The organism is Rhizobium metallidurans (genome assembly GCF_014196505.1).
Classification (GTDB): Bacteria; Pseudomonadota; Alphaproteobacteria; order Rhizobiales; family Rhizobiaceae; genus Rhizobium; species Rhizobium metallidurans.
The window spans coordinates 1-53,134 of the sequence record NZ_JACIDW010000013.1; the positions used below are offsets into that span (position 1 = coordinate 1).

The 53,134-nt window shown below is 61.2% G+C and carries 66 protein-coding genes and 1 tRNA gene (1 of these 67 cut by a window edge); 42 read left to right on the forward strand and 25 right to left on the reverse strand.

The window, feature by feature from the left end; genetic code table 11:
- Positions 1–269: 269 nt before the first annotated feature.
- From dnaN to GGQ67_RS17665, 8 genes are all read right to left on the reverse strand, one after another.
- Positions 270–1,439 carry a DNA polymerase III subunit beta gene (gene dnaN / locus GGQ67_RS17630; RefSeq protein WP_183901442.1) on the reverse strand — a complete coding sequence of 390 codons (1,170 nt, stop codon included), beginning with the start codon at positions 1,437–1,439 and terminating at the stop codon, positions 270–272.
- Positions 1,432–1,995 carry a hypothetical protein gene (locus GGQ67_RS17635; RefSeq protein ID WP_183901443.1) on the reverse strand — a complete coding sequence of 188 codons (564 nt, stop codon included), beginning with the start codon at positions 1,993–1,995 and terminating at the stop codon, positions 1,432–1,434. The genes dnaN and GGQ67_RS17635 overlap by 8 nt, the downstream gene beginning before the upstream one ends.
- Positions 1,992–2,339: a helix-turn-helix domain-containing protein gene (locus GGQ67_RS17640; RefSeq protein WP_183901444.1), complete on the reverse strand. Its 348-nt coding sequence runs from the start codon at positions 2,337–2,339 to the stop codon at positions 1,992–1,994. Before GGQ67_RS17640 ends, GGQ67_RS17635 begins: the two co-directional genes overlap by 4 nt.
- Positions 2,339–2,644 carry a hypothetical protein gene (locus GGQ67_RS17645; RefSeq protein ID WP_210279694.1) on the reverse strand — a complete coding sequence of 102 codons (306 nt, stop codon included), beginning with the start codon at positions 2,642–2,644 and terminating at the stop codon, positions 2,339–2,341. Before GGQ67_RS17645 ends, GGQ67_RS17640 begins: the two co-directional genes overlap by 1 nt.
- Positions 2,644–2,823: a hypothetical protein gene (locus GGQ67_RS17650; RefSeq protein ID WP_183901446.1), complete on the reverse strand. Its 180-nt coding sequence runs from the start codon at positions 2,821–2,823 to the stop codon at positions 2,644–2,646. The genes GGQ67_RS17645 and GGQ67_RS17650 overlap by 1 nt, the downstream gene beginning before the upstream one ends.
- Entirely contained in the window at positions 2,823–3,002 is a 180-nt protein-coding gene (locus GGQ67_RS17655) for a hypothetical protein (protein ID WP_183901447.1), read from the reverse strand. The genes GGQ67_RS17650 and GGQ67_RS17655 overlap by 1 nt, the downstream gene beginning before the upstream one ends.
- 75 nt (positions 3,003–3,077) lie before the next feature.
- Entirely contained in the window at positions 3,078–3,269 is a 192-nt protein-coding gene (locus GGQ67_RS17660) for a hypothetical protein (RefSeq protein ID WP_183901448.1), read from the reverse strand.
- 271 nt (positions 3,270–3,540) lie between these two features.
- The gene (locus GGQ67_RS17665; protein ID WP_246400228.1) at positions 3,541–4,323 is read right to left on the reverse strand and encodes a S24 family peptidase; all 783 of its coding nucleotides are present in this window, start codon (positions 4,321–4,323) and stop codon (positions 3,541–3,543) included.
- Between GGQ67_RS17665 and GGQ67_RS17670 the strand changes: the two genes are divergently transcribed.
- From GGQ67_RS17670 to GGQ67_RS17825, 32 genes are all read left to right on the forward strand, one after another.
- Positions 4,322–4,567 carry a hypothetical protein gene (locus tag GGQ67_RS17670; RefSeq protein WP_183901449.1) on the forward strand — a complete coding sequence of 82 codons (246 nt, stop codon included), beginning with the start codon at positions 4,322–4,324 and terminating at the stop codon, positions 4,565–4,567. The two genes, GGQ67_RS17665 and GGQ67_RS17670, sit on opposite strands and share 2 nt — an antisense overlap.
- Positions 4,568–4,656: 89 nt before the next feature.
- Positions 4,657–4,735: transfer RNA gene (locus GGQ67_RS17675), tRNA-Met, on the forward strand.
- Between the two features lie 123 nt (positions 4,736–4,858).
- A complete protein-coding gene (locus GGQ67_RS17680) occupies positions 4,859–5,350 on the forward strand; it encodes a hypothetical protein (protein WP_183901450.1) in 492 nt (163 codons plus the stop codon).
- Complete coding sequence (locus GGQ67_RS17685) at positions 5,350–5,580, forward strand: hypothetical protein (RefSeq protein WP_183901572.1); 231 nt, start codon at positions 5,350–5,352, stop codon at positions 5,578–5,580. The genes GGQ67_RS17680 and GGQ67_RS17685 overlap by 1 nt, the downstream gene beginning before the upstream one ends.
- Positions 5,580–7,334, forward strand: coding sequence for a hypothetical protein (locus GGQ67_RS17690; RefSeq protein ID WP_183901451.1), 1,755 nt, complete (start codon positions 5,580–5,582; stop codon positions 7,332–7,334). Before GGQ67_RS17685 ends, GGQ67_RS17690 begins: the two co-directional genes overlap by 1 nt.
- Complete coding sequence (locus GGQ67_RS17695; protein WP_183901452.1) at positions 7,331–7,633, forward strand: hypothetical protein; 303 nt, start codon at positions 7,331–7,333, stop codon at positions 7,631–7,633. The genes GGQ67_RS17690 and GGQ67_RS17695 overlap by 4 nt, the downstream gene beginning before the upstream one ends.
- Positions 7,627–9,486 carry a DNA cytosine methyltransferase gene (locus tag GGQ67_RS17700; protein ID WP_425503797.1) on the forward strand — a complete coding sequence of 620 codons (1,860 nt, stop codon included), beginning with the start codon at positions 7,627–7,629 and terminating at the stop codon, positions 9,484–9,486. Before GGQ67_RS17695 ends, GGQ67_RS17700 begins: the two co-directional genes overlap by 7 nt.
- Complete coding sequence (locus tag GGQ67_RS17705; RefSeq protein ID WP_183901453.1) at positions 9,483–10,730, forward strand: helix-turn-helix domain-containing protein; 1,248 nt, start codon at positions 9,483–9,485, stop codon at positions 10,728–10,730. Before GGQ67_RS17700 ends, GGQ67_RS17705 begins: the two co-directional genes overlap by 4 nt.
- Entirely contained in the window at positions 10,714–11,406 is a 693-nt protein-coding gene (nusG, locus tag GGQ67_RS17710) for a transcription termination/antitermination protein NusG (protein ID WP_246400229.1), read from the forward strand. Before GGQ67_RS17705 ends, nusG begins: the two co-directional genes overlap by 17 nt.
- A 288-nt stretch (positions 11,407–11,694) precedes the next feature.
- Positions 11,695–12,228 carry a hypothetical protein gene (locus GGQ67_RS17715; protein ID WP_183901454.1) on the forward strand — a complete coding sequence of 178 codons (534 nt, stop codon included), beginning with the start codon at positions 11,695–11,697 and terminating at the stop codon, positions 12,226–12,228.
- A gap of 169 nt (positions 12,229–12,397) precedes the next feature.
- Positions 12,398–13,027, forward strand: coding sequence for a winged helix-turn-helix domain-containing protein (locus GGQ67_RS17720; RefSeq protein ID WP_183901455.1), 630 nt, complete (start codon positions 12,398–12,400; stop codon positions 13,025–13,027).
- The gene (locus tag GGQ67_RS17725; RefSeq protein ID WP_183901456.1) at positions 13,027–15,024 is read left to right on the forward strand and encodes a phage terminase large subunit family protein; all 1,998 of its coding nucleotides are present in this window, start codon (positions 13,027–13,029) and stop codon (positions 15,022–15,024) included. The genes GGQ67_RS17720 and GGQ67_RS17725 overlap by 1 nt, the downstream gene beginning before the upstream one ends.
- Entirely contained in the window at positions 15,024–15,233 is a 210-nt protein-coding gene (locus tag GGQ67_RS17730; RefSeq protein ID WP_183901457.1) for a phage head-tail joining protein, read from the forward strand. The genes GGQ67_RS17725 and GGQ67_RS17730 overlap by 1 nt, the downstream gene beginning before the upstream one ends.
- A 95-nt stretch (positions 15,234–15,328) precedes the next feature.
- Positions 15,329–16,717 carry a phage portal protein gene (locus tag GGQ67_RS17735; RefSeq protein ID WP_183901458.1) on the forward strand — a complete coding sequence of 463 codons (1,389 nt, stop codon included), beginning with the start codon at positions 15,329–15,331 and terminating at the stop codon, positions 16,715–16,717.
- Complete coding sequence (locus tag GGQ67_RS17740) at positions 16,680–18,707, forward strand: ClpP-like prohead protease/major capsid protein fusion protein (RefSeq protein ID WP_183901459.1); 2,028 nt, start codon at positions 16,680–16,682, stop codon at positions 18,705–18,707. Before GGQ67_RS17735 ends, GGQ67_RS17740 begins: the two co-directional genes overlap by 38 nt.
- A gap of 83 nt (positions 18,708–18,790) precedes the next feature.
- The gene (locus GGQ67_RS17745; RefSeq protein WP_183901460.1) at positions 18,791–19,123 is read left to right on the forward strand and encodes a DUF2190 family protein; all 333 of its coding nucleotides are present in this window, start codon (positions 18,791–18,793) and stop codon (positions 19,121–19,123) included.
- Positions 19,124–19,125: 2 nt separating this feature from the next.
- Positions 19,126–19,530 carry a hypothetical protein gene (locus tag GGQ67_RS17750; RefSeq protein ID WP_183901461.1) on the forward strand — a complete coding sequence of 135 codons (405 nt, stop codon included), beginning with the start codon at positions 19,126–19,128 and terminating at the stop codon, positions 19,528–19,530.
- Between the two features lie 6 nt (positions 19,531–19,536).
- Positions 19,537–20,262 carry a hypothetical protein gene (locus GGQ67_RS17755; RefSeq protein WP_183901462.1) on the forward strand — a complete coding sequence of 242 codons (726 nt, stop codon included), beginning with the start codon at positions 19,537–19,539 and terminating at the stop codon, positions 20,260–20,262.
- Between the two features lie 15 nt (positions 20,263–20,277).
- Positions 20,278–20,436, forward strand: a complete 159-nt coding sequence (locus tag GGQ67_RS17760; protein ID WP_183901463.1) for a hypothetical protein — start codon at positions 20,278–20,280, stop codon at positions 20,434–20,436.
- Positions 20,437–20,440: 4 nt separating this feature from the next.
- Complete coding sequence (locus GGQ67_RS17765; RefSeq protein ID WP_183901464.1) at positions 20,441–21,919, forward strand: hypothetical protein; 1,479 nt, start codon at positions 20,441–20,443, stop codon at positions 21,917–21,919.
- Positions 21,920–21,975: 56 nt separating this feature from the next.
- Positions 21,976–22,350, forward strand: coding sequence for a phage tail tube protein (locus GGQ67_RS17770; RefSeq protein WP_183901465.1), 375 nt, complete (start codon positions 21,976–21,978; stop codon positions 22,348–22,350).
- Positions 22,351–22,352: 2 nt separating this feature from the next.
- A complete protein-coding gene (locus GGQ67_RS17775; protein ID WP_183901466.1) occupies positions 22,353–22,727 on the forward strand; it encodes a hypothetical protein in 375 nt (124 codons plus the stop codon).
- 58 nt (positions 22,728–22,785) lie between these two features.
- Positions 22,786–24,678 carry a phage tail tape measure protein gene (locus GGQ67_RS17780; RefSeq protein WP_183901467.1) on the forward strand — a complete coding sequence of 631 codons (1,893 nt, stop codon included), beginning with the start codon at positions 22,786–22,788 and terminating at the stop codon, positions 24,676–24,678.
- A gap of 6 nt (positions 24,679–24,684) precedes the next feature.
- Complete coding sequence (locus GGQ67_RS17785) at positions 24,685–25,146, forward strand: DNA circularization N-terminal domain-containing protein (protein ID WP_183901468.1); 462 nt, start codon at positions 24,685–24,687, stop codon at positions 25,144–25,146.
- A complete protein-coding gene (locus GGQ67_RS17790; protein WP_183901469.1) occupies positions 25,143–25,766 on the forward strand; it encodes a hypothetical protein in 624 nt (207 codons plus the stop codon). Before GGQ67_RS17785 ends, GGQ67_RS17790 begins: the two co-directional genes overlap by 4 nt.
- A 1-nt stretch (position 25,767) precedes the next feature.
- On the forward strand, positions 25,768–26,811 hold the full coding sequence (locus GGQ67_RS17795) for a phage baseplate assembly protein (protein ID WP_183901470.1): 1,044 nt from the start codon (positions 25,768–25,770) through the stop codon (positions 26,809–26,811).
- Positions 26,808–27,251: a phage baseplate assembly protein domain-containing protein gene (locus GGQ67_RS17800; protein WP_183901471.1), complete on the forward strand. Its 444-nt coding sequence runs from the start codon at positions 26,808–26,810 to the stop codon at positions 27,249–27,251. The genes GGQ67_RS17795 and GGQ67_RS17800 overlap by 4 nt, the downstream gene beginning before the upstream one ends.
- A gap of 31 nt (positions 27,252–27,282) precedes the next feature.
- A complete protein-coding gene (locus GGQ67_RS17805) occupies positions 27,283–27,819 on the forward strand; it encodes a phage GP46 family protein (RefSeq protein WP_183901472.1) in 537 nt (178 codons plus the stop codon).
- Positions 27,791–28,870, forward strand: a complete 1,080-nt coding sequence (locus GGQ67_RS17810; RefSeq protein ID WP_183901473.1) for a baseplate J/gp47 family protein — start codon at positions 27,791–27,793, stop codon at positions 28,868–28,870. Before GGQ67_RS17805 ends, GGQ67_RS17810 begins: the two co-directional genes overlap by 29 nt.
- Positions 28,871–28,946: 76 nt before the next feature.
- Complete coding sequence (locus GGQ67_RS17815) at positions 28,947–29,567, forward strand: putative phage tail protein (RefSeq protein ID WP_183901474.1); 621 nt, start codon at positions 28,947–28,949, stop codon at positions 29,565–29,567.
- An 18-nt stretch (positions 29,568–29,585) separates the two neighbouring features.
- Entirely contained in the window at positions 29,586–30,647 is a 1,062-nt protein-coding gene (locus GGQ67_RS25380; RefSeq protein ID WP_183901475.1) for a glycine-rich domain-containing protein, read from the forward strand.
- A gap of 4 nt (positions 30,648–30,651) precedes the next feature.
- Complete coding sequence (locus GGQ67_RS17825; RefSeq protein ID WP_183901476.1) at positions 30,652–31,215, forward strand: DUF4376 domain-containing protein; 564 nt, start codon at positions 30,652–30,654, stop codon at positions 31,213–31,215.
- A gap of 15 nt (positions 31,216–31,230) precedes the next feature.
- Here the strand turns inward: GGQ67_RS17825 and GGQ67_RS17830 are convergent, their stop codons facing one another.
- Complete coding sequence (locus GGQ67_RS17830; protein WP_183901477.1) at positions 31,231–32,562, reverse strand: radical SAM/SPASM domain-containing protein; 1,332 nt, start codon at positions 32,560–32,562, stop codon at positions 31,231–31,233.
- A 167-nt stretch (positions 32,563–32,729) separates the two neighbouring features.
- Here GGQ67_RS17830 and GGQ67_RS17835 point away from each other — a divergent pair, with 167 nt between their 5' ends.
- The 4 genes from GGQ67_RS17835 to GGQ67_RS17850 all read left to right on the forward strand — a co-directional run bounded on the left by GGQ67_RS17835 (position 32,730) and on the right by GGQ67_RS17850 (position 34,923).
- Complete coding sequence (locus tag GGQ67_RS17835) at positions 32,730–33,347, forward strand: glycoside hydrolase family 19 protein (RefSeq protein ID WP_183901478.1); 618 nt, start codon at positions 32,730–32,732, stop codon at positions 33,345–33,347.
- On the forward strand, positions 33,344–33,634 hold the full coding sequence (locus tag GGQ67_RS17840) for a hypothetical protein (protein ID WP_183901479.1): 291 nt from the start codon (positions 33,344–33,346) through the stop codon (positions 33,632–33,634). The genes GGQ67_RS17835 and GGQ67_RS17840 overlap by 4 nt, the downstream gene beginning before the upstream one ends.
- Positions 33,631–34,008: a hypothetical protein gene (locus tag GGQ67_RS17845; RefSeq protein ID WP_183901480.1), complete on the forward strand. Its 378-nt coding sequence runs from the start codon at positions 33,631–33,633 to the stop codon at positions 34,006–34,008. The genes GGQ67_RS17840 and GGQ67_RS17845 overlap by 4 nt, the downstream gene beginning before the upstream one ends.
- A 297-nt stretch (positions 34,009–34,305) precedes the next feature.
- Positions 34,306–34,923 (forward strand): hypothetical protein, encoded by a 618-nt coding sequence (locus tag GGQ67_RS17850; protein WP_183901481.1) that lies wholly within the window; start codon positions 34,306–34,308, stop codon positions 34,921–34,923.
- A 27-nt stretch (positions 34,924–34,950) separates the two neighbouring features.
- On the opposite strand, the gene GGQ67_RS17855 is transcribed toward GGQ67_RS17850, so the two are convergent.
- The 5 genes from GGQ67_RS17855 to GGQ67_RS17875 form a co-directional block, all read right to left on the reverse strand.
- Complete coding sequence (locus tag GGQ67_RS17855; RefSeq protein ID WP_183901482.1) at positions 34,951–35,214, reverse strand: hypothetical protein; 264 nt, start codon at positions 35,212–35,214, stop codon at positions 34,951–34,953.
- A gap of 170 nt (positions 35,215–35,384) precedes the next feature.
- The gene (locus GGQ67_RS17860; RefSeq protein WP_183901483.1) at positions 35,385–36,002 is read right to left on the reverse strand and encodes a hypothetical protein; all 618 of its coding nucleotides are present in this window, start codon (positions 36,000–36,002) and stop codon (positions 35,385–35,387) included.
- Positions 36,003–36,041: 39 nt separating this feature from the next.
- A complete protein-coding gene (locus GGQ67_RS17865) occupies positions 36,042–36,350 on the reverse strand; it encodes a hypothetical protein (RefSeq protein ID WP_183901484.1) in 309 nt (102 codons plus the stop codon).
- A gap of 71 nt (positions 36,351–36,421) precedes the next feature.
- Positions 36,422–37,297, reverse strand: coding sequence for a tyrosine-type recombinase/integrase (locus tag GGQ67_RS17870; protein WP_183901485.1), 876 nt, complete (start codon positions 37,295–37,297; stop codon positions 36,422–36,424).
- A gap of 251 nt (positions 37,298–37,548) precedes the next feature.
- A complete protein-coding gene (locus tag GGQ67_RS17875; RefSeq protein WP_183901486.1) occupies positions 37,549–38,580 on the reverse strand; it encodes a trans-3-hydroxy-L-proline dehydratase in 1,032 nt (343 codons plus the stop codon).
- Between the two features lie 268 nt (positions 38,581–38,848).
- Between GGQ67_RS17875 and GGQ67_RS17880 the strand changes: the two genes are divergently transcribed.
- Positions 38,849–39,037 carry a hypothetical protein gene (locus GGQ67_RS17880; RefSeq protein ID WP_183901487.1) on the forward strand — a complete coding sequence of 63 codons (189 nt, stop codon included), beginning with the start codon at positions 38,849–38,851 and terminating at the stop codon, positions 39,035–39,037.
- 97 nt (positions 39,038–39,134) lie between these two features.
- Here the strand turns inward: GGQ67_RS17880 and GGQ67_RS17885 are convergent, their stop codons facing one another.
- On the reverse strand, positions 39,135–41,147 hold the full coding sequence (locus tag GGQ67_RS17885) for a methyl-accepting chemotaxis protein (protein ID WP_183901488.1): 2,013 nt from the start codon (positions 41,145–41,147) through the stop codon (positions 39,135–39,137).
- A gap of 233 nt (positions 41,148–41,380) precedes the next feature.
- Positions 41,381–43,321, reverse strand: coding sequence for a glycosyltransferase family 2 protein (locus tag GGQ67_RS17890; RefSeq protein WP_246400230.1), 1,941 nt, complete (start codon positions 43,319–43,321; stop codon positions 41,381–41,383).
- Positions 43,322–43,374: 53 nt separating this feature from the next.
- Here GGQ67_RS17890 and GGQ67_RS17895 point away from each other — a divergent pair, with 53 nt between their 5' ends.
- Positions 43,375–44,250 (forward strand): transporter substrate-binding domain-containing protein, encoded by an 876-nt coding sequence (locus GGQ67_RS17895; RefSeq protein WP_183901489.1) that lies wholly within the window; start codon positions 43,375–43,377, stop codon positions 44,248–44,250.
- 60 nt (positions 44,251–44,310) lie between these two features.
- Here GGQ67_RS17895 and GGQ67_RS17900 read toward each other — a convergent pair whose 3' ends face one another.
- From GGQ67_RS17900 to GGQ67_RS17920, 5 genes are all read right to left on the reverse strand, one after another.
- Entirely contained in the window at positions 44,311–44,724 is a 414-nt protein-coding gene (locus GGQ67_RS17900; RefSeq protein ID WP_183901490.1) for a tellurite resistance TerB family protein, read from the reverse strand.
- A gap of 53 nt (positions 44,725–44,777) precedes the next feature.
- Positions 44,778–45,518 (reverse strand): thermonuclease family protein, encoded by a 741-nt coding sequence (locus GGQ67_RS17905; protein ID WP_183901491.1) that lies wholly within the window; start codon positions 45,516–45,518, stop codon positions 44,778–44,780.
- Positions 45,519–45,529: 11 nt separating this feature from the next.
- On the reverse strand, positions 45,530–46,195 hold the full coding sequence (locus tag GGQ67_RS17910) for a S24 family peptidase (protein ID WP_183901492.1): 666 nt from the start codon (positions 46,193–46,195) through the stop codon (positions 45,530–45,532).
- 107 nt (positions 46,196–46,302) lie between these two features.
- Positions 46,303–46,950 (reverse strand): response regulator, encoded by a 648-nt coding sequence (locus GGQ67_RS17915; RefSeq protein ID WP_183901493.1) that lies wholly within the window; start codon positions 46,948–46,950, stop codon positions 46,303–46,305.
- Positions 46,951–47,040: 90 nt separating this feature from the next.
- Positions 47,041–47,439 (reverse strand): hypothetical protein, encoded by a 399-nt coding sequence (locus GGQ67_RS17920; protein ID WP_183901494.1) that lies wholly within the window; start codon positions 47,437–47,439, stop codon positions 47,041–47,043.
- A gap of 110 nt (positions 47,440–47,549) precedes the next feature.
- Between GGQ67_RS17920 and GGQ67_RS17925 the strand changes: the two genes are divergently transcribed.
- Both GGQ67_RS17925 and GGQ67_RS17930 read left to right on the forward strand, forming a co-directional pair.
- Positions 47,550–47,903: a DUF952 domain-containing protein gene (locus tag GGQ67_RS17925; protein ID WP_183901495.1), complete on the forward strand. Its 354-nt coding sequence runs from the start codon at positions 47,550–47,552 to the stop codon at positions 47,901–47,903.
- The gene (locus GGQ67_RS17930) at positions 47,900–48,988 is read left to right on the forward strand and encodes a quinone-dependent dihydroorotate dehydrogenase (protein ID WP_183901496.1); all 1,089 of its coding nucleotides are present in this window, start codon (positions 47,900–47,902) and stop codon (positions 48,986–48,988) included. Before GGQ67_RS17925 ends, GGQ67_RS17930 begins: the two co-directional genes overlap by 4 nt.
- On the opposite strand, the gene GGQ67_RS17935 is transcribed toward GGQ67_RS17930, so the two are convergent.
- The 3 genes from GGQ67_RS17935 to GGQ67_RS17945 form a co-directional block, all read right to left on the reverse strand.
- Positions 48,964–50,259, reverse strand: coding sequence for an MATE family efflux transporter (locus tag GGQ67_RS17935; protein WP_425503798.1), 1,296 nt, complete (start codon positions 50,257–50,259; stop codon positions 48,964–48,966). The genes GGQ67_RS17930 and GGQ67_RS17935 overlap by 25 nt on opposite strands.
- A 95-nt stretch (positions 50,260–50,354) precedes the next feature.
- A complete protein-coding gene (locus GGQ67_RS17940) occupies positions 50,355–50,852 on the reverse strand; it encodes a CAP domain-containing protein (RefSeq protein WP_183901497.1) in 498 nt (165 codons plus the stop codon).
- Position 50,853: 1 nt separating this feature from the next.
- Positions 50,854–51,120 (reverse strand): DUF6460 domain-containing protein, encoded by a 267-nt coding sequence (locus tag GGQ67_RS17945; protein ID WP_183901498.1) that lies wholly within the window; start codon positions 51,118–51,120, stop codon positions 50,854–50,856.
- Positions 51,121–51,264: 144 nt separating this feature from the next.
- Here GGQ67_RS17945 and GGQ67_RS17950 point away from each other — a divergent pair, with 144 nt between their 5' ends.
- Together GGQ67_RS17950 and GGQ67_RS17955 are read left to right on the forward strand one after the other, a co-directional pair.
- On the forward strand, positions 51,265–52,197 hold the full coding sequence (locus tag GGQ67_RS17950) for a class I SAM-dependent methyltransferase (RefSeq protein WP_183901499.1): 933 nt from the start codon (positions 51,265–51,267) through the stop codon (positions 52,195–52,197).
- Positions 52,198–52,392: 195 nt separating this feature from the next.
- On the forward strand, positions 52,393–53,028 hold the full coding sequence (locus GGQ67_RS17955) for a YitT family protein (RefSeq protein ID WP_183901500.1): 636 nt from the start codon (positions 52,393–52,395) through the stop codon (positions 53,026–53,028).
- On the opposite strand, the gene pdeM is transcribed toward GGQ67_RS17955, so the two are convergent.
- On the reverse strand, positions 53,025–53,134 hold the 3' portion of the coding sequence (gene pdeM, locus GGQ67_RS17960; protein ID WP_183901577.1) for a ligase-associated DNA damage response endonuclease PdeM. 616 nt of this gene lie beyond the right edge of the window; the window shows 110 of its 726 coding nt (coding positions 617–726); the start codon falls outside the window, past its right edge — the gene reads right to left on this strand; it ends in the stop codon at positions 53,025–53,027. The two genes, GGQ67_RS17955 and pdeM, sit on opposite strands and share 4 nt — an antisense overlap.

Sequence of the window (53,134 nt, forward strand, 5' to 3'; positions counted from 1 at the left end):
GGTCGACGGCATCCTGTCCGAACTGGAACTGACGCTTTCTTGCCTGAAGGCATCGGGCATCGCATCGCCCAAGGTCGCGGTCGCCGGCCTCAATCGATCAACGGGTGATGGGGGCTCGTCTTCGATGACGGCAACCTGGCCGGCGTAGAACGCGCGAAGCATCTGGCCGCGCGTCCATAGCGGTTCGCCGGATGCGCTTGTCGTATGTACCGGCTGTCGCGACAGGTAGCGCTCAGCGACTTCGATGGTCTTCTCTGAGTGGCTCATGTCTACACCCTCATCGGCATAACGACGCGGATCACATCCTTGTCTTCGTCTGTGAGCGTTATGGGGGCGCCCGCATCGGTCATGCCGATGCTGATCTCGCCGCCCTGGCAGCTCTTGAGCATGTCGGCCATGTACCGGCTGTTGAAGCCGATCTCTGACATCCCGTCCGGCCATGCCGCCGAGGTGACGACCTTGGCGCTGCCAGCGTCGGGGTTCTTGGTTTCAAGATGCAGGCGACCGTTGATGCCGTGCAGCCGGATCGCGGGGCCGCGCCAGTTGCCGATTGCAGTGGCCTGGCGGAGTGCGACAAGCATCTCCTCCCGGCGGATGTCGATCCGATGGTTTTGGTTGCTCGGAATGACGCGATCGAAATCCGGATAGGTGCCGTCGATCAGCTTTGTCCGGATCGTCACCGCTGGCGCGGTGATGTCCAGCATGGTTTCGACGATGGCATTACCCTTACCGATCGAAAAAATCTCAATGTCGGCGCCATCAAGAAACGTTGTGAGAACGCTCACGGTCTTTCGCGGGAGAATGTACGAGAAGGCCTCGCCTGTCTCGTTGCCATCGTACCTGCATGTCGCAAGACGATGTCCGTCCGTGGCGGTCAGGCGCTTACCCTGTGGCTTTGCGGACCAGTTGATGCCATTCAGGTAGTACCGGGTTTCCTTGGTCGAAATGCAATTCGATACCTTTTTGAGCATCGCCGGGAACTGGCCGTTCGTAAACCGCTCAATGCGCTGCATCCGGTCGCCGAGCAGTTCTGGAAAATCGGCTGCATCCACTGCGGGGATATCGTACGAGGCCTCGCCGACAGTGATTTCAACGGCCCTGTCCTGCCGCTGACGTCCCTTGCCATTGTCGCGCTCGACGCGTTTGGGAGCTATGCGCAGCGGCGTGGTCCCCGCTGCTGCGGCGACGTTAGCAAGATCGCGCGCCGCTATGCAGGTTGACCACTCGCCAGCGCCGTCGATCTCGTCCACCTCGATTGAGACCAAGATATCAAGGTCTGTCGCACCGATGACCAGGCCCTTTGGCCCAAAAGTAAGCTTCACCGTGTTCAATACCGGAATGGTGTTGCGGACCTCGACGATCGCATTGGCGAACTTCATCGCCTTCGCCAACACCTTGGCCTCAATGCTCACAAAGTCCGTAATGCTTGCTTCAGCCATTGTTGTGTCCTCTCCAGGCTTCGAATTCGGCGCGCAGATCAAGCCAGCGATTGCGGGCGCCTGCGTCGTGGTTGAGTTCACTGCGCTTGTCGACGCGCAGCAGCTGGCGCACGCTGACGGCAATGCGCTCGCCGTCCGTCACGTCCGCGACACCCTTCTTCTCGGTGAGGAAGCGGCGAAACAGTTGGTTGTTGCACTTCATGGCGCATTCAGCCGCGTGATCTTTCGGACGCGGCTCGCCTGTCCGCGCACGGCGCTCGGCCTGCTGCGGGTCTTCCGTCGGCTGCAGTCTGCGGATTTCGGCGAAGGATGCCTCGATGATCGCCACCATCGCGCGAAGTAGCACCGGCGCCTTGATCATCAGGCGACGGTCGTCAAAGCTGCAATCGCTCTTGATGATGGCGATCGGCAAGACCTCGCCGTTGATCCGGTCGTTGACGCAGATCTCGGCGCAGTGGTCGGTCATGTTGTAGGTTTCCGACCACTCCTCGCTGACCAGCCCGGCAAGTTCTCGGGCTTCGGGGAGGAGTTTGCGGGCGAGATCGAGCTGCATCATGCCGCGATCTCCGCCAGTCCACGGTCGCGCAGGTCGGCGACGTGCATCGAGATCTTCGGCAGCGACAGGCAACGGATCGTCGTGCCGCCGTTCTCGCCAGCCACCATCTCGCGGACGTAAACGATGCGATCCGATTTGATCGTGATGCTTTCCCTCACGGGGTGACGAGTTATGCGCTGCGCCGGGCTGCTGCGGCGGGGCGCGAGCTGCGCGATGCCATAACGGTGGAACGTGATGCGAACGGTATCCGGATGGACACCATAGCGATCGGCGATCTGGCCACGGGTCATGCCGGCGGCGACGTGCGCCTTCAGCACGCTTGCATCTGGAAGACGAACACCCATCAGCCTTGCTCCCGTTCGGCGCGGCGGGCGCGCAGGATCTGGCGCAGCTCCGTGTCGTCGCCGCCATGGGCGGTCAACGTCAGAAGATCCAGCAGTGCCTCCTCGATCGCCACCGATGCGAGATCGAAGTTCTGTTCGCGGTCACCATTGCAGAGCGCGGCGTCGAGCATGTGGCTGCTGGCGTCGGCGACATGGCCTATCGCGCTGCGCAGGCGACCTTCTGCGTGGGCAACTGTTGTCTGCGGCTCTGGCCGGGCAACCGGTGGCACGACTGTCAGACGGGGGGGTAGGTGGATGACGTTCATCACATGTGTCTCCAGGGTGAGTGCTCGCGCTCGTCGTCGACGGCAATCGGGCAAGACTTCGATTTGAGGCGCGCGACCAGCGATCCGGCCCGGCCAAGAAGGATTGCAGCCGCGACCAAGAGGCCGGCGGTAAAAGCCGCGGCGGCTGAGCCGAGAATAATGAGGAGGTCGTCCAGCATCACACGCGGCTCGCGATATCGGCGGCGTGCTGCATCTGGACCAAAACCGAGCAGGTGCCGACGAAGAGGCCGATGAAAAGAGCCGTCGCGAGAATTCCGAGATCGCGGACATTCCGACGGCGATTCTCTTCGGCCTGTTCCGCTGACTGCGTCATGATTTCAATGGTGATGTGCTGCATGGCGGGTGCTCCATCCGTTTCGGAGCCCGCTCGCCGCGAGGGGTGGCGCGACAAGCGGAAACCGAAGCGGATGCTTCAGGCGGCTTCGGCCATTTCGTGCAGGCGGATCATCTCGGCCACGGCGGCTGCATTGCGCCCCTGGCTTTCAACGCTGATGCCGGCGGCGACGAGTTCCTTGTCGGTCATGGCGCCGCGCTCTTGGTAGAGTCGGAACATGGTGTCGCGGTCTTCACGATCCGCGTCGGTGACGTTGTCGTTCGTGTTCATGGGGTTCTCCACTCTCCCGATGACGCCGCCGCCCTATGACGAGGAGAAGGGCGGCGGCGCTGCCATTGCGGCAATCCGGCTGAGGGAGGAAGTTGACCGGATGGGGAATGGATATGCGGAAACCAATCCGCAGTCAAGAGGATTGAGGAATGCATTCCGCACATTGTGAGTTGACCGTGAAGATGCCCTTCCTCAGAGCGCCCGTGATTCGCAACAAAAAACCCGGCGGAGCAGGCTGCTCGGCCGGGTTGGTTCGTTGGGTCTTGGCGACTTAGACGCCGTAAATTTCGTTGGGCGTCAGCACTTTGTGGATGTGGACCACGGTGGATCGAGCGATCTGAACCTCGGCTTTCGGATTGTGCTTCTGGATCACGATCCACTCTGCGGTTCGTTTCAGCAGGATGCCGAGCGTTGCTTCGAAATGGCCCTCGGCGCTCTGTTGCACCTGGATAACGACGGCGTCGCCGGTCCGTACAGGCTTATCGGGATTCACGAAGAGCAGGTCGGCCGGCCAGAATTGCGGCACCATTGATTCGCCCTCAACGTAAAGCGAGTAGATGTTCTTCGCATGCATCAAAGTAGGTGGACGCCTCACATAATCAACAGGATCGCCCATCTGAAGCTGAAACGCGCCTTTCAGATGAGAACCCGCAGCAGTTCCCATCACGGGCACGTCCTTGGGCATTTCGTAGGGCAGAGGCATTGTGACGCTTGCCGCCCGAATATCATTGGAGCGCGTGACAGGATTGGGTTGCGATCCGTCCTCAGATAACAACCATTGCTCGGTCGTTTCAAGCGCGATTGCAAGTTTGCGGATCGTTGGAAGCGTGGGCGTCAGGCCGGGATCTTCCAAAATCTTGCGCACGGTCGCCCGATCCAGTCCGCCTTTTATCGCGGTGCTGGAAGGGTTTAGGTTAAGGATCTTCATCCGCTCCTGAATGCGGTCTTGAATGGTTCTGGCCATGAGCGGAATTCTATCCGCGGCTTGTGGAAAAGTCATGCGGAACGAAATCGCTTGACTTTGCGGAATCTGATCCGCATTTTCTGTCGTCATGACACTTCGAGAACAACTCATAACGGTCTCCGATATCTTTGCGCAGGCTCGCGGCATTGGCCGGCAGCGCTTGTCGACGATTGTGCTGAACCGAGGGTCCACGTTGGATCGCATCGCTGATGGCGACAGCGATCTAACTACCGGGACCTTCGAGAAGGCGATGCTGTATTTCTCGGATAACTGGCCTGAAGGCGCTGACTGGCCCGCGAGCGTTCCTCGCCCGGTTGCCGAGGAGGCCGCATGAACATTCTCTCCCAGACGCGCGATCATGATGTTCGCGCCAACTCGCGCCGGACTGGCGGACCTTCACCGTCCGGCGCGCTTTCTCTTCCCGGCAGGGTGGGCAAGTCCGGTCTAAGCCGCGTGGCTCATAACCACGATATCGCAGGTTCGAATCCTGCCCCTGCAACCAGTTTTGTATTCGCTCAGGCATCCGGCCCTCCGTGATCGGTAACTGACTGGGTTTTCGCAACTTCGAGTGTTTCCCACCACGGGAAAAACCGCCCGGATTTCCCGGCGCGGGAAAGGATTTGTCATGTCTTCAGATGCATGGTTCCACCGGGTCAAGGCTGCGCAGCGCGACCTGATTAAGCTGGTCGGCGGTATCGCTCGGGCCGCTGAGATATCCTCGATCTCGGAAAGCCATATCGGGCGCATGAACAACGCGCGCGACACCGACCTGATGCCGCTTTCCGTCGTGTACGCCCTCGAAACCGACTGCGGCGTTCCAGTAGTCACGCAGGCCATGGCGGAGCTGAGCGGGCGGCGCCTCTCCGACCCTGACGCCGAGCATAAGGCCAACGTCAATGTCCTGACGTCTTACTCGGAGCTGATGCACAAGGCGGCAGCTCTGATGGCGACAGGGGCAACGGCAATGGCGGACGGCATCGTCACTCCAGCCGAAGCGCACTCAATGGACCGCGACGCGGCATCGTTTGAGCGCGGCATATCTCAGTTTCGCCAGGCGCTCGCCGTCATCAAGGCGACGGGAAGCGCTCGCGCTGGTCTGCAAGTGGTGGGGGAATGATGGTGACCGATCCCGGCCTCACTGGCTCCAGCCTGCGTCTTTTGTATCGCGTTCGGCTCCACGCCCGGCAAAACCGCCGGGCGTATCCGCTTTCGCTGCATGCCGATCGCCACGCGGTGGGAAGGGCAGTGGAGGGCGGCTATCTCGCGCGGCTCAATGACGATCCGCATTTCGTTACCGTGACCGAGAAGGGCGAAGCCTATCTCGACCGATTGATGAGGGCTGAGTGATGGAGCACCCGAAACTCGGCCCGACGCAGGCCTTGATCATGCATCGCGCGCTCGACGAGGCCGGCGGATTTTCGGTCGTTGTCGGTCCACCACGAGAGTGCAAGGCCGCTCGCCTCCTCAACAGCAAGGGCTTTCTCTCCCGAGACAAGGTTCGCGCCGATCTCTATTTCGCCACGGGCAAGGCAAAGGCCGCGTTTGCAGGCTGGGTTTATCAGCCGGACGTAGATAGCGGCGTGATTGTCGAGACGATCGCACCTGGCGAGACGGTGACGCAGTTACAGGTGGTCGGCGGTGCGTCCGACCTGGCGATCATAATTCGCCGTGCGCAAGGCCTCTTCGACGACGGCGACTACGATGCCGCGATGATGCTGGCCTCGGGCGCCTATGATCAGGCCAAGGCGGCGGCGGGATACGCTCGGCGCATGCAGGCGAGCGAGCAGCTTATATCGAAAGCGCTGCGGATGCAGGCGGACGCGCTGCTGATAGAAAGCCGCGCGAAGATGGCGCTCGCTGACGAATACGATCATGCGCAGGCGGCCGGGCTGGTGGCCGTACAGGGCAGGCCGAAAAAGGTTTCCGACGAAAACCTTTTCCGACTTGAGGATGTTGGCCTCTCGAAAGCCAAGGTCTTCGAAGCGCGCAAACTGCGAGACGCGGAAGTGCGCGAGCCGGGCTTTATCGAGCGCGTCGTCGAAACGCGCGTCGCCGAGGGGCTGGAGCCTAGCCGCGCCGTTCTCAAGAAAGAGGCCGGGCATGCGATCGGCACGAAGTCTGCCAGCAAGGATGAGCGCGGCGATCAGCTCTACGAGACGCCCGTCGAGGCAACCAGGACGCTTCTGGCGCTCGAAAGCTTCTCGGGGATCGTGAAAGAGCCGGCGGTCGGTCGCGGCGCGATCCTGCGTGTTCTCGAAGATGCCGGCTATGACGTTCTGATCTCGGATCTGCGCGATCGGGACGTTGTGACGCGCGATGGCGAGCTGCAGCAGGTGGGCGATTTCCTGCACTCGCAGCCCGGCGATACTGAAGGAACCGATATCGTCACCAACCCGCCTTACGGCGACGTGGCAAACGCTTTCCTCGCGCACGCGCTCAAGGTGCACAAGCCACGCAAGATGGCGGCGCTTCTGAACCTCAACTTCATGTGCGGTTTCGAAGATCCAGACCGCGTCTTCCTGATGCACGATAACCCGCCGAGTCGCGTCTATGTCTTTTCCCGTCGCTTGCCGATGATGCACCGGGACGGGTGGGATGGGCCGAAGGCAAGCAGCCAGATGAATACCGCCTGGTTCGTCTGGGAGCGGAACGACGAGGGCTTCTATGGCCTCGGCAATGGAACGTTCGAAACGATCCGCGTCGACTGGCAACGATATCAGTCGGCTCCGCTTCTGGCGCCTGGTGTAGGCGGCCATGCTGGCCCGATCGTCTTCGACTATCTCGACGACGAGGACTACACGCGCACCACGCCGCGCAAGTCGCTCGACGAGCGGATAGAGGAAGAGTTCATGCGCGCCATCCTATGGATGAAGCACCTGGAGCCCTTCGATATCGTCAAGTTTCGCCAAGGCGTCGGCCTGCGAACCAGTGTTGCCACGGCGTTGATCGACACCTTCGTGGCGGAAGGGCTCGTCGAGCCTGCCGGCGATGGCGCGTGGATGGCCTCCGGCAAGGGCATCAACATGATCGCGACCGTGGGCGCCGTCGAAGGCGTCAAGGCGCTGAGGGCCGGTAGGACGCTCGACGAGGCTTTCGCATGACGGGCATGCTGCCGATCGTCGAACTGCTGGCGGATGCCGGCACGCATCAGGAGCGAGCGGACTGGCTGTTCGCCTGCCCATACGCGGTGATGTACCGCGAACACATGACCATCCGGCGAATCCTGCAGGGCGCAGGGCTTCTCGCGGGCGTGGGCTATCTCGACGCCGTCGTGTCGCTGGCATCTGCCAAGCGGCTGGCTGATGGCGGACTTCCACAAACGATTGTCCTGCAGGTGCATATCGCCGCGCAGGACCTCAGGGCGGCGGCGCGTGCGGGTGCCGAGGGGGCAGAATGCTGAGGGAAACCTTGTTCGAAGGGATGTCCGTCGACGACATCTATGATTTCGCGGAAAAGAAGGGTTGGGGCAATCCGATCATCATCGACAGCTTCGCCGGCGGCGGCGGGGCTTCGACGGGTATCGAGCAGGCGCTTGGACGTTCGCCCGACTACGCGATCAACCACAACGCCGATGCGTTGGCGCTGCATGCTGTCAATCATCCCGAGACGATCCACCTGTCGGAGAACGTCTATCGTATCGATCCGCTCGACTACCTGCGTGGCAAGCACATCGGGCTCGCCTGGTTCTCGCCGGACTGCAAGCACTTCTCCAAGGCCAAAGGCGGCAAGCCTGTATCGCGCAACATCCGAGACCTCTGCTGGATCATTCCCGGCTGGATCGAGCGTATCCAGCAGAGCGGCGGCAAGGTCGACGTCGTGATCATGGAGAACGTCGAGGAGTTCAAAGACTATGGTCCTTTGATCCAGACCGCGAAAGGCGAGCGGCCCGATCCGGAGCGAAAGGGCGAAACATACCAGAAATGGTGCAAGAAGCTGCGGCAGCTCGGCGCGCGAATGGAGAGCCGCGAACTGCGCGGGCGTGACTATGGCGCTCCTACGATCCGTAAGCGGCTGTTCATCATCATGCGTTTCGATGGACAGAAGATCGTATGGCCAGAGCCGACGCACGGCTCGCCCGACGATCGTGACGTCGTCGCCGGTCGTAAGCTGCCGTGGCCGATTGTCGCCGACTGCATCGACTACAGCATTCCATGCCCATCGATCTTTGATACCGCCGACGAGATCTGGGACAAGCTTGGGCTGCGGGCAAAGCGTCCGATAGCTGCTGCGTCGCAAGCGCGTGTCGCGCGCGGATTCGATAGGTTCGTGCTGCGGGCGAAGCGGCCGTTCCTCGTCGCGATGAACGATAACCTGACGGTGCCGTCGATCCAGCGCTTCAACACCGGAGCGACGGGCGTTGCCATGGATGGGCAGTTCCCGACCGTCACCGCAAACAGCTACATCAAGCGTCCCGGCGGCGCGGCGCCGTTGGGCCTGCTCGCTCCCGTTTTGACCTATGCACAACAGGGCGGCGCTTGCCGGCCGATGGATGGCCAATCGCACACCATCACCGCCAGCAAGAAAGACCAGAACTCGGTGATGGTCGGATACATGGCCCAAGCGAACAACGACAGTCGACGGATCGGCGGCGTAAATCCCGGCCGCCCGCTGGACGAGGCGCTTTCGACCGTCACACAAACCGGAAGTCATCAGCAGCTCGTCTCCGCGTACATAGCTCGCGACTTTGGGACTTCGACGGGGCATAGCGTGCTGGAACCTTCCGGCACGATTATGCCAGAGGGCCAAGGCAAAAGCCGCCTCATCATGCCGTATCTTTCATCGTATTATGCGACGGGAGAAGGATCGCGAGCCGACGAAGCGATGCGTGTCGCTACCGTGAAGCCCCGTCACGCACATGTTGAGGCGATTGTTTCCGTTCCGCCATTCACCGAGGCGCAGGCCCCGCGGGCGCGGCAGGTTGCCGACTTCCTGCGCGAGCACGGCGTCTGGGATGACAGCGAGTTCGTCACAATCGAGGTTGATGGCGTCACCTTCGTGGTCGTCGACATAGGCATGCGAATGCTGACCCCGCGCGAGCTGTACAACGCGCAGGGCTTCCCGAACGGCTACCGCATCGACGGATACTTCGATCAGGAGCGGATAGGCCATAACGGCGGCCCGCTCTGGGTGCCATTCTCCAAGGAGGTGCAGGTTTCCTGCGTCGGCAACAGCGTCTGCCCGCCGGTAGCTCGGGCGCTTGTCGCGGCCAACTGCAACCACCTCGCGGTGCAGGATGAAAGGATCGCGGCATGACCGGGCCTCGCCTTTCCATCATCCCCGGCTGGATCATCACCGACCCTCGTCTGAAGGGCAAGGATCTGCAGGTGCTGTGCATGCTCGGCCGCAATGCCAACACGCGGCACGGCTGGTGCCGGCGCAGCCAGGTGCAGCTTGCAAAGGCGCTCGATTGCTCGCGCTCTACGGTGCAGGCGGCGATAAACCGCCTCGTCGAGATCGGCGCTGTCGAGCGCCGTGAGGTCGTCGAGAAAAGCGGTCGTGATAGCGCGCATTGGTATCGCGTCATCTATGATTCCAGCGTCGATAGCTCTGCGTTTGACGCATGGGACGAGCAAGACGAAAAGGAATTTGATCCTAATTCAGAAGCGTCTGGCGACACCCCCCCTGCCGGTATATCGGCAGGGCCTGCCGACTCTGGACAGGCAGGGCCTGCCGACTCTGGACCGGCACCTATTAACGCCTCTACCTTAACGCCTCCTGATAAACGAGAAGAGAGAGAGCGCGAGCGATCTGCAAATCAGGAAGATGATCCTGCTGCTGTGGAGAAGGCGTTCAAGCGATTTTTCATCGGTTGGAAGACGGCGATTAGCGATAGCGAGCCTGATGCACGCCGCGTATGGGCGTCACTTTCCGCCGAGCAGCGGAAAACGGCTGAGGCCAGATCAGCGGATTACCAGGCGGCAGCACTATCGAGTGGACGAAAGCACCTTTGCTCGGCTGCAACATACCTCCGGGAAGAGCGTTGGGAAAAGCTGCAGGATGTCGCCGTGCAGGCGCAAGCGACCGCGCCGGAGCTTTACACAGCCTATTCGAGGGCTGGTCGTGGACTGTTGCTCGCTGAGCTGCTGCGGCCGATCCGATATCTGCAGCTCGACGCGCTGGAGGAAATGATCGTTCGCCAGAAGCCAGAGAAGGAGGATCTGATCTGGCGGGACAAGAGGGAAAAGAAGGGCTGGCCTGAGGCCGTCAAGCTCATCGAGACCACAGTAGAGCGGCGCAAGTTTCCAGTTCCGCAGCGCATTGTCGCGCTGTCTCAGGACTTCGACAAGGTGATGGTCGGCGGGCCGGAATGGCAGGCATGGCAGCGGCTCCACCAAGCCAGATGCTGGCCGTGGCTACCTGCGCCGGAAAAGTTGGACTGGATGCAGTTCCCGCGCTTGTCGCCAGATATCGATGATCTCGACGAGGCGTGCGAGCGGGCAGTGAAAGACTTCGAGAATGCACTGGGCATGGAGCGGGACAATGACGATGCAAGGTAAAATGACGGGGAAGAAGATCCGCTACCGACCTATGACGGAGGCCGAGTTGTCGGCGGAAGAGCGTGAGCGCATCCACTGGCGCTGCACGCGGACTGACCGAATCGCGCGAATCGCAGCGGAAAAGCTGCGGGCAGCATCCAAGGAAAAGATCAAAAAGGAGCCGAAAATGGCTAAGTGGTACTGCTTGCGTGTCGAAAGCGGTCGGGAATTCGCTGTGGAAAAGTCCTTGGCTGATGCAAATGTCGAAGTCTTCATGCCGACCGAGAAGATGGTTTTCGTGCGCAAGGGGCGGCGTCTGGAGACCGTGAAGCCGTTTCTGCGGTGCTATATTCTGGTGCGTTGCGTCGGTACGGCTGAAGCTTTCCATGCTCTTTCGAGCGTCAAAGACGTGCTCGATATTGTTGGTGGAGCGTCTGGGTATCACGTGGTAGCCGACGCGGATGTTGAACGTTTCAAGGCGCTTACGACCAAGAGTGAAATCCCTTACGTTAAGACCGACAAGTCGATGAAGGATGGTGATACCGCCGAGATCACTGATGGCCCATTCGCCGGATTCAGCTGCCTCGTGGTAGCGGTGAAATGGTGCCGACAGGCAAAGGCAAAGGTGGTGATCGACGTCGCGGGCAAGGCCTTCGAGATCGAGAGCATGCCTCTTGCTTTCCTGAAAAAGTCGTGACAGCTATTGTCGCACTGGACGAGCCGGACAAGCAAACCCTCTGATCTCATCGCTGGACGATGTGGAGAGCAGGCCAAAAGCCGCAGGGAACATTGCAGCCGACCCCAGCCTTGACCGCCTCCTCTTCGAGGCACCGATTCAAGGCCGGTGCTACTGCTATGATCTTCTGATTGCCAAGGCGACCCAATGCGGTCGCCTTTTTCGTATCTGGAGTATAGGCATTGTTTCCGACCGATGGAGGCTACCATGATCGGGCGGCTGTAATGGTCGCAGGCTTGGGACTAAACGATGACGGAAGTTATCTTTGACGCATCCGAGATCGAGCAGCTCGGCCGAGCGATCGGAAAGCTGCCGGGGGAAATTAAGGCCAAGGCGATGGCAAGCGCCATGCGACGGATGACGCAAATGGCAAGGACGCAGGTCATCAAGCAGAGTGCCTTGCGCACCGACCTTCCGCCAAGTCGCGTTCGACGGATTACGACCGCTCATTTCAATGCTGGTGGCAACACGATTGAGGTTGTCGAAAAGTCTGGCTGGATACCGCTCTACGATCTCGGGCCGCGTCAAACGAAAACCGGAGTGACGACGCGCTATCGCGGATCATATGCCTCGGCCTTTATTGCTCGTATGGGCAACGGACATGCAGGTGTCATGAAGCGCGCCGGCAAGGCGCGCATCCCGATCCGCGAACTGTTCGGTCCTAACCCGGCACACGACGTTACGAACAACCCCGACGAGTTCATCAAGGTCTTGGCCTCGATCATCGAAGACCACCTTGCTCCTCGCGTCCTTCATGAGATCGGGCGACTGTTGCCGGGCTGACCCATCGGCCGGGTCGGCCGACCCAGACCCCCTCCCGGCACCCCCACCCCCCCTTCGGGTCCTCCCCAGACACCCGCCCCCTGCGGGCCGGGACGACCCCGAGATTTCGCTAGTGACGGCGGCCAAAAAGCTGACCTGACAACCCTGACAATGGGACTGACAACCTGACATGAGCGATCTCGTCTCGCAAATGGAAGCGATGCCGGACGGCCACTGGGTCAGTGTGTCGGACCTCGCCAAGATGAAGGGCATCAGCCGGCAGACTGCCAGCGAGAAGGTGGCCAAGCTGGAGAGCGAAGGCCGCCTGTCGACGCGGAAGAATGGCCGGCTCCGGATGGTTGAGCTTGCGACCTATGACCGTCTCGTCGGCCAGGTCGGAGACGCGGCCCGCGAGATCGGCGCCGCGACGAAGAAGGGCAGCGACGAAAACTCAGGCAGCGGCGGAGCGCTGCGCGACGCGCAGACGGAAAAGGCGAAATACGAGACACGCCTGAAGGCTCTCGATTTCGCCGAGCGAAGCGGCCAGGTCGTGCCGCTCAAGGGTGAGCACGGGATAGAGGGCGCGCTGATCAAGGTTTGCGATCATGTCGTTCGAGATCTCGGCATCCCCATGCAGTGGATCGACGAAATCATGGAGGCGGCCCGCAAGGGCGAACCGCAGCTCCGCCGACTGATGCGCAACAAGATTGCCGAACAGCGCAAGACCGTGGCCGAACATCTCCTGGCCGTTTCTGGCGAAGCCGCGAGAGCGGAAGCGCAGGGCATCGATATCAACATCCACTTCGACGGTGACGACTAATGCATATCGCGCTGAAGCGCTCTGCTGTTGCAGTGATTGCCGCAGCGCTCGCGGCTGCGATCATGCCCCCGGAAAAGCTCGATGCCGTCGAGTACGCGCGCTCCAACGTCGTCGTTCCAGACGGTCCCCGCAGTGGTGACACCTGGGACGACAGCCTGACGCCGCATATTCGCGAACCGCTGCTCATGACCATGGTCGAGAGCGGGCACAACGAGATCGCGGTGCGGAAGTCGGCTCAGACCGGTTTCACGACCCTGCTGCTTTGCGCGGCTGCATATACGATCGCGCAGGACCCCTGCCGCATGATGATCGTGCAGCCCACGACCAACGCGCTCGCGGAGTTTAACCGCGAGAAGCTGACCGTCATGCTGCAACAGTCGGCGGCGCTGAAGCGGCTTGTGCGCGATCAAACCAGCCGTTCCGGTGAAGGTTCGACCGCACTCGCCAAACGCTTTCCCGGCGGTTCGCTGAAGCTGGCAATTGCCAATTCAGCAGCCGACCTTCGATCTTCGACGATCAAGAAAGCCTATTGCGACGAGATCGACGAGTATCCCGACGATCTCGACGGACAGGGCGACCCGTTCGGCATGATCGAGGCCCGTCAGGAATCGTTCCTGGCATCGGGCGATTGGTTTCGTGCCTATGTATCCACGCCCACGGTCAAGGGCTCGTCGAAGATCGACGACAAGTTTATGGCCGGCGACCAGCGTTACTGGAAAATGCCGTGCCCTGGCTGCGGTGCTGATTTCAAGTTCGAGTTCGATCGTCGCTACTTCAAGTTCAACGACGAGTTCCCTCACGATCCGTATTACGCGACCCCTTGCTGCGGCACTATCGTCCAAGGCCATGAGAAGGTTTCGCTCTATCGAAAGGGAAAGTGGGTAGCGGAAGCGTCGCGTCCCGGCGCCTATCCTTCCTACCATTTCGACGCGCTGACCTCTCCCTTCGTGCCGTGGGAGAAGATCGCGGAACGCTTCATCGCCTGCAACGGCGATCCGCAAAGGCTGAAGACGTTCTTCAACCTCACGCTCGGTCTGCCCTTCGACATGAAGGGGGACGCTCCCGACCATGTCAGGCTGATGGAGCGCCGCGAGGTTGGTTTAAGGCGAGGTCACATTCCGGCGCAGGGCATCGTTTTTGTCGGCACCGCAGACGTCCAGATGAACGGCATCTGGTATCTCTTCAAGGCGTGGGGGCCCGATCGCCAAAGCTGGCGCGTCGATGCGGGATATATCGAAGGCGCGACCGACGATCCGCATGGCGGTGCGTTCGTCAAGCTTGAGGAGCTGCGCAGCAAGGAGTGGCCAGATGCCTTCGGTCGCACCCGCAAGGTAGATGCCTTCGGGGTTGATACGGGTTATCGCAGCCACGTCGTCTACACCTGGTGCCGAGGTAAGGCAGGCGTATTTGCTCTCGACGGTCTCGACGGATGGTCCAGGCCTCCGATCGGCCAGCCGAAGCCGATGGACATCAATTTCAACGGCAAGCGCATTCGCAATGGCGTCATGCTGTGGGGTGTCGGCACCTGGTCAATCAAGGGTGCCTTCTACGCCAGCTTGCGCAAGGAAGGCCGCGCCGCCGGCAAGGATATCGATCCGCCTGGCTACTGCCATTTCGGCGACTGGATGGACGAGGTCTATTTCAAGCAGATCACGTCCGAATATCTCGGCGTCGAAAAGTTCAAGGGCCGGTCGCGACAGAAGTGGATACCGCGCGTCGGCTACGAAAACCACCTGCTCGATTGCGAGGTCTATGGCGAGGCGCTGGGAGATTACCTCGGTATCGCGCGCATGACGCCGGATGAGTGGCAGCGGCTGATCGCGATGCGCGGCGTACCGGAAGAGGCATTCAACGCCGATCTCTTCTCTCCTGTGCCGCTGATCGTGCAGACGCAGGCCGCGACAATGGCCAGCCAACCCACTGAGGGGGGCGCCGTAACAGCGGAAGAGCACAAGAAGACCAGCATGCGGAGCGGCTGGCTGCAAAGGAAACACTAATGGCTTGGTCTCAGACGGATCTCGATAGCATCGAGGCGGCAATCGCCACCGGCGCTAAGCGGGTTCGATATCAAACGCACGAGGTCGAGTATCAGGGCATCTCCGACATGCTCCGCGCTCGCGATGTCATCAAGGCGGCAATCGAGCCGGATTCCAATAGCGCGCGCACCACGGTGGCGCGATTTCATCGTGGGTTCCCATGCAGCTAAATCTCCTTGATCGCGCGATCATGGCTGTAGCGCCTCTTCGTGGACTGCAACGATTGCAGGCACGATTTCAGGCGCAGGCTCTTAATGATACTTTGATGAGCTATGATGCTGCGAGGGCCTCTCGGGCATCACAGGGCTGGCGGACGGTCGGCACAGACGCGAACGCCGAAATTCAGTTTTCGGCTTATCGGCTGCGCGAGATCTCCCGCGACATGGTTCGCAACAACCCGTTTGCTGCGCGTGGCGTGCAGGTCATCTCGGAAGGGATCGTCGGCGCCGGAATCATTCCAACGATCGAGACCAAGGTCGCCGGGATGAAGGCGCAGATGCAGGCGCTGGTCAATGAGCATTGCGATACCACCAAAATCGATGTTGATGGTCGCAACAACCTTTACGGCTTGCAAAGCCTCGCTGCTCGCAGCGTCGTCGAGGCCGGTCAGGTTTTGGTTCGGATGTTTCCGCGAAAGGCGGCGGATCGGCTTCCTCTTCCTTTCCAACTTCAGGTACTCGAAGCTGACTTTCTCGACACCAGCAAGGATGGCGCCCTCTCTGGTGGCGGCTTCATCCTGAATGGGATCGAGTTCACGGCGCAGGGGCGCAGGGTGGCTTACCACCTTTATCGCGAGCATCCCGGCAACATAGTCACGTTCCGTCTGCCTGAGAGCATTCGCGTCCCTGCCGAATATGTGGCTCACATATATCGGATGGACCGGCCGGGCCAAATGACCGGCGTCAGCTGGTTTGCACCTGTCATCCTGTCGATGCGCGATTTCGCCGACTACGAGGACGCGCAGCTCATTCGCCAGAAGATCGCCGCCTGTTTTACTGCCTTCATCACGAAGGCGGATGGCGGGATGAACTCGATGCTGGGCGCTACGAGCGGCAAGAGTGAAACAGATCTGCCCATAGAAGGCGTTGAGCCCGGTCTGATCATGCGCCTGGGTCAGGGGGAAGATGTTACGTTCGGTGTTCCGCCGCAGGTGGAGGGGTATCGGGATTTCTCCACGGTGACGCTTCATAAGATCGCGATTGGCCTTGGTGTCGACTACGCGAGCCTCACTGGCGATGCGAGCCAAGGGAACTTCTCTAGCGGCCGTATGGGTTTCCTACGTTTCAGCCGATCCATCGAGAATTGGCAGTGGAACATGATGGTCCCCTCGTTCTGCGATCCGGTCGGTGGTTGGCTTCTGGATGGGCTCGCCGTGCAGATGGGCCGGAGAATTCCGGCGAGAGTTACTCACACTCCGCCGCGTCGCGAGATGCTCGACCCAACGAAGGAGACGAAAGCGTCGATCGAGGCCATCCGAGGTGGATTGTCCTCGCGGTCCTCGGAGGTGCGCAAGCTCGGCTTCGATCCAATCGACCTCGACGCCGAAATCAAGGCGGACAACGACCGTGCGGATTCCCACGGTCTGACTTTAAGCAGCGACAGCCGGTATCCGGTGAGTGGTGTCGTCACACAGGAGATCAACAATGGGCAGTAAGCTTGTGAAGGATGGCGAACTCCATCTTTACGGCATGGTCGGTGGCGACTGGACTTGGGATGAAGACGGCATCCGAACAACCGGCTTCACCGACGAGCAGGTCATCGAGGCGCTGGGCGAATTGTCTGGCGACCTTGTTGTTCGCCTCAACACCGGCGGCGGCATCGCATTTCAGGGTATCGCCATCTACAACGCCATCAAGGCCTACGATGGCAAGGTTACGATCTACATCGACGCCTTGGCTGCTTCTGCCGGATCAGTGGTCGCCATGGCTGGCGATACGATCATCATGCGCCCTGGGTCCATGATCATGATCCATAATCCCGCCACCATCACTTGGGGAACCTCCGATGAACATCGGAAGGCTGCCGGTACGCTCGACGAGATCGCCGCTGCTGCCGCCGAGATCTATGCCGCACGTAGCGGGAAGCCAATCGCCGAGATCCTTTCCCTGATGGCGGAAGAAACATGGATGCGTGGGAATGTGGCCAGGTCTCTCGGATTCGCCGACGATGTCGAGGAGGCCGGGGAAACAATGTCGCTCCCCACCTTCAACTACAAGCTCTTCAAGCATGCTCCTCATGAGCTTGCTCTCAACCGCGCCGTGGCGGCTCCCGGCAATCCCGTAAAACCGGCACAAGCCGTCCAAACCATGGAGTTCGTTATGAATGCTCCCGCACCGGCCGCACCGGCCGCTGTCATCTCCGAAACGACGACCGCAAAGGATGTCACGCAGGACATCTTCGCGCGTTGCCGCTCGGCCAAGCTTTCGATGGAAGAAACCGACAAGGTGCTTGCCGAGGCGAAGGGCAACCCCGACACGGCGCGCGACCTGATCATCAACATGCTGGCCGATCGCGCTCCGCCTGAAACGATCAGCCACTCTCCGGCAACTGTGACCGCAGACGCCGGCGACAAGTTTGCGATCGGCGCCACCAAGGCATTGCTCCTCAAAGCTGGCGTTGCCGGTGGTGAGGCCAACGAGTTTTCGGGGATGACGATGCGTGAGATCGCGCGGCACTCCCTTGATCTTCGTGGCGAGAAGCCAACCTTCTCCGATCCGCTGATGATGGTCGGTCGCGCAATGCAGCCAGTTATGGCTGGCGGCATGCACACCACGTCTGACTTCGTGAAGATCCTGGCCAATGTCGCCAGCAAGTCCATGTTGCGCGGTTACGGCGAGGCCGAGGAAACCTACAGCGAATGGACGTCGAAGGGCGTTCTCACCGATTTCAAGCCGGGCAACCGCGTCGACACGGGACTGTTCCCGTCGCTGGCAAAGGTCGAGGAAGGCGCTGAATACAAGTACGCAACGATGAGCGATCGCGGCGAGACGATCCAGCTCGCTACCTACGGCAACATGTTCGCCATCAGCCGTCAGGCAATCATCAATGATGATGTCGGCGCCTTCTCTCGCATCCCGTTGAAGATGGGACGCGCGGCCAAGCGCACGATCGGCAACCTGGTCTATGCGGTTCTGACCAGCAACCCCGTCATGAGCGACGGCGTTCAGCTCTTCCATGCCACGCATAAGAACCTTTTGGCTGGCGCCGGCATCACTGCCGCGTCCATCAGTGCAGCCCGTGCGGCCATGGCTAAGCAGGCCGACGTCGATGGGATCGCTGCAGCCGGCCTGAACATTCGTCCGAAGTTCCTTCTTGTGCCGGTGGAGCTCGAAGACGATGCGGCGGTCTTGATGGCGTCGGAGTTCGACCCGTCGAAGACGCAGCGCGTACCGAACTCTGCGCGGAATGCAGCAACCGTAATCTCCGAGGCGCGTCTTTCCGCGAACTCGGCGGCGGCTTGGTACATGGCCGCTGATCCAAACTCCACGGATACGATCGAAGTCGCTTATCTGAACGGCGTCGAGACGCCGACGCTGGAGCAGAAGGAAGGCTGGGGCATTGATGGCGTCGAGTTCAAGGTACGCATCGATGCAGGCGTCAAGCAACTCGACTACCGTGGCCTGGTGAAGAACCCCGGTCAGTAAACGGCAGACCAGTAGCCGGCGGCATTTCAGCCGCCAGCATCGTTCACAGGCCGCCACGCGGCTAAATCCACGGGATTATCGCTATGAAAAACTATACGCAGAAGGGTGATGTGATCACCGTTGCGGCGCCCGCCGCAGTCACTTCCGGAAAGCTTGTCGTGATCGGCTCGTTGGTCGGCGTTGCACAGAAGGATGCGGCCAATGGTGCCGACGTTCCGATTGTCACCGAGGGGGTCATCCGGTACGCGAAGGTCTCGGCTCTCGCGATCGCTGTTGGCGACAAGGTCTACTATGACTCCACCAATGATCAGCTGAACAAGACGGCCTCTGGCAACACGCTCGTCGGCATTGCCGTCGTTCCGGCCGCAAATCCGTCGCCGACCGTGGAATTCAAACTCGGCGCGACCACGGTCTGATCATGGCGAACCTTTTCGAACGTCTGGCGGCCGTCAGTCGGCAGACGGCCGAGAGGGTGCACGGGAAGGCGGTTCGGATCTATCCGATCTCCGGAGACGATCCGAACGCCAGGCCGCGCCTGTCCGAAACCGAGATGCCTTACGACACATCGGCGCTGTTCTTCGAGAACACAATGATGGAGAGTGAGGCCCGCTCCCAGCCGCTGGCTGGCGGAAGTCGGCTTCTCGGTCGTTCTCTGCAGCGAACCGCCTCCATCCGCCTTGTCGACGGTATGCCGCTGCGAACCGGCTTCTTCGTGGAGCGGCTCGATGATGGTGAGTTCTTTACGATCGAGAGCTTCGATCCCGATGGCCTCGGTCACGTCATGGCGGTTGTTCCAAGCGCCAAGCGACCTTCTTCCCTGTGAGGTTTCATGCTCGCCCCTGACGCCTTGCGCCTCATCACCATCGAAACTCTTCGGCCAACGTCAGCAGTCCTCGCAAAGGGCGGGTTTCCGACTTTTGCCGGAAAGAACGTTCTCGACAGCCGCGCGGTGTCGACGCAGGACATCGACCACACGCAAGCCTACACGCCCGTTCTTTCGGTCCATACCGGCACCTCGACGAACACGTCGCGGGGAGCGCTGGCGGACCTGGAAGATTTCGAATGCGAATGCGTTCTCGATATCCGCGCCGAGTTGGCGATCGCAGCCGAAGAGGGCGGAACGGTCTATGCCGTACCGATGGCGGCGACGGATGCCGAGGGTGAACTTGTTCTGTCCGCCCTTTGCGCGCAGGTGCAATTCCTGCTGGAGAGGAGCGAGCGTGGCGTCGCCTGGCGTCGGATCGCGCCACGCGTGATCTCCCTCGAAGAAATGCCATTCGAGTTTCCCGACCTCGGATTGCGGTATCTGCGCAGGACAATGCGCTACCGCCTGCAGGTGCCGGGCGATCTGTTTCTCGCATCCGAAGGCGGCCTGCCTGAGCCGATGCGATCCATTTTCGAGGCCTTGCCGGAGCAGAGTTACGCCAAGGCAAAGCTTGCCGAGCTTGCCGGCTATTTTACTGCAGAGACAGCGCCGCCGCTGGAGCAGTTGGTGGGCGAAGTTCGGATCGGCGGCGAGCAACTTCAAATTGGCGTCGGCGAGACCGAGCCCTGACCTCAGGAGAAATCGATGACGAGGATTTATGTCGCGGCGGATGGCCGCGTGATCCCTGGCGGCTGGCCGGAAGACGGGCGGCCGATCAATGAACTTAGCCAGCTCGAACGCAACCTGGTGAGGGATGGCGACCTCGTCGAGGTGAAGCCCGCCAAGACCACCAAGAAGGATTAGACCTATGGTAGCCAACATCCCGAGCGATATCGTCGCTCCGCTTCTTGCCTTCGACGTGGAGTCGGCCGGGCAATTTACATCTGAAACGAAGATGATCCTTCTGGGTCACGGCCTTGCTGCCGGCTCCCTGGCAGAAGGCGGCATTTCGCTCTGCTCTAGTGTCAATGAAGCTCGCGCCCTTGCTGGCCGTGGTTCGATGCTCGAAAGCATGGCGATCCGGCTTTTCCAGAACGCGCCGAGCCAGGAGCTGTATCTTGGCCGCGTGGCCGATGCCGGAACGGCGGAGATCCGGACTGTCACCATCGGCGTCGTGCCGGCCAATGGTGGGCAGGGCGTCCTGCAGGTTGCCGGCGAGGATGTCTCGATCGAGATCGCCGCCGGCACATCCGCCAACGCCGTTGCCACGGCTCTGGCCGCTGCTGTCAACGCATACTTCAACGCCGCGACCAAGAAGAGCCTGCCATTCACGGCGACTGCCGCGACGAACGTTGTCACGCTGACGGCACGTCACAAGGGTGTCTATGCTTCGAAGCTCGACGCGTTCGTTCCGGTTATCGATGGCGGTAATGCGTTCAACGGCATCCTCACCTTCGCCACCACCACGCCCGGCGCCGGCGTGCCCGATGTCGCCACTATCCTCGCGGCGATGGGCGACGATCCCTTCGAAATCGTGGTCTCGGCGTTCGGTGACGACAGCAACCGCACGAAGCTCGACGACTTCCACAACAACACGGCGGGCCGCTGGTCTTACGCACAGCAGCTTTACGGCCATGCCTTCTATCCGAAGGCCGGCACGACGGCGGAACTGACGGCGTCGGCGCTGGCAAAGGATACCTGGCACCTGACGATGATCCCGATCCTGTCTAATTCGGGAATGGCAACGCCGGATTACGAATTTGTCGCAGCCGTGGTCGGGCGCATCGCAGCGTTGCTTGGCAGTGGCGCCGATGGCCGCGTATCGGTCAACCAGACCGGTCTCAAGGTCGAAGGCGTTCTGGCGCCGCGCGACCGCACATACTGGCCGGGTTACGCCACGCGGGACGCCTTCCTGAAGAATGGCGTTTCCGCCTGGAAGGTGAACACCAGCGGCGACGTCCTGATCGACAAGGTGATCACGCAGCAGCAGACGACGAACAACGTACCGGATACGGTGTTCCGCGACATCCAGGCGGTCTACCAGATCACCTATGCGCTGAAGTTCCACCGAACGGCACTCGCCAACGAGCATTCGAACAAGGCGATCGTCGATGACAATCCGGCCAACAATGCGAATCTTCGGACACCGAAGGACATCAAGGCCACGCTGGTGAATTCCACCGTGCAGCTGCAGATGCGCGGCGTCGTCGAGGCGTCTCAGGATCTGCTCGATCAGATCGCAGTGACGCGCGACAATGACAACCGCAATCGTGTCAACATCGTGCTGCCGATCGACCGGGCCAATCCGCTCGATATCTTCGCCGGCCTCGCCCGAGTCTACGCTTAACGGCAGGGCGGTTTCGCCCTCGCATCTCTCTTTTTCTTTTTTCAGGAGAAACTGCCATGGCTGGCAAGGATTTCGGCGGGCGCATGAGCGTCCGGCTTTCGAGCGGCAGCACGCTTGCGCTGCGCGGCACGTTCAACGTTTCCGGCGCGCGTGCGTCTTCGGAAGCGATTACCAACCAGGACGGGTCCATGGACCGCGCCTTCACGCCGCGTTCGCCGAGCGCGTCTATCAACTTCCGAGACGGCGATATCAGCGCCGACGATCTGATCGAGGCGCCGCGCCAGAACATCGTCATCAACGAGGAAAATACGGGCGTGACCCACCACTTCATCGACGCAGTGTTCACTGGCACCCCGGAAAGCAACCGGGTCAATGGTGAAGCGTCCGGCGTGACCATCGTAGGCGAGGCCTATCGCAAGACGGGCGGCTGACGATGGCACAGAAAACCATAAAGCTCTCTCAGCGCTACGAGCCACCCGGCGAAAAGCCGTTCGACAGCATCACGCTGCGGGAGCCGACCTATCAGGACATCATCATGTCCGGGCTAGGTTGGCCGCAGGAGTTGCAGCCGAACGGTCACGGCGGTTCGATGGTGGTGACGTACTTCTCCACCGTCGACGAATACGCGAAGCGGCTTGTCGTCTCGCCGGAATACAAAGATCTCGCCCATCTGTCCTTCCCAGATACCAACGATCTGCAGGACGCCATCTGCGGTTTTTTCCGCCTGGCGGTGCTGAAAGCTTCGTCAGCGCCGCAGACCAGTTCGTCTTCCGACTCCGATGGGACGCAGCAGCCGTCCAGCGGATGACGCTTCGCGAGTTGTCGTGGTGGGTGAGCCGCGCTATCGCATTCCGTAAGGGTTGATCATGACAACACGCGAAGTCGAAGCCCGGCTCAAGATATCGGCGGTCGATAAGACTGGCAGGACGTTCAAGAACGTGGCCGGGAAGATGACCGAGGTGAACAAGCAAGCGGCCGCCTTCAACAGGCAGCAGTCGATGCTCGGTAGATCGACCGCTGCCATGTATGCCGGTATCGCGCGGTTTGCTGCGCCGGCTGCACTTGCGTATGGCGCCAAGAAGGCATTGACGGATTTCGCAGCCGTCGAGCGTCAGATGAACCGGATCGGCATCACCGCCAACGCCAGCGCCGAAGAAACCAAGTCTGCCTTCACCGAGCTGAAGTCGACGACAAAGCAGCTTGCCCTGGGCGTCGAGGACGGCATCACCGCGCTCGACACGCTGGTTGCATCGGGTATGGACATGAAGGAAGCCATGGCCTTTCTTCCTTCCGTTCTAGCCACGGCGCAGGCATCCGGCGCAGCGACCGACGATATCGCCAATACCGCGATCAAGGCGGCCTCGGCTCTGAAGCTCGAAACCAGTCAGATGCAGCGGGCGTTTGACATCATGGTCGCCGGCGGCAAGGCGGGTCAGTTCGAGCTGAAGGACATGGCGACCTATATTCCCGACCTCGCAAACTCGTTTGCGTCGCTTGGGTATACTGGCGAAGATGGCCTCAAGAAGCTAGTGGCGATCCTCCAGACCATCCGTGAGGATACCGGCTCGGCGTCGTCAGCTGCGACCTATGCGGGGAATGTCTTCGGCAAGATCTATTCGGCCGACACCGCTAGCAAGTTCTCGAAGATGGGTATCGATCTCCGCAAGGAGATGGATGCTGCTCGGAAAAGCGGCGAGGATACCGTGGCCGCCTTCGTTCGCATCTCGAAGGAGGCGATCAAGGGCGATCTCAGCAAGCTGCCTCTGCTCTTCACCGACGAGCAGTTCCGTCTCGGCATGCAGTCTTTGATGACCTCAGCGGACAGCTACAAGAAGTTCATCGACACGGTGAATAGCTCGGAGGTCGATGGCACGGTCCTGCAGGATCTCAATCGCGTGACGGGTGACACGCAGGCCAGCATCGACAAGCTGTCGAGCAGCTGGGACAAGATGATGAACAGCCTCGGCAAGGGCGTTGCCCGACCGGCCGTGCCCGTGATGGATGCGATCTCGAAGGACGTCGATTACGGCAGCGCGGTGCGCGAAGCGCTCGGAAAGCAGGGCAAGGGCTATTGGGAAATCGAAACGTGGATGGCGATGAACCTGCCATTCGGCAGTTTTTCGCATAGCGCCGAAGCAGATCGCCTGGCGCTGACCGGCGGTTACCGCGATCCTGAATTTATTAAGCGGATGCGGCAAGGGCCGAACATGCCTCAAGGGCCGCAGCTTCCGGAATTTCCGGGTGGCGATCGTCATCTCGATCCGCGCAATCTTCCGAAAACGGGGGTGCCAGCACCTGGTTCTCGCCCATCCATGGCCACTGCGCCCAAGGTCAATCTGGCTGAAATCTACGGGCAGTATGCCGATAGCCGCAACTCGGCCGCTGGGTGGGAAAAGGCGAAGGCTGCGGGCATGCCCAGTGCGCCAAACCTGCAGTCCGATTTCTTCCGCATGCCATCAAAGGAAGAATTCAAGGATGCGCTGAAGATCGACCTCGGCGGTGACGAGGCCGGTCAAAAGGTCGCCGATGGCGGCAAGGAAGCCGGCAAGGCGATCGAGGACTCCGCCGCCTTCTTCAAGGTCGCGGGGTACGATGTCGGCGCTGCGATCTCCGCAGCTGCGGAAAAGCTCTCGGCGGCGGCGGGCCGTTTCAATTCGTTCGGTCCGGGAACCGCGAACGGGCCGCCCGGTGTCAATGCCAATACGGGCCGCTCGATGCCCACATCGGTCAACCGACCGATGAACGCAGGTATGGAGTAACGCTGCATGAGACATTGGCAGAGAGACCTTCGGCCCGCCAGCTTTCGCGGTATCCGCTTCTGGGTCGATCAGGACGCGCTGTCCGCAGGGAAGCGCATCGCGCGACATGAATATGCCGGTGGCCGGCGGACCGTTCTCGAAGAAGCTGGCCTGGCCACCAGCATCTATGACGTTACGGCCTATCTTCTCGGCGACGTGAGCGATCTACAGGTAGTGTCGTTGCAGACGGCGTGTCTCGCGGTTGGGCCGGGGAGGCTGGTGCTGCCGATCGATGGCGGCTTTATGGCCTATGTCGAAAACTTCAACCGATCGCGAGAGCGAGACCGGCAGGGCTATATAGCCTTCAGCTTTTCGGCCATTCCTCTCAGCAACGAGACCGGCATGACCCTCGGCTTGGCCGATGTCACCTTGGCTTACGTGACCGATATCGTTGACGCTGCCGCCGGATTGGAGAGGTTGTTTCGATGACTGTTGATCGAGATGCGCTGTGTTCCTGGCTGTCCGACCTTGCGGCCGTGATCGTCCAGGATGCTGATGACCTGTCGGATTTGGCGACGCGGATTGCCGCCGCGCCTAGCCTGTCGGCTGCGGCGTTTTCCACCGAGATCCTGTCTCTGATGCGGATCGTCGGCGAAAGCGTCACGTCGGTGGCAGGCTTCGATGGCCTGAAGGCTGGCAGTTTCGAGGAAGGCGACACCGAAGCGGCTGGCAAGATCCTGCTCGCTGTCGGTCTTTCGCTTGCTGGCGGGCGCGTGGAGTGGATCTCACGGCCGCAGGCAAGGGCAGGACGGGAGCGGATCTCGGCGGCCGGCGACGCCGCGCTTGCGGTTGTCTCGACGATCGGCGCCGATGCTGCGGATCTGTATGGCTGGCTTTCCCGCCTGGTGCAGATGTCAGTTCGGCTGGTGTCCGATCTTGCCGCCGATTTGGCGCCAGTTGGGCGCGTGGAAACGGGCATCTCAATGCCGTCCACGGTGCTCGCCTATAAACTCTATGGTGAGGCAGGTCGCGCCGCAGGCCTCGTCGACATCGCCGGATCATCGACACCGATGTTGATGCCGATCGGCTTCGATGCGCTGGAAAACTGACATGTTCGAAAAAGTGACGGTGGCGGGATTTCCGCCGATCAAGCAGATCACCATCAATGTATCTGCCGAGCAGGCGGCGCGCTCGGCTAATCTGGATCTCGTCATTAAAGGTCCTGGCATCCCGATCGTCATCGGGCAGGACGCCGTCATCAAGGCGACCGGCACGCTGATGCTGACCGGATACGTGCGCGACGTCGATACCGCCTACACTGAGGCGGAGCGCAGCCTCGGCTGCAGTCTGGTATCGCGGACGGTCGACTTCGTTGAGTGCTCGGCCGAGCATAAGACGGGGGAGATCTTCGACAAGGATATCGTCGCGATCGCCGAGGAACTCGATTCGCTTGGTATTGGCATTAAGTCGGATGGCACCCGATTTCCTAAGGAGCCCCGCCACAAGCTCAATCTCGGCGAAAGCCCTTTTAGCTCGATCGAACGTCGGGCGCGTGGACGCGGCGCCTTGATCCATGACACCGCCAAGGGCGAGATTATGATCGCCAGCAAGCCAGGCGGTACGCATGTTGGCACTCTGAGGCGAGGTCAAAACATCCTGCCTGGTGCGTCGGCGAGCTTCACAGAGTCCGGCCGCTACAGCGATATCAATGTGCGCGGGCAGACAACGGAGGGGACCGCAAAACAGCAACTCCGGCCGCAGACCTCCGTCCGCGACGGAGGCGTCAAGCGTCGGAGGCCGTTGATCTTGGTACATGAAGGTGAGACGACGCTCGACCGGATGAAGACACGTGCCGGATGGACGGGGCGTCGCGCCGCCGGCAATGGGGTCACGGCGAGCATTCCGGTCACCGGGTGGCGGGACGATGTGGGCATGATCTGGCAGCCGAACTGGCTGGTCGCCGTGGAAGACGACTGGCTCGGCATCGAGGGGCTGATGATTATCAAGGGCATCGTTTTCGAGCAGGGCGATATGACCAAGGCTACGCTGTCGCTTGCCGATCCGCGTGCGCTCGGCGGCGAAAACCCGCGCGGCAAGACCGCTAGCGGGTATGCGGCGCCCGCAGTCGTCGATGCGGAGTATATAGACGAATGATCCGCATCGATCTTGATGGGCGTGTTGTAGAGCAAGGTGGCCAACAGTTTGTTTCCGGTCGGGGTGCTTACAACGACGCCTGGACAAAGGTGTATCGACCGGAGCCGCATGGTTTCGCGTCGAGCCCCATAGCAGGCGGCATGGGTTTTGTGCTGCCGCAGCCCGGCAATCCGGACTTTGCCATGATGATCGGCGGCGAGCACCCGGACAAGCGTCCGGTGCTGCCCAAGGGCGGGGTCGCGATCTACGATGCATTCGGCAACATCCAGAAACTCATCGCAACTGGCATTGTTGTCGACGTCGGCGCGCGCACGATCACGACGACAGCCGGGGGCTGGGTTCTAAATGGTCCTGCAACGATCAACGGCAATCTGCAGGTCAACGGAAACATCACTGCCTCAGGCGTGATCACCGACAGCGACGGCAACAACGGCGCTTAAGCGCGCATTCTCTACATAAGCGAGGATTTCAGTGGTTCGCATCATTCCCAAGGGTGATAGCGCCGAGCCTTACCGCGCGCCGGATCTCGGCTGGAACGGGTTTGTCGGCGATCTCCTCATCAACGCATCAGACCACCCGTCCGCACCTGGCGACTTTCGCGCGGAGCAAGGGCTTGCGACACAGGTCCTCATTCACCTCATGACCGATCGGCGCGTCGAGGAGAGCGAGCTGCGCGAAGGCGAGGAAAATAGGGGTTGGTTCGGCGATAGCTTCGATCAGATGGATGGCGAGGGGCCAATCGGCTCGCGCTGGTGGCTGCTGCGCCGGCAGTCGCTTTACGACGGCATCGAGATCGACGCGCAGGATTATGCGATCGAGGCTCTGCAGCCATTGATCGATCAGGGTGTGGTGTCCCGCGTTGAAGCGGTCGCGACCGCTGATCGGCCCGCGAACCGGCTCGACTGTGAAGTTTCGCTCTACGGTCGTGACGGCGCCCGCATCTATCAACGAAAATTTGAAAGCTTATGGAGGCAGATCGATGGCGTGGCCTATCCGCTCGCTGGATGAACTATCGTCGCGTGCGCGCGGGTACTTTCGGCAGTATCTGCCGGGCACAGACACCAGCCTGAAAAACAACTTCGTCACCATCGTCGTGAAGGTGCTGGCCGGCCTCGGCCATGAGCTTGAGCTGCGCGCCGGATGGCTCGCGAGGCAGATCTTTCTTTACAGTGCGGCCGAGCAGTTTGTTATCCAGCATTGTGCGGATGTCGGGATCTATCGCAAGCAACCGACACCAGCGGTTGGCTCGATCACTGGCACTGGCACACCGGCCGCTGTGTATCCTGCGGGAGTTAGGTTTGTCTCCGCCTCTGTAATATACATCTCAACTTCCAACGCGACAGCAGCCAACGACGGATCAATATCCTTCGCGGTCTCGGCGGAAACCAAAGGTGCGAATGGAAACAGGGATGCGGGCGGTGCGGTCAGTTTGGCTGACCCTGGACTATACCCGGATCTCTCTGCGCAGTTCACGGTTTCGTCTGCAGGTCTGGGGGGTGGTGCCGATCTCGAAAGCATCGAAGATTTGCGCCAACGTGGCCTGCAGCGAAAGCGAAACCCGCCAGGTGCGGGATCTCTGACGGATTATGAGCGCTATGCCCGCGAGGTCTCTGGCGTAGTTGCTGCCTGGGCATTCAGGGCGGCGTCACCTGGCACTGTCTGGGTCTATTTTCTGTTCGCCAACCGGGTAAACTTGATCCCGGAGCCGTCCGATGTAGCCGTTGTGCAGACCTACATCGATACCAAGCGCCTCATCCGGGTCGACAATACCGTCGCACTTGCGCCTGTTGCCAACCCGATCGATGTCACGATCAACGGATTGTCGAGTGATACCACGGAGATCCGAGCGAGCATTTCAGCTGCGATCACGGCGATGTTTCTCGCTAAGTGCAGGCCGGGTATTCCTGGAGACACTTTCACCGTCTCCAAATCGTGGATTGGAGAAGCCATCTCTGGCGTGACGGGTGAAGATCGTCACGTTCTTGCTCTGCCGGTCGGTGACGTCACGTTAACCGATGGCCGGTTCCCAACGCTTGGGGTTGTCACATATGGCTCGTGATCCTGCTCTTGTAACGATAACGTCGACCGGGGCAGGTCCATCGAGTAGCAGCCGGCCTCCTCTTGTGGATGATGTGTTGTCCAATCCGAGCGCTGAAGATCTGCTCGGTGCAGCCTTGGCGATGTGGCCCACGGGACCCGCGTTCGGCTCTCCAGATGGAGAGGCCGTCAGCCTTGACAGTCGCCTGGCAGCATTCACGCGGGTGCTGGTATCTCCTTTCGCCCTCGTTTACGCCCGCCTCTGGGCGCTAGCGCGAGAGGCGACCCTATCCGGTATCGATGACCTCCTCCCGGAGTGGGAGGTCGAATATGGTCTTCCTGACAATTGCGTGACCGGAGAAACATCTGCGGCAGAACGGCTTCGAGCCTTGGAGGCCAAGGTCAATAGCCAGCAGGTGAGTACGCCGCAGGATTTCATCACTTTGGCTGCGCGTTACGGGTTCACGATAACCATCGAAGAGCCTGCGATTTTTGAATGCGGCTTCTCCGTCTGCGGTGGAGAGCACGTGGTCGGCGATCCTCGACAAGAGACGTATTGGATCGTCCGTGTGAGCGACCTCGCCATTGATTTCTTCACCGCTGGATTTTCTCAGTGCGGCCTCGACCCGCTTTTCGATATCGGCGACGCCGATCGCCTTATGTGCGTCTTGCGGCGCGTCGCTCCAGCCTGGACCACGCCAATCCTCATTGCCGATTGATACCCGAAAGGTTTCGCCATGAAATATCAGAAACCATACGGATCTCTGGATCCGGATGCTCCTTACGTCGACTACAGCGCTGGCGTGAATAGCGGCTCGAAAATTCCTGCTGGCTTTCCGAACTGGACCCAGCGCGAGATTGTCGACGTCATCGCAAAATCAGGCTTTACACCCGACGATGTGCTTCAGCTCGCCTCGGCCATTCAGTCGCAAAAGATGAATTTTGCGGTAGCCGGTGGCGCCGCGAATGCCCTGACTGCTGTCCTGTCACCGACGCCGACGCTTTTCACGGGACTGGCAATCCGGCTGATGTTGACCAATACAAACACCGCAGCCGCGACTCTCAACCTCAATGGCTTGGGGAATAAGCCCATCGTCAAGTTCGATGGCGGTGCGCTCGCCCGAGGCGAGCTCATCGCAGGCACGATAGCCGAGTTTGCTTTCGACGCGACCGGAGACCGATGGATAATCGTATCGGCAATCCGTTACGGCTTCGGCGCCGGTCAGCAGTATTTCAACACTGCGGGAGCAATGTCGTTTACCGTTCCGGTCGGTGTGACAATCATTGAAGTCGAATGCTGGGGCGGCGGCGCTGGCGGTGGCGGCATTGGTGCCGGGGGCAATGGCTCCGCAGGCGGCGGCGGTGGTGGTGGATATGCGCGGAAAAGGATCAACGTAACACCCGGTCAGGTTCTCACGGGGACGGTCGGTGCAAATGGTGCTGGTGGTGGCGCCGGCGGGTCTGGATCTGCTGGCGGCACGACTTCCTTTGGCGGCGTGGTCACCTGCAATGGTGGCACTGGCGGTGGCCCCAATCCTACTGGCAACGGCGGTGGAGGTGGTGCTGCGACTGGCGGCGACATCAACGCGACAGGCGGTGCGGGCACAGCCGGCGCGGCGGGCGCGAGTGTCAGCGGCGGCCCAGGCGGCACGTCGTCATTCGGCGGGGCAGGCGGTGGCGGCGGGTTCGGCATTGCTGGCCCCGGAGCTTCTCCTGGGGGTGGCGGTGGTGGATCTGGCAGTGCCGGCGCCAACTCGGGTGGAAGTGGTGCAGTCGGCGCAATCTTCATTAAGTGGTGAGAACATGATTTACGCACGTGTGGTTGATGGATTGGTTGTTGAGGTCGTCGATCTTTCCGAGGAGTTCAAAATCCAAGAGATTTATGTGCCGGAAGTGGCTGAAGAGTTCTTTCCTGCGCCGGCAGAGGTTGAAATCGGATGGGCATTCGTTGATCGAGCTTTCGTTCCTCCCCCGGCGCCGGATCTTGATGATGTGAGAGCGTTTCGTATAGCCGCCCTCACATCAGTCTGTGCTCTTGCAATCGTTGGTGGCTATTCCTCTGACGCGCTCGGTGTCGCGCACAGATATCCAAGTGGCGTCATTGATCAGATCAATATGATGGGCAGTGTGACCGCGAGCTTACTGCCTGATCTGCCTTTGGATTGGGCAACGCCTTTCTGGTGTGAGGATGAGGGGGGCGAGTGGGCATACCGTCCTCATGCGGCTGCACAAATCCAGCAGGCTGGATCGGACGGAAAGGCCCATGTGGTGTCATGTCAGACACGGCTGGCGCAGCTTTCCGCAACTGTCATGTCGGCCTCAACCGCCGATGCGATCAACGCAGTAGACTGGACGTCGGATATTTGAGTGGGATCTGGGGCTCTACGCAGCCTCAGTCCCCATGCTTTTTGCCTGCTCGATCCCCGCTTCAATCTCGCGTAGTTGCGCGGCAGTCCATTGGTAGCTGTCGGCATACTGACAGCCTTTGCAGGCATCTCTAGAGATTGATCCATCCAATAGACCCTGCCGGATGTCCCAGTATCGTTGGCTGTTGTATAGTTCACCAACTGGCATGTCAGCGAATTCTTCTCTGAAGCCGCCGATGCCGATTTTGTTGCCAGGCATATGGCAGCAGGCCCTGGTTGGCGTAAGCTTGTCGCCAGTGTGATTCATTCTTGGTGCTATGGTCCAAGGGACGTGACACATCTTCACGCCCTGCAGCCAGGCTTTGCGCGCCTCAATTGGATCTCTCTTTTCCACGGTAGATATTGGGGAGGTGTTTGCCTTGTCTCTCACGCCAGGCGTGGGGCTGAACATGATGCCCAAACGATCCGCCTCAAGTTGAGCTTCCACCAAGTATTTCTTAAGCAACTCTGCGGGGGCGTCGAAAGCCATACTGTCGCCTTCCCTGAGGAAGGGAGAAGATCCTTGTTCAACCCCTTGAATGATGAGTTGCTTCGCTCCGATCTCAGAACAGAGCCTGACCATCGCGGCCATCTCGGCGATGTTCTGATCCATGGCAACAAAGATCACCTGAACGTTCCCATCCTTGAGCGCACAGATGTCCTTCGCATTCCGGATCACGTTCTCGAACCGGGAACCACGTCTGATCCTTTCGTAGGATTCCTTTGTGGCACCATCGATAGAAATCGCTACAGCAGTTGCATGTTCGAAGATCTCGGTCACCCGACCACGTAAGGGAAGCGTGGCATTAGTGATGACGGAGATAGTTGCCTCGGGAAAACGCTCCCTGAAGCTCTTAAATACCCTGTGGAGATCTCGATTGAGAGTGGCTTCGCCTGCGGTAACATCCAGGTAGACGGGTTTCCCGAAACTGGCACGATTTGAGTTGAGCGATGCGAAAATTCCTTCTGCTTGCTCAAATGTAAGTGCTGGCCCTTTCATGCCGGTGTGACCAGGGCACATGATGCATGCAAGGTTGCAGTTATCTGTCGCTGAAACAGGAAAAACGCTCGGAACGATGGTGAAATTTCCATCCCGACCGAGGGATATAGCTTCCGCTAAGATCGCCTCAGCCCGCGACATAATTTCGGCGTCATCCGCCGCCGCTGCAGCCTCCGCTGTCTGGGCGTGCTTCGTAGCAACTCTTCTGTCCCGACCGCTCTTGCTCAAGTATCCGGTAATCTTGGCCAATGTCTGAATAGACCCGGGGAAAACTCGTTCGATCTGTCGTCCTATTCCGATGTTGAGCATGTTTCGTCCAGAGCGTGCGTTTTTGGAGAAGCGCAGCTTTGAATTAATTGCTCGCCAAAGTCTAGGCCGACTTAGATCGAGTTGTGTTTCCAAGGCCAGAAATGTCGACGCGCTATGCTTGTTGCAGCGCCGAACTGATCCACTGATACCACACATCGGAGACTATCATGAACCGATCGAGATTCTTCGCGAGCGTTCGAACCTCGTTGTTCGGCGGCTCGCTCACTGCGTCTCAAGTACAGGGGATGGAGGCCATCCTCGACGAGGCAGCGAAGGCTGTCATCGATTCGCGCTGGCTGGCCTACATGCTGGCGACGGGCTTCCACGAGACGGCTCGAACCATGCAGCCAGTCATCGAGACCCGCCAGCCGGACGAGGCCACCAACCCGACGGTCGACAAGGCCATTGCCCGCCTGGAAAGCTCGTGGGCAAAGGGTCGGATGCCTTGGGTTAAGTCGGCCTACTGGCGCAAGGATGCGCAGGGCAAGTCGTGGCTGGGCCGTGGGCTCGTGCAGCTCACCCACAAGGCCAACTACGAGCGGATGGGGCCGCTCGTCGGCGCCGACCTAGTTGGCAACCCGGATCTCGCAATGCGCGATGACGTCGCCGTCAAGATCATGTTCGAGGGCATGGCGCGAGGTCTGTTCACCACCAAGAAGCTGGGCGACTACTTCACCGTGAAAGGTGAGGACTGGGCAGGCGCTCGCAAGATCATCAACGGCACTGACCAGGCGGAGAAGATCGCCGGCTACGGCCGCCTGTTCCTGAAGGCGCTGCAGGCATGAAGCTCTTCATGGATCACATAGCATCACCCGACTGGGCAGTCCGCCGCCGCATCATCATCCTGGTGCTGCTCTGGTGCGCGGGTATCATCACCTATCTCGCTGTCTGGGGGCGCCCGATCGCCCTTAGCGACACCATCGCCATGAACCTGATCTTGCTCATGGGCGCGATCATCGGTTCCTATGTCTTCGGCGCTGTCTGGGAGCGGAACGTGGAGCGCAAGACGGACCTCGCGCAACAGGCCGTCGATCAGGGCGCTGTCGATACCAGCGTGAAGGTGGAGCCGTGATTGCCTTACTCGCTACTCCTCTGGGCAGATGGGCCGGCTCGATCATCGGCGGGCTTCTGCTGATCGGCGCTGCCGTGGGCGTCTTCCGCTGGTGGCTCCACGAGCACGATCAGAAGCTTCTCTCCGGATACGTCCTGCTTTCCGAGAAGACCGCAGCAGAAACCGAGCGCGACGAGTTCAAGCGCCAGGCCGAGAGCTACAAGACGGTCATGGACGCTTACCAGGTCCAGTACCGAAATCAGCTTCAAAAAGATCAACAGGACGATGCTCAAGCTGAGCAGGAGAGGAAGGACCATGCCGCCAAGAACCGCGCCGAAGGTCGTGATGACGGTCTTACTGACGATGACATTAAGTTCCTGCGGCGCCGACCTTGACCGCATAAAGGATGCCGGCAGGCGACAGGGCGTCGTCAACGCCGGCATCAATATAGGACCGCAGCCGGCGGAATGCGGAGCCGACACGCCACACGCGCCGCTAATCCCCGGCGAAAGCAAACTGAACACTCTCGATCGAGAGCGGGGGCAAGTGGACAAGGCAAACGCCAGCAAGCGGCGTTGCTTCGACTTCAATAATAATCAGGCGGCCGGCCTTAAGAGCAATTCAGCCGCCAGATAACATCGCATCGCATCGCAAGGGCAGGGGTAGCGCATTTAATGGCAGGGAATAACGATATGCCTAGCAACGGCCACTTCGATCCAGAAACCAAATACGTCCAGCTCGGCGAGCGGGTCGAGAACCAGGCGACAAGAATCGCCGACCTCGATATGCGGATGCGGCAAAGCTTTACTGATATCGCATCACAGATCCGAGGATTGTCGGATGACGTCCGAGGTGGGGCAAAGACACAGTGGCCGATTATCATCGGGTTCTGCACTGTCTCGATCACGATCCTCGGCGGCCTCGGCTATCTCGCCCTGCAGCCGATCAAGGATAACATCGCCCAGATAAGGGACGACGCGAAGGTTCAAGGATCGAGCACGGCAACCGCCCTTGCTACCGTCGTCGACAAGATGGTGACGAACAAAGAGCTTGAATGGCGAACGGGGCGGTCAGCCGAGGACCGAGCTCGTACCGATGCCAACGTCAAAGAGCTTCGAGATGCCCAGGTGCCACGGGCAGAGCTGGACCGTGTATTCGCCGCCTATGATCAGCGCTTCCTCGACCAGCAGCGCCAGCTGACCGACATGAAGGAAGCGCAGGGCAACGTCTACGGCACACGTGACGTGATCCTCGACCTTCGCGAGCGGCTCGATCGAATGGAGAGGCAACGGACGGCACAAGGCGGGTAGCATCGCCGATCGATCTGAGCAATCCGGCTAGCGTCGTGGACCGTTTAAGCGGTCACTCTGAAGCTTTGTGCATGTGATCAACATCACCGCACCAAGCGCGTCGCTGAATTCTTGGGTGCCGGGTCCGCCCGCTGAAGTTCTCTTTATCAAGTCGCCGGTCACCGATCTCATCATGCCGCCGCCACTGGAGGTGCGGTAGGCTGCGATTTCCCATCCTTCGTCGGCATGAAGCCAGTGAACGACGGTGTGATTTATCAGATGGATTTCGTTGAATGAGGTCGGGTCGGTCATCGGCGGAATATCGTGCCTGAAGGCAGCCTGGTCAATGACCGGTATAAGCCGCGCCAGGCGTGAGGCATCGCCGCCAAGAAAGCTAACAATCCATTGGCAAGGCCATAGACCTCACAAGACGCTAAGGCTTTGCGCTGGTTACCTTGTTGCACTCCGGCATGGAGTGCCACCTAATCCAAGTAGGTATTCGCCGCGATAAGAGGCTCACGCTCAGTCGCGACATCGGCTTGGACTTCGTTGCGGAATTCTTCGATTTGCTGACGGAGACGACGTTTTTGCTTTTTCCGGCTTTGTTTTGGTAGGTTGGGGAAGATCGATTGATAGTCGGCCTGGAACTTTTCGTTTGCGAGTTTTTCAGGATACGCTGCGTAATACCAAGCAAGAAAAGCTTGTGCTTCAACCGGTAGTTTGCCGACGAGTGCGAGGTAGTCGGTCCACGCCAGGAACAGCACTGCGTCATTCATCGTGTCGTCAAATGTGCCAAGGATATGGAGGTCATCGCGCGCCTCGTCACCCCCTCGGCCCGAGTAATGCTTGAATGCGTTCCAGTTTTCATTGCGGATCGCTTTGATCTTCCCGATCTTAACGTCGGGGTAGGTTTTTTGAATATGCTCGGTGAGGGTGGGGAGTGAGTGAGCACGAGCTAATCCTTCGATAACTTCGCCGCCTCCGCACGCGAGCACCTGAACTGATATCGGGTCCATATCGTGAATGAATAGACTGAGGGCCGTGCCAAGTTGGGCGCGAGCCGCCTTCAGTTTAAGTGAATTCTGATCTTCTACGCTCACCAATTCCGCCCATTTGTCGAACGCGCCGCCCTGGTTGGCTTAGCCCGCAGATTTATAGCAAGCCAGCTGATACTCGTTGGAGAATTCCGCCACTGCTCTGGCTTGGTTGCTTTCCGTCGCGAAGCCGGGCTTGCTATAGGCCTCGATCACCATTTTCTTCACCATCGCTCTTGCTTCTGCATCGGGCTGCTTCTCTGCCATCGCGATCATTCCAGACATATCCGCGTTCTGTTGCCTGGATTGCATAATACTCCTGGCGGCCTCGCCTATGGTTTTGCAGCCGTCCTCGGCAAACGTCGGAGAGCTTCCTAACGCAAGAATTGCGAAGGCGAAAATTGCGGGCTTCATTCTTATCCCAACCAAAGTTAGTGTCTCACCACCTCCATTCCATAAACCTAGGAGAACTGCAACTGTGGGTACTAAACCACTGCGTCGAATTGTACGGCGTTGAAGCGATCGGCGACGATGCGCCCGGAGTTTTGCCGAGGGTGGACGTAGATTCCTAGAAAGATACTGGCGGTTTTCCAGTCGCCAGCCTCCATAGCCGTCCTTACATCCATCCCGAGGTCAATTGCGGTTGTTGCGAACGTGTGGCGTCCACATAGGTGCGAGGACTTATAGCTGATATCGGCTCGCCTGCAGACGGCCTTGATGCGCTCATTGACGGCGTGGCGGTTCCGGTAGCGAAACACCGGAGCATCGTCAGGCTCGCTGCCTCGCATAGCGCGCAGCCGCGAGACCTGCTCGTCGGTCAAATGCCGTATTGAGTTGGTGCCCGTCTTCGTCTTCAAGATCATCGCCCGCCGCGCAGGCAGGTCGACGTCCTTCCACCTCAAGTTCACCGCTTCGCTCACTCTGGCCGCAGTCTGCGCCATGAAGAGCACCAGCGCCGCCAGGTGCGGCAGTCCGTCTCGATCGCAGCGACGGATAAACGCATGCATCCAAATCGGCGATGCTGGCGTTTTCGGAAGCGGCTTCTCCTCCCTCAGTTTCTTGATCCGAATCAGGTTGCACCAGCCGCGCTCATATCCGTGGTTGATGACGGCTCGTGCCGGCGTGAGCGCCTGGCGGTTGCGGGTGGCGTTGCTCTGTGTCGGGTAGAGGTCGATCGCCATCTGCTTCACGTCGAACGGGAAGATGGTCGCTAGGTTTCGATCGCCGAAATGGTCGATGATGGGCTGAAGGTGCCGGTCGTCTCCGCCGTGCTCTAAGTAGCTGGCGGCAGTCTCCGCGAAGGATTTGGTGAACATGAAAGGATGTGAGGTCGGCGCAAATGAGTGTGCAAATTGCTGCATTCAATGTCTCCAACAAACACTTGAGTTCATTGCCGTTGGATCAGCAGGATGGTACCAAAACGCCACGCTTTAGCCGCGTCGAAGTTTTACACCACTACTGATATTATTCGACAATCTCTGACGGGAAATCCGTTGTTTTACATTCAAGCACATGAAAACAGGGGATTAAGTCGAGCTTCCCAAGCTGAATACGAGGGTTCGATTCCCTTCACCCGCTCCAGTTTTTCCAGCACTTATCGGCATCGTCGCCCCTACTTCAGCATCGGCCAGGTGTCGGAGAGCTTGTAGCCGCCGGGGAACGGGTCGGAGGGATCGAGCATCAGCTGGGCGGTGCCGCTGATCCAGGCGCTGCCTGTGATCGAGGGAACGATCGCTTTTTGGCCCGCGATCGTCGTCTCTTTGACGATCTTGCCGACGAATTTCGTGCCGATGATCGAAACGCCCGTCAGGCTCTCGCCTTCGTGCAACTGGCCGCGCGCGTTGAGCAGCGCCATGCGCGCCGATACGGCGGTTCCCGTCGGCGAGCGGTCGATCTTGCCGGGCTGAATGGCGACGACGGATTTCGCCAGTAGCTCTCCATTCTCGCGATAGGGTATTCCGGCAAAGAGGCAGAACGAGATGTGATTCCAGCCCGTGTCCTCGGGGTGCGAGAAGCCCAACTGCCGGTTTGCCGCGTTGGTGATCTTGATCCCTGTTTCGGCGATCAGCCGCGCATTTTCGGGGATAAGCTCGATACCGACCTGCTCGGCGTCGACGACCACGAAACTGTCGCCGCCATAGGCCGTGTCGACGGTCAGCGTTCCGATGCCGGGGACATCGAGCGCGACATCGAGCTTCTGCGCGAAGCTCTTCACGTTGGTCACGGTGATGCGTTCGGCCTTGCCGTTGCGGCAATGGGCCTCGACCTCGACGAGCCCGGCCGGCGCTTCGAGCACCATCCTCGTCACAGGTTCCGTCATCGGAATGATGCCGCTGTCCAGAAGGACGGTGGAAACGCAGATCGAGTTCGATCCCGACATCGGAGGGGTATCCTCCGGCTCCATGATGATCCAGCCCATCTGCGCCTTGGGGTTCTTCGGCGGCACCAGCAGGTTCACATGCCGGAAGACACCGCCCCGTGGCTCGTTCAGCACGAAATTGCGCAGTGTCTCGTCCTTGGCGATCCAGCGCGATTGCTCCCAGACGGTCTCGCCAGGCGGCGGCGCGACGCCACCGACGATCACGTCGCCGACTTCCCCTTCGGCATGGCAGCTGACGACGTGGACGATTTTGGTGGTACGCATCTTCTCGCTCTTTTCTCGGTGCTCGCCGTGAGACGCCACGGCGAAGCGGGTGACGAATCATATCATGCAGGCCCGTGCATCATTGATGAAGCGTTTTCCGCGCGTCTGGATAATCCAAATGGTCCATCCCAATACACGTTGAGCCCTAACGCTTTCCGCTTACTTGACGAATCCCTAATGAACGTGGTTAATTTTTAACTATTCTCCGGTACATGGAACTTGGACGGCGCTCTGGCCGTTACTGGCGCACACGAGGAGGAATAGCGAAATGCTTCTGAAGATTTTCACCGCAAAGCGCGATGTCGTCGATGCCGATGACACCGGGACCTACGCGGATGGCTACCATATGCCGGAACTCGACATTGCCGCCTACAAGCGCAGCGACCGCCGCTCCTCCTACGAGCGCGATTATGGCCGTGGCCGCAAGGCTGAAGAGGTTTCGCTCGGTCTCGTCTAGGCGATCGATCACAGCGTGAATGAAGTCGGCACCTGCCGATATGAAAATGGGCGGCCTCGAGCCGCCCATTTCGTTTCTGCGTGAGGCTTGTCGCGCCTCAGAATTCCGTCCAGTCTTCATCCTTCTTTTCCACGGAAGGCTTGCCGCCGAATGCGTTGGCGAGCTTCTGGCCGAGAGCGTGCGCCGGTGAAGAGGTCGGCCGTGTAACGCCGGAGGTGGCGATCCGCACCGGCGCCTTGCGGGTCAGCACGGGCTTGGCCGAACGCGGTGCCATGGGTTCGTTGGCATCCGGCACCACCCTTGGCGTAAAGGCCACGGTGCCGCCGCCGGTGCCGGTCAGCTTGAACTGGTCGAGCAAGGTGTTGAGCGCCGCAGCCTCGGTCGCCAGCTTGTGGCTGGCCGCGGTGCTTTCCTCCACCATCGCGGCGTTCTGCTGCGTTCCCTGGTCCATCGTGTTGACCGCGGTGTTGATCTCCTGCAGGCCGATCGATTGCTCGCGCGCCGCCTCGGCGATCGCGTTGACGTGCTGGTTGATCTCCTGCACCTCAAGAACGATCTCTTCCAGCGCCTTGCCGGTCTCGCCGACCAGCGAAACGCCCGACTTCACCTGGTTGCCCGATGTCAGGATGAGCGACTGGATTTCGCGTGCGGCATTGGCGGAGCGTTGCGCGAGTTCGCGAACTTCCTGGGCGACGACCGCGAAGCCCTTGCCGGCTTCGCCGGCGCGCGCTGCTTCCACGCCGGCATTGAGCGCCAAAAGGTTGGTCTGGAAGGCGATGTCGTCGATCACGCCGATGATGTTGCCGATCGATGCCGAGGACTGTTCGATCTGCTGCATCGCGTTGACCGCCTTGCGCACCACCTCGCCGGATCGCTCGGCGCTGTGGCGGGTTTTTGACACCAGCGTGCGCGCCTCTTCGGCCCGGCGCGCGGCATCCTTCACCGTCGTCGTGATCTCTTCGAGCGCGGCCGCCGTCTCCTCGACGGAGGCCGCCTGCTGCTCGGTGCGCCGCGAGAGCTGGTCGGCCGAGGAGCGGATCTCGCCGGCGCCCGCCGTAATCGCACGGGCATTTTCGCCCACGGTCTGCATGGTTTCGTTGAGCTTGAAGATCGAATTGTTGAAGTCCTGGCGCAGGCTGTCGAGGCTGCCTTCGAACGGGGTGTTGATCTGCGAGATCAGGTCACCGGTCGCAAGCTTGCGCAAGCCGTCGCCGAGCGCGCTCACCGTGCGCGAAAGATCGGCCGCCTCGGTGGCGCGCTGCGCTTCGATTTCGCGCCGTTCGCTGTCGGTGAGATTGCGGTTGCGCTCCGCCTCCTGCTCGAGGCGCAGGCGCTCGATGGCGTTGTCGCGGAAGATCGAGACGGCGGCCGCCATTTCGCCCACCTCGTCGCGCCTGTCCATGCCGTCGACGGCGCTCGACGTCTCGCCCTCGGCAAGCCGCGTCATGCGCTCGCGAAGCCGGGCCATCGGCGATGTGATGCCGGCCTGCGCGATCCAGATGCTGAGCCCGATCGCCGCCAACACGGCGAGCCCGACCACCACGAAACAGAGAAGGATGCGGCGATCGACCTTGGCGGAAAGCGCGTCGCCGCCGTCGTTGAGCTGGACCATCAGCGCGTCGTTGTTGGCGATCATCTTCGGCGTGACAAGCGAAAGCTTGGCGTTCAGCTCGACCGCCGTGGCCTGCGCACCGGTGCGGTCGCCGGCTTTGGCCTGCTCGCTCACCTTTTTCGAAAGGCTATCCATCTCGTCGATGCCGGCGATAATCTCGTCGATCACGGACTTGCGGTTCGGCACGAGCTCGGCTGCCTGCTGTAGCCGCTCGCGCGCCTGCTGCATCTTGCTCGGCGCCGCGATCGCCGCGTCGAAGTCGGGCGTGCCGGGGGTAAGGTCGGAGATGACGGTTGCCTGCAGCACGGCGGCGGTGGCGGACGCGCTGGCGCGCGAGGCCTGCATCGCCGCAAGCGCTTCATGGTCGATGAAAGCGCTGTAGGCGGCATCGGCGCCGCGGAATTCCTCGATGACGTAAACGAGACCGCCGATCGCGATGACGCCGAGAAGCGCAACGACCGAGATGATCTTGGTGCGGATTTTGTAGTTTTTCAGCATGAATGGGCCCATGGGCTGCGGCCAGGGGGTGGCCGGATACGATCGTTTTCAAAAGGCAGGCGGTTTCGAAGGCAGGATGACGCTTTCGATGCCGTGGGAAAGATGCCGGTGAGGCTCGACAGGCGCATCATGCATTCGGTCGGGGACCGGTGTCGTCGAACGCGACTAGAATCCATATTGCTTAAGGCGAACCTAACGCATCCGGATGTCCACGAAATTTAGTTCGTGGCCGATCACGGAGAGGATGCGGGGGCGGAGCGCATCGTTGGCGGCGAGGCCGTCGGCAGATGCGGGGTCTTGTCCCAGAAAAACGGCTTGAAATGCAATTGCCACACGGCGCGCCATGCGGCAGCCGATATCAGCATCCAGTAGAGGGGCAGGGCGACCCAGCGCCAGCCGACCTTTCGCTTCTCGTCGCGCAGCATGGCGCGCCGGCCAAGCACCAGCAGCACCACGTAGCTGCCCAGCATGTTGGAAACATCGATCAGGAACAGCAGCGCCTCGCCGGTGCCGGGCATGGGAAAGCCGAGCATCATGTAGCTCGCGGCGGTCAGGATCAGCATGATCATCCACGGATGCGTAAGCGAGGCGACGAGCATGCCGCCGATAAGCACCTGGAACACGACAAACGGCCAGACCCCCATCTCGCGCATGAGTTTGCCGGGTGCGCGCATCATCACCAGCCATGTCTGCAGCCAGCCCTTGAACCATCGTGTCCGCTGGTTGAGCCAGACGTCGCGCGTGGTCGGCGCATCCTCGTAGGTCGGGCAGTCGATCACGCCGCAGCGGTAGCCGAGCCTGTAGAGCCGCAGGCCGAGATCGGCGTCCTCGGTCACGTTATAAGGGTCCCACCCGCCGCACGCCTTGAGGTCGGCGACGCGCAGATGGTTTGACGTGCCGCCGAGCGGCATCGGCAGCCGGTGCTTCGCCAGCATCGGCAGCAACAGGCGAAACAGCGCCGCGTATTCCAGCGCGAAGGCGGCGCTGATCCACGAGCCGCCGACATTGGAGACGATCAGCGGCGCCTGCAGGCAGGCAATGTCGTTTCGGCTGGCGAGGAAAGTCGCGTAGGCCGCCCGCAACTGGTCGGGATGCGGCCTGTCCTCGGCGTCGTAGATGACGAGGAATTCTCCGCGCGCGGCGCCGAGCGCGTAGTTGAGCGCCTTCGGCTTCGTTCTCGGATGGGCGACGGGCACCGCGACGATTTCGAACTGCGGCCCGAGATCCTGTTTTTCGAGCGCCGCGATCGTCGCATGGTCGTCGGCCTCGCATATCAGCTTGATATCGAGCTTGGCGGTCGGCCAGTTGAGCTGCTTCAGCGCCGCGACGAGCTGGCCGGCGACCTCCGCCTCCTTGTAGAGCGCGACGAACACGGAATAGACGGGCAGCCGCTCGGTTGGCTGCGGCGCTGGCTGCGGACCGCGACGGTATCGCAACGCGCAGATTCTCAGCAGGATCGCCGCCATGTAGACGAGCGACAGCGCCAGATGAACGATAGCGATCAGCGGCAGATTGGAGAACGCCGCGAAACCGAACGCGCACAGAAGAGCGCCGGCGATGAACCCCTGCTTGCCCGAGAGCACGATGCGGGCGCTGAACCGCCCGCTGTCCTCGAACAGCGTCCCGATGCTCTGCTTCACCCGCCGCGTCGCACCGACGCGCCAGATGGCGTCGCGCATCGCCGTGGGGGTGGTGACGATGATCCGCTCCGCAAGCCCCGGCCGCGCCTCGATCGTCCGCGCCAGCGCCAGCAGCCGGCCGGCCTCGGGAACGATGGCGATCATCGCCTTGTCGGCATAGTCCAGCCGCACCGATCGCGTGTCGGAAAGCTGCGTGTCCAGTGTCTGGTCGTCATGGATCAGGGCCGGATCGAGCTGCGCCAGGAATGGCAGGCGAAGCGCGCGGGCGAGGGCGGCATAATAGCTCTCCGCATCCACCCATCGGTTGGCCAGGAGCTCGCGCTCGATCGACGTGCCGTTGTGGCGGGCCGCGGCCGCCGCGCGCGCGATCGTCGGCTTTCCGATGCCGAGCCGAAGCAGCGCCTCGATCTCGATCTGCCTGATATCGTCGACCACACCCGCCGGCACGGCCGGCGAGATCGGAGTTTTCGGCCGCTGCTGAAGCGTCGTGGAACGGGTGCTGATCCCGCCCGACGCATATTCCCCGATACGCATGACTCTGATACACCGTCGTTGAATTGGCAGTGCAGTCCCCGGGGCAGATCATAATGGTGCGATTTAAGCTGGCATCTCTCAATCCTAAGGGGTTTTTCAGCCTTTGGCTGTTTCTGGTTGCAATTTGGCTACCTCTTTCGGCTGCGGCGCAGCAGGCGGCGCCCTCCTTGCCCTTGCTGTTCGACAGCCGCGAGCGTCTCGCCAGGCCCGATTTGACCAGCCTGGTGCGCCTGCGCTTCCTGACTTCAGTCGATTTTCCGCCGTTCAATTTCATGGATCAGAACGGCAAGCTCTCGGGCTTCAATGTCGATCTCGCCCGCGAGATCTGCGCCGAGCTGGAGATATCGGACAGGTGCCAGATCCAGGCCTTGCCCTTCGCAAATCTCAAGGACGCGCTGGCCGCCTCGCAGGGCGATGCGGTGATCGCCGGTCTGGCGGTCGGCAGCGAACTGCGCGGGCAGTTCGCCTTCTCGCGCCCCTACCTGATGCTGCCCGCCCGCTTTGCCCGCAACCTCAAAGCGCCGATCAAGGGCGAGAACGCGGCAAGCCTTGCCGACCGCCCCGTCGGCGTCGTCAAGGAAACGGCGCACGCCGCCATGCTTTCCACCTATTTCCCCAAGGTCAAGGCGATCCCGTTCGATAGCAAGGAAGCGCTGCTGGCAGCGTTGAAGGACGGCAAGGTCGATGCCGTCTTCGCCGACTCACTGCAGCTCTCCTTCTGGGTGTCGTCGCAGGCATCGGAAAAGTGCTGCGCCCTGTTCGACGGTCCCTATATGTCGCAGGAGTTCCTGGGCGAGGGCATGACCATCATGCTGCGGCAAAAGGACGAGGTGCTGCGCTCGGCCTTCGATCATGCGCTCGCGGATCTATCGCGCAGCGGTCGCCTGCAGGAAATCTACCTGCGCTACTTCCCCTATGGGCTTTACTAGTCACGTCGCGCAAAAGCGTGCAGCGGTTTTGCTGCGGCGACAGGCGATAAGGTAAACAGTTCAGCCCTTGCGGAAGCGGGCAATGGCGCTGCGCTCGATCGCGGCGCAGGTCAGCTTGTCGAGGCCGAGCCGGTCGCGCAGCAGGCTCAGCAGCCGCAGTTCCTCGGCCTTCACCGAGAGGTCGGCCGACGCGACCTCGACCGCCAGCGCATAGGCCGTGTCGTAGAGCTTCGGCGACAGCGTGTCCTTGACGGTTTCGAGAACGACGTCGAGCCCCTCGGGACCGGACAAGAGAGCGGCGCAGTCGCGCGCGGCGGAAATCAGCTTGTCGTCGTCGAAGCCTCGAAACACAGGCAGAAAGCCGATCAGCTGTCCGATACGCTCCATCTCCCGGTCATTCATCGTGCTGTCGACGGCGGATGCCATGACCATCACGTAGATCAACGCGTCGTGGGCGGAAAGCGGCTTGTTCATGTCTGCATGATTCCTCTGCGATGTCAGCAGAGTTTAGGAATTGGCCGCGCCCATTACAAGGGATCGCTCATATCTTGAGGCTGCGTCAGGTCGAGCGTATCAATCGCGCCAGCCTGGCGGGGATCCTGCCCGTAGATGCCGTTTCCATCTCGCTTTGCCTTGGCGCCCGCCTCCGCGAAGGCGGAGCCCGCCTCGGCCTCGGCCCAGCCATTCTCGATCAGCCAGGCGGACAGGTCCTGCGTGCCGATCTTGCAGCTGGCCGTCGCGGTGCCGCTCCAGTTGGGATCGCTAAGATCGCAATTGACGGTCCTCAGCCGCAGGAAGAGCCGGAAATTGGTCTTCGCCAGCATGCCGCATGGCCATTCCGGGCCCTTGGCACTCGGGCAGGTCTTGTCGACCGGTGTCGGTGTCAGTCCGGCCAATTGCAGCCGCCTTTCGCCGAAGCCGAGTATGCCGGCGCTCTCGGCCACCGGGCGCGGCAGGTCGATCCCTTTCTCGGCCGCCGCGACAGGCTTTCTCTCCGGCTCCGGCGCCTGTTCACGCTCCAGTGGCTTGCCATCGACCGAAGACGGATAGAATTGGCTGGCGTCGTCCACCGGCCGGGCCGTCATACTGGTGTCCGGGTTTGCCGTCGACTGAGCGGGCGCGAAGGTCTCAGGCCCGGTCGCCTCTTGCGCCGGTTGAGCGGCCCGTCGCACATCCGACGCACCGCTCAGCCGATTTCCGCCAGCGGTGATCAGGCCGATGACGATCGCAATTCCCGCAGTCGCCGTCAGGAGTGCCGCAGGCTTCATGGAAGATTTTCCTACTGGCTGGCCCAGATGATCCGGGCGATCCAATCCACGTCGGAGAGTTCGATCGTTCGGTTGGGGTGTTCGGGATTGAGCGACATCAGCTCGATCGAGCGCGGGCTCTGGCGCATCAGCACCTTGGCCATCACCTCGCCCTCGCGGGTCTTCACCACGACGCGGTCGTTGCGGCGCACCTGCGCGCCCGGCTCGACGATCAGAACGTCGCCGTCGCGATAGAGCGGCATCATGCTTTCGCCCTGCACCTCGAGCGCATAGACGCCCGCCTTCTGCGATGGTGCGGCTGGAAACTCCACCACGTCCCAGCCCTGTCCGGCCGGAAAGCCACCATCATCGAAAAAGCCGCCCGCGCCCGCCTGCGCGAAGCCCAGGAGTGGGATGGAGCTGCCCTGCGGCGGAAACGCGCCCTCCGGCAGCGTCGAGAAACTGCCCTGTGGCCGCATGAAGGACAGGAACTCCTCCATGCTGGAGCGGGTCGCCTCCAGCACCTTGGCGATCGATTCCGTCGACGGCCAGCGCAGCCGCCCATCGGCGGAAAGACGCTTGGATTTGTTGAAGGAGGTCGGGTCGAGGCCGGCGCGGCGGGCAAGCCCCGAGGGTGTCAGGTCGTGCCGTTCGGCAAGCCTGTCGAGCGCTCCCCAGATCTGCTCGTGTGACAGCATGTCGCCTGATCCCGTGCGCGCCACAGCGCTCCTTAATCGGCTGAAAGATTAACCGCAAGGCGAGCAGGAGTAAAGAGACAAGAGGAATAAAATCCTCTCTCCCCTCGTCAGGCGACCATCGCCATGTTGATCTTGCCGAGCTGGATCACCGCCTGCGTGCGGCTGTCGACGTCGAGCTTGAGAAGGATGGCAGAGACATGCGCCTTGATCGTCGCTTCGGACACACCGAGCTCATAGGCGATCTGCTTGTTAAGCAAGCCCTCGGCGAGCATGGTCAGCACCCGGCTCTGCTGCGGCGTCAGCGTGTGCAGCCGATGGATGAGATCGGCCACGTCGGGGTCCTGTTCCTGTCCGTCCCGGTAGCTGTCGGGTGTCGCGATGTCGCCCGCGAGCACCGTCTGTATGCCCCGCCGGATATCGTCGATCCCGGCCGATTTCGAGATGAAGCCGGACGCGCCGAGCTCCAGCGAGCGGCGGATCGTCGTCGCGTCGTCGGATGCCGAAACGATGACGATCGGCAGGCCCGAAAATTCCGAGCGCAACGCCATCAGCCCGGAAAAGCCGCTGACCCCCGGCATGGCGAGGTCGAGCAGCATCAGGTCGGCATCGGGGTTGTCGCCGACCAACTTGCGCGCCGCCGCGAAATCGCCGGCCTCGACGATATCGGGATGGCCCTCCATCCCGGTCAAGGCCTGGCGAAGCGCATCGCGAAACAGCGGATGATCGTCGGCAATGATGATTGTCTGCTCATGCATCGAAAACTCCCTCCCAAGAGCCCGATCATGAAGTCCATGCACCGCCTTCCTCCACGGTTCATGCCTTCTTGCTGCAGGGACTATAGCAAATCATGTCTTTTGCGGAAGGGCATTGCCCTGATCCTCGCTCTGGAATTCCTTGACGATCCCCATGAAGCTGCGCATCCAGCGCTCCATGATGCCGATCGAGCGGTCGATTTCGGCGTCGGAGGGAAGCGCCTTGTTGACGATGCTCTTGTTCTCGAGCGCGGTGACCCGGTCCGCCAGCCTGTCGAGCTCCCCTTCATAGGCGGCACGCTCGTCGGCGGCCATGCGGCAGACCAGCGCCCCGTCCTTCTGCTCGCAGAGCGACATGGCGCCGGTCTGGCGATCGAGCCGCACGAAACGGTCGCCGCTGCGCTCCAGCTGGAACCGGCTCGGGTCCGGCTCGGCGGCCGAAACGGCGAGCGGAATGAGCACCAAGGCGAGGCTGAGCGTGATATTTTTCATGGTTTCCTCCGGAAATCTCTGTGGCTGCCGCATTTTTTTCGTGCGGCGCGTGGACATCGCCGCGCAACTGCGGCAAAGCCCGGGAAAGACCAGCCATTCATGAGGCCATCATGACCCTGACACCCACGCTTTACAAGATCGTGACGGAAACGCTGTGGCGGGACGCCCGGCAAAGCGGCGTTTTTCGTGGCGCCGCGATCGATCTGAAGGACGGCTTCATCCACTTCTCGACCGCAGCCCAGGCGGTGCAGACGGCGGCGTTGCACTTCGCCGGTCAGGCCGGCCTGCTGCTGGTCGCCGTCGATGGCGCCGCCCTCGGCGACAAGCTCGTCTTCGAGCCGTCGCGCGGCGGCGATCTCTTCCCGCATCTCTATGCGGACCTTCCGCTTTCGTCCGTGCTCTGGGAAAAGCCCCTGCCGCTCGACGCCGAAGGCAAACACATCTTTCCGGACCTTCAGCCATGATCGATCTCTTCAAGCACGCCGCCCGCAAGGGTCTCTTCCTCTTCGATCCGGAAACGGCGCACGGCATGTCGATCGCGGCGCTGAAGTCCGGCCTCGTGCCGGCCTGCGCCGCACCCTTGGACAAGCGCCTGCGCCAGACGGTGGCCGGGCTCGAATTCGCCAATCCGATCGGCATGGCGGCCGGCTACGACAAGAATGCCGAGGTGCCGGACGCACTGCTGAAGATCGGTTTCGGTTTCACCGAGATCGGCACGGTCACGCCCAAGCCGCAATCCGGCAATCCGCGCCCGCGCATCTTCCGTCTGGTCGAGGACGAAGGCGTGATCAACCGCCTCGGCTTCAACAACGAGGGCCACGACGCCGCCTTCGCGCGCCTGTCATCCGTCCGGGGCAACGGCATCATCGGCGTCAATATCGGCGCCAACAAGGATAGCGACGACCGCGTCGACGACTACGTCAGGGGCATCCGCCGCTTCTATTCTCTGGCGCGCTATTTCACCGCCAACATCTCCTCGCCCAACACGCCCGGCCTGCGCGATCTGCAGGCGCGCGAAAGCCTCTCGGCGCTGCTGTCGGCCGTGCTTGCCGCGCGCGACGAGGAAGCCGAAAAGTCCGGCCGCAAGATCCCCGTTTTCCTGAAGGTCGCGCCGGATCTGACGGAAGAGGGCATCGACGACATCGCCGCCGAGGCGCTTTCGCATGCGCTCGACGGCCTGATCGTCTCCAACACCACGCTGTCGCGCGACGGCCTGAAGGATCAGCGTCAGGCGAAGGAGCAGGGCGGTCTTTCCGGCAAGCCGCTTTTCGAGAAATCGACCGCGGTCCTGGCGAAGATGCGCAAGCGCGTCGGCCCCGATCTGCCGATCATCGGCGTCGGCGGTGTCTCGTCGGCCGAAACCGCGCTGGAGAAGATCAAGGCCGGCGCCGATCTGGTGCAGCTCTATTCCTGCATGGTCTATGAAGGCCCGGGCCTGGCGGGTGACATCGTTCGCGGCTTGTCGAGGCTCATGGACCGCGAGAAGGCGGCCTCCATCCGCGATCTGCGCGATAGCAGGACGGATTACTGGGCGGGTCGGAACGTCTGATCGGCCCGCTGCTTCACCCTCAGCACCAGCAGGAGGCCGCGGGAGAGCAGGAACAGGTTGATCGCCAGCCACAGGCCGTGGTTGGCAAGGAGCGGCACGAGGATCGCGACCGCGGCCAGATAGATGGCGAACGACATCAGCATGCGGTTGCGCATGTCGCTCGACCACGTCGCTCCGATGAACACCCCGTCCATCAGGAAGGCGAGCGCGCCCGTCAGTCCCGTGATCGCCGCCCAGGGCAGATAGAGACTTGCGACCTGACGCACCTGTGATGATGTCGTCAGGGCCGCGATCAGCGTGTCGCCGGCCAGGAACAGGAACAGCGAGATGACACCGGCAAGCCCGAACGACCAGATCGCCGTCAGCTTCAGGCCGCGATCGAAGGCTGGGCGGTGACGGGCGCCGACGGCGCGGCCGGTGATCTGCTCCGCGGCGTTGGCCAGTCCGTCCAGATAGAAGCCGGATAGCATCAGGAAATTCATCAGCACCGCATTGGCCGCCAGCGTCACCGCGCCGAAGCCGCTGCCGATCCGCGTCATGACGGCGTATGCGCCGACCAGCACGAAGGTGCGGATCAGGATGTCGCGGTTCAGCGTGAAAAGCTCGGCCATCGGTTGCCACGCGAAGATCTCGCGGCGCTTCGGCCACGCGCCACGACCGAAGCTTGTAAGCACGATGAACAGACCGGCAAGCGCCCCGATCGTCTCGCCGACGGTCGTCGCCCAGGCGACGCCGGCTATTCCCCAGTCGAGCCAGAGGCCGAGGGCGATCGCCAGCACGATGTTGACGCCGTTGATCATGCTTTGCAGCAGGAGACCGACGCTTCCCTGTCCACGCCCGAGCACGAAGCCGAGGATCGCGTAGTTGGCGAGCGCCGCCGGTGCGGCAAGAATGCGGATGGAAAAATAGGTGCTGGTCGCCTGCGCCACCGCGTTTTCCGGCCCCATCAGCTTCAGGCCCGCCGCAAGAAGCAGCGGCGACAGAAAGAGCAGGGCCATGCCGCAGCCGAGCGCCGATAGGATCGCCCGCCAGAACACGCCCTGCTCGGCATGCCGCTCGCGCCGGCCATAGGCCTGCGCCGTCAGCCCCGTGGTCGAGGCGCGCAGGAAGTTGAAGCTGCCGAGAATGAGGTCGAAGAGCATCGCCCCGATCGCCAGGCCCGCAAGCGCATCGGGATCGCCCATGCGGCCGACGACGCCGGTGCCGACAAGGCCGAGCAGCGGCGTGGTGATGAAGCCGAGCGTCATCGGAATGGCGATCGACAGCACCATCCGGTGCGTCACCTCGAATGCCAGTGCGTTGCCGCTATCGCCGGTGTTCAAGCCTGCGTTCAAGTCCTGCCTCCCGACAGAGAGGCGCAATCACCTCAGTTGGAAAGCACCATGGCCCAATAGGGCACGTTGCGGGAAGCGGGATTGTAGGCAACCGCGACGCCGAGCCCGCTATAGCGGCCGAGCATGTTTTCTAGGTGAGATGGCGAGTTGATCCAGGCGGTGACGACGGCGGGAACCGTCTGCTGGCCCGTGGCGATGTTTTCGGCCGCCGGCAGCCGCACGCCGCTCGCCTTCACGCGCGGACCGAAGCCGTCGGCGATGCCCATGACATGCTTCATCTTGCCGGCCGCTGCCATGCGCTTGGCCTGGAAGAGGGCGGCGGCCGTCGCGGCCGGATCGACCTGAAGCGGCGGCAGGCCGTTCTTGGCGCGCACCTGGTTGACGAGCGGCAGCGATGCCGCCGTCTGGTCCTCGCCGTTGGATGGCGTCGAGGGCTCTTTCGGGCCGGTGGCGCAGCCGGCGACGCCGGCTGCAAGCGCAAGAGCGGAGAAGCGCAGAAGACTGCGCCGTGAGAGATCGATTGAGGTCATGTTACCGGCGATAGCTGAAGAGACGGATGATGAGGAAGATCGGAATGACGATGGTGGCGCCCAGCAGCAGATAATCGCCGACGCGACCAAGCGCGGAGAAGCCGCGGCGCCAGACCTCGAGGACGAAATCGCGGACGCCGTAGACGAAATCGAGCGGTGCCAGCCCGAAGACGGCCATGATGAAGCCGACGATCAGCGACACCACCAAAAGCTTGATCAAAGTACGGCCGAGCGAGTCGCCCAGAAACTTGTTCACCTGATCGGACATGCATCATCTCCTGTTCACCCCTGAGATACGGGCGCGAATCGTTGCCCGCAAGCTTTTTCAGGGCTGTTGCATCCGCCTCTGAAATAGGACTTGAGTTTTTTTGTGGCCGCCGCCAAATGCGGGCCGCGCCAACAGGTCACCATCATGCCGCCTCATCTCCAGACTTCAGGCGATGCCATCGCCGACCGCCGTGCCGATTACGCCAGGATGCTGGACAAGGGCGGCGAGCCGGATGCCGCCGCCGAACTCATGGAGCAGGCGCTGGAACTGGTGCCGGATTGGGCGGTCGGCTGGTACTGGCTTGCCACCTACCGCGAAAAATCAGGCAATATCGCCGGCGCTATCGAGGCCTATCGGAAAACCCGCGAGCTCACCGGGGACGATATCTTCGGCGCCACGCTGAAGCTCGCCTTCCTCGGTGACGTCGCCGTGCCCGATCAGCCGCCGAGCATCTATGTCGAGCGCCTGTTCGACGATTACGCCGCCCGCTTCGAGACCTCGCTGGTCGATAAGCTCGGCTACGACGTGCCGGCGAAGCTCGCCCGGATGATCGCGGCGACCGGCCGGCATTACACGCTGGCGGCCGATCTCGGCTGCGGTACCGGGCTGATGGGGCCGCAAATCCGCGCCATGGCGGGCCGGCTCGAAGGCTTCGATCTCTCGCAGAACATGCTGGCGAAGGCTGAGGAAAAGCATGTCTACGACCATCTCGCCCAGGCGGACCTGTCGCTGCCCGCGCAAGCGTCCGGGCTGTTTTCCGATGGCGGCGCGCATCGCGCCGATCTCGTCACGGCGGCCGATGTGCTGATCTATCTCGGCAATCTGCAGGTCGCCTTTGCATCGGTCGCGGGCCTTTGCGCCGATGGCGCCGATTTCGGCTTTTCGGTCGAGGAAACCGGGGACGAGGAAGGCGTTCGTCTCGCCCATTCCTTGCGCTATGCCCATTCGGAAGCCTACATCCGATCGCTCTGCGCCCGCCACGGCTTCAAGGTAATCGCGATGAGCCGAACCACCATTCGCAAAGATGGCGCCAACATCATTCCGGGCATTCTGTTCCTTGCACGCAAGACCGCCTGACGGACCGATTCTTGCGAAGTTTAAATAGGTCAGCATTGCTTACGTATTTCGCTTGAAAACGCGGCTGATGAGCCGGATAATCCCGCTCATCAGCCGAAGAGTGCGAATTCTTCCCGGCGCCAATCATTCACATCCCCTGCCGCCTGGGATCTGTCCGGGCGTTCTTGAACTTGTCTGCCGTTGGAGACTAGCGACATGACTCAGCTCATCAATGCCCTTGGCTTCTGGAACACGAGCGCCACGCGCCACACGCCCGTCGAGGACGTGCAGGGCATCTTCTCCGGCAGCCTTGTCGCCGCCCTTGGCCTCTACGTGCTGGCAAGCGCCGGCTTGCTTACCGGCAGCACGGCGGGCATCGCCTTCCTGCTGCACTATGCCTTCGGCATCAATTTCGGCCTCGCCTTCTTCCTGCTCAACCTGCCGTTCTTCTATCTCTCGTGGAAGCGCCTCGGTGTCGCCTTCACCATGAAGACCTTCATCGCCATCGGCCTGACCTCGCTGCTGACAAGCCTGCAGCCCAATGTCATGAGCATCGCCACCATTCATCCGGCCTGGGCAGCACTCCTGGGCGGTCTGCTCCTCGGCTTCGGCCTGCTGGCGCTCTATCGCCACCGCGCCAGCCTCGGCGGCGTCGGCATTCTCGGTATCTACATGCAGGAGCGCTTTGGCATTCGCGCCGGCCTCGTGCAGATGGCCGTCGATCTCTGCGTGCTGGCGGCCGCCTTCTTCGTCACCACGCCGCCTGTCGTGTTCTATTCCGTGCTCGGCGCCGTGGTGCTCAACCTCTTCTTGACGATCAACCACCGCGCCGACCGCTACGTCGCGCTCTAACCGAGCAGATTGCCGAAGCGGACCGAATAGATCCGGTCGCGCCCGAGCAAGTGCGCGATCAGCGACGGCTGGTCGAACAGCCCCTTCATCGCCTTGTGGCGCAGAT

What these genes read in the sequence shown, in the direction of transcription:
- dnaN (WP_183901442.1), bottom strand. Translation starts at nt 1,439, where the DNA reads ATGGCTGAAGCAAGCATTACGGACTTTGTGAGCATTGAGGCCAAGGTG.
- GGQ67_RS17635 (WP_183901443.1), bottom strand. Translation starts at nt 1,995, where the DNA reads ATGATGCAGCTCGATCTCGCCCGCAAACTCCTCCCCGAAGCCCGAGAA.
- GGQ67_RS17640 (WP_183901444.1), bottom strand. Translation starts at nt 2,339, where the DNA reads ATGGGTGTTCGTCTTCCAGATGCAAGCGTGCTGAAGGCGCACGTCGCC.
- GGQ67_RS17645 (WP_210279694.1), bottom strand. Translation starts at nt 2,644, where the DNA reads ATGAACGTCATCCACCTACCCCCCCGTCTGACAGTCGTGCCACCGGTT.
- GGQ67_RS17650 (WP_183901446.1), bottom strand. Translation starts at nt 2,823, where the DNA reads ATGCTGGACGACCTCCTCATTATTCTCGGCTCAGCCGCCGCGGCTTTT.
- GGQ67_RS17655 (WP_183901447.1), bottom strand. Translation starts at nt 3,002, where the DNA reads ATGCAGCACATCACCATTGAAATCATGACGCAGTCAGCGGAACAGGCC.
- GGQ67_RS17660 (WP_183901448.1), bottom strand. Translation starts at nt 3,269, where the DNA reads ATGAACACGAACGACAACGTCACCGACGCGGATCGTGAAGACCGCGAC.
- GGQ67_RS17670 (WP_183901449.1), top strand. Translation starts at nt 4,322, where the DNA reads ATGACACTTCGAGAACAACTCATAACGGTCTCCGATATCTTTGCGCAG.
- GGQ67_RS17665 (WP_246400228.1), bottom strand. Translation starts at nt 4,323, where the DNA reads ATGACGACAGAAAATGCGGATCAGATTCCGCAAAGTCAAGCGATTTCG.
- GGQ67_RS17680 (WP_183901450.1), top strand. Translation starts at nt 4,859, where the DNA reads ATGTCTTCAGATGCATGGTTCCACCGGGTCAAGGCTGCGCAGCGCGAC.
- GGQ67_RS17685 (WP_183901572.1), top strand. Translation starts at nt 5,350, where the DNA reads ATGGTGACCGATCCCGGCCTCACTGGCTCCAGCCTGCGTCTTTTGTAT.
- GGQ67_RS17690 (WP_183901451.1), top strand. Translation starts at nt 5,580, where the DNA reads ATGGAGCACCCGAAACTCGGCCCGACGCAGGCCTTGATCATGCATCGC.
- GGQ67_RS17695 (WP_183901452.1), top strand. Translation starts at nt 7,331, where the DNA reads ATGACGGGCATGCTGCCGATCGTCGAACTGCTGGCGGATGCCGGCACG.
- GGQ67_RS17700 (WP_425503797.1), top strand. Translation starts at nt 7,627, where the DNA reads ATGCTGAGGGAAACCTTGTTCGAAGGGATGTCCGTCGACGACATCTAT.
- GGQ67_RS17705 (WP_183901453.1), top strand. Translation starts at nt 9,483, where the DNA reads ATGACCGGGCCTCGCCTTTCCATCATCCCCGGCTGGATCATCACCGAC.
- nusG (WP_246400229.1), top strand. Translation starts at nt 10,714, where the DNA reads ATGACGATGCAAGGTAAAATGACGGGGAAGAAGATCCGCTACCGACCT.
- GGQ67_RS17715 (WP_183901454.1), top strand. Translation starts at nt 11,695, where the DNA reads ATGACGGAAGTTATCTTTGACGCATCCGAGATCGAGCAGCTCGGCCGA.
- GGQ67_RS17720 (WP_183901455.1), top strand. Translation starts at nt 12,398, where the DNA reads ATGAGCGATCTCGTCTCGCAAATGGAAGCGATGCCGGACGGCCACTGG.
- GGQ67_RS17725 (WP_183901456.1), top strand. Translation starts at nt 13,027, where the DNA reads ATGCATATCGCGCTGAAGCGCTCTGCTGTTGCAGTGATTGCCGCAGCG.
- GGQ67_RS17730 (WP_183901457.1), top strand. Translation starts at nt 15,024, where the DNA reads ATGGCTTGGTCTCAGACGGATCTCGATAGCATCGAGGCGGCAATCGCC.
- GGQ67_RS17735 (WP_183901458.1), top strand. Translation starts at nt 15,329, where the DNA reads ATGAGCTATGATGCTGCGAGGGCCTCTCGGGCATCACAGGGCTGGCGG.
- GGQ67_RS17745 (WP_183901460.1), top strand. Translation starts at nt 18,791, where the DNA reads ATGAAAAACTATACGCAGAAGGGTGATGTGATCACCGTTGCGGCGCCC.
- GGQ67_RS17750 (WP_183901461.1), top strand. Translation starts at nt 19,126, where the DNA reads ATGGCGAACCTTTTCGAACGTCTGGCGGCCGTCAGTCGGCAGACGGCC.
- GGQ67_RS17755 (WP_183901462.1), top strand. Translation starts at nt 19,537, where the DNA reads ATGCTCGCCCCTGACGCCTTGCGCCTCATCACCATCGAAACTCTTCGG.
- GGQ67_RS17760 (WP_183901463.1), top strand. Translation starts at nt 20,278, where the DNA reads ATGACGAGGATTTATGTCGCGGCGGATGGCCGCGTGATCCCTGGCGGC.
- GGQ67_RS17765 (WP_183901464.1), top strand. Translation starts at nt 20,441, where the DNA reads ATGGTAGCCAACATCCCGAGCGATATCGTCGCTCCGCTTCTTGCCTTC.
- GGQ67_RS17770 (WP_183901465.1), top strand. Translation starts at nt 21,976, where the DNA reads ATGGCTGGCAAGGATTTCGGCGGGCGCATGAGCGTCCGGCTTTCGAGC.
- GGQ67_RS17775 (WP_183901466.1), top strand. Translation starts at nt 22,353, where the DNA reads ATGGCACAGAAAACCATAAAGCTCTCTCAGCGCTACGAGCCACCCGGC.
- GGQ67_RS17780 (WP_183901467.1), top strand. Translation starts at nt 22,786, where the DNA reads ATGACAACACGCGAAGTCGAAGCCCGGCTCAAGATATCGGCGGTCGAT.
- GGQ67_RS17785 (WP_183901468.1), top strand. Translation starts at nt 24,685, where the DNA reads ATGAGACATTGGCAGAGAGACCTTCGGCCCGCCAGCTTTCGCGGTATC.
- GGQ67_RS17790 (WP_183901469.1), top strand. Translation starts at nt 25,143, where the DNA reads ATGACTGTTGATCGAGATGCGCTGTGTTCCTGGCTGTCCGACCTTGCG.
- GGQ67_RS17795 (WP_183901470.1), top strand. Translation starts at nt 25,768, where the DNA reads ATGTTCGAAAAAGTGACGGTGGCGGGATTTCCGCCGATCAAGCAGATC.
- GGQ67_RS17800 (WP_183901471.1), top strand. Translation starts at nt 26,808, where the DNA reads ATGATCCGCATCGATCTTGATGGGCGTGTTGTAGAGCAAGGTGGCCAA.
- GGQ67_RS17810 (WP_183901473.1), top strand. Translation starts at nt 27,791, where the DNA reads ATGGCGTGGCCTATCCGCTCGCTGGATGAACTATCGTCGCGTGCGCGC.
- GGQ67_RS25380 (WP_183901475.1), top strand. Translation starts at nt 29,586, where the DNA reads ATGAAATATCAGAAACCATACGGATCTCTGGATCCGGATGCTCCTTAC.
- GGQ67_RS17825 (WP_183901476.1), top strand. Translation starts at nt 30,652, where the DNA reads ATGATTTACGCACGTGTGGTTGATGGATTGGTTGTTGAGGTCGTCGAT.
- GGQ67_RS17830 (WP_183901477.1), bottom strand. Translation starts at nt 32,562, where the DNA reads ATGCTCAACATCGGAATAGGACGACAGATCGAACGAGTTTTCCCCGGG.
- GGQ67_RS17835 (WP_183901478.1), top strand. Translation starts at nt 32,730, where the DNA reads ATGAACCGATCGAGATTCTTCGCGAGCGTTCGAACCTCGTTGTTCGGC.
- GGQ67_RS17840 (WP_183901479.1), top strand. Translation starts at nt 33,344, where the DNA reads ATGAAGCTCTTCATGGATCACATAGCATCACCCGACTGGGCAGTCCGC.
- GGQ67_RS17850 (WP_183901481.1), top strand. Translation starts at nt 34,306, where the DNA reads ATGCCTAGCAACGGCCACTTCGATCCAGAAACCAAATACGTCCAGCTC.
- GGQ67_RS17855 (WP_183901482.1), bottom strand. Translation starts at nt 35,214, where the DNA reads ATGACCGACCCGACCTCATTCAACGAAATCCATCTGATAAATCACACC.
- GGQ67_RS17865 (WP_183901484.1), bottom strand. Translation starts at nt 36,350, where the DNA reads ATGAAGCCCGCAATTTTCGCCTTCGCAATTCTTGCGTTAGGAAGCTCT.
- GGQ67_RS17870 (WP_183901485.1), bottom strand. Translation starts at nt 37,297, where the DNA reads ATGCAGCAATTTGCACACTCATTTGCGCCGACCTCACATCCTTTCATG.
- GGQ67_RS17875 (WP_183901486.1), bottom strand. Translation starts at nt 38,580, where the DNA reads ATGCGTACCACCAAAATCGTCCACGTCGTCAGCTGCCATGCCGAAGGG.
- GGQ67_RS17880 (WP_183901487.1), top strand. Translation starts at nt 38,849, where the DNA reads ATGCTTCTGAAGATTTTCACCGCAAAGCGCGATGTCGTCGATGCCGAT.
- GGQ67_RS17885 (WP_183901488.1), bottom strand. Translation starts at nt 41,147, where the DNA reads ATGCTGAAAAACTACAAAATCCGCACCAAGATCATCTCGGTCGTTGCG.
- GGQ67_RS17890 (WP_246400230.1), bottom strand. Translation starts at nt 43,321, where the DNA reads ATGCGTATCGGGGAATATGCGTCGGGCGGGATCAGCACCCGTTCCACG.
- GGQ67_RS17895 (WP_183901489.1), top strand. Translation starts at nt 43,375, where the DNA reads ATGGTGCGATTTAAGCTGGCATCTCTCAATCCTAAGGGGTTTTTCAGC.
- GGQ67_RS17900 (WP_183901490.1), bottom strand. Translation starts at nt 44,724, where the DNA reads ATGAACAAGCCGCTTTCCGCCCACGACGCGTTGATCTACGTGATGGTC.
- GGQ67_RS17905 (WP_183901491.1), bottom strand. Translation starts at nt 45,518, where the DNA reads ATGAAGCCTGCGGCACTCCTGACGGCGACTGCGGGAATTGCGATCGTC.
- GGQ67_RS17910 (WP_183901492.1), bottom strand. Translation starts at nt 46,195, where the DNA reads ATGCTGTCACACGAGCAGATCTGGGGAGCGCTCGACAGGCTTGCCGAA.
- GGQ67_RS17915 (WP_183901493.1), bottom strand. Translation starts at nt 46,950, where the DNA reads ATGCATGAGCAGACAATCATCATTGCCGACGATCATCCGCTGTTTCGC.
- GGQ67_RS17920 (WP_183901494.1), bottom strand. Translation starts at nt 47,439, where the DNA reads ATGAAAAATATCACGCTCAGCCTCGCCTTGGTGCTCATTCCGCTCGCC.
- GGQ67_RS17925 (WP_183901495.1), top strand. Translation starts at nt 47,550, where the DNA reads ATGACCCTGACACCCACGCTTTACAAGATCGTGACGGAAACGCTGTGG.
- GGQ67_RS17930 (WP_183901496.1), top strand. Translation starts at nt 47,900, where the DNA reads ATGATCGATCTCTTCAAGCACGCCGCCCGCAAGGGTCTCTTCCTCTTC.
- GGQ67_RS17935 (WP_425503798.1), bottom strand. Translation starts at nt 50,259, where the DNA reads ATGGTGCTGTCGATCGCCATTCCGATGACGCTCGGCTTCATCACCACG.
- GGQ67_RS17940 (WP_183901497.1), bottom strand. Translation starts at nt 50,852, where the DNA reads ATGACCTCAATCGATCTCTCACGGCGCAGTCTTCTGCGCTTCTCCGCT.
- GGQ67_RS17945 (WP_183901498.1), bottom strand. Translation starts at nt 51,120, where the DNA reads ATGTCCGATCAGGTGAACAAGTTTCTGGGCGACTCGCTCGGCCGTACT.
- GGQ67_RS17950 (WP_183901499.1), top strand. Translation starts at nt 51,265, where the DNA reads ATGCCGCCTCATCTCCAGACTTCAGGCGATGCCATCGCCGACCGCCGT.
- GGQ67_RS17955 (WP_183901500.1), top strand. Translation starts at nt 52,393, where the DNA reads ATGACTCAGCTCATCAATGCCCTTGGCTTCTGGAACACGAGCGCCACG.